The organism is Microbacterium halophytorum (genome assembly GCF_002970975.1).
GTDB lineage: Bacteria > Actinomycetota > Actinomycetes > Actinomycetales > Microbacteriaceae > Microbacterium > Microbacterium halophytorum.
Genome location: NZ_PNFA01000016.1, coordinates 1 through 55,759, shown reverse-complemented (window position 1 = coordinate 55,759; position 55,759 = coordinate 1). Strand labels below are relative to the sequence as shown.

The 55,759-nt window shown below is 71.7% G+C and carries 55 protein-coding genes (1 of these 55 cut by a window edge); 34 read left to right on the top strand and 21 right to left on the bottom strand.

Features of this window, described 5'->3' with window-relative positions:
• On the bottom strand, window positions 1-644 hold the start of the coding sequence (locus C0010_RS13895) for an ABC transporter substrate-binding protein (protein ID WP_105567694.1). Its footprint begins 979 nt before the window's first position; only the first 644 of its 1,623 coding nucleotides appear in the window; it begins with the start codon at window positions 642-644; the stop codon falls past the left edge of the window.
• A 205-nt stretch (window positions 645-849) separates the two neighbouring features.
• Here C0010_RS13895 and C0010_RS13890 point away from each other — a divergent pair, with 205 nt between their 5' ends.
• The 6 genes from C0010_RS13890 to rbfA all read left to right on the top strand — a co-directional run bounded on the left by C0010_RS13890 (window position 850) and on the right by rbfA (window position 10,503).
• Window positions 850-2,613, top strand: coding sequence for a proline--tRNA ligase (locus C0010_RS13890; protein ID WP_105567693.1), 1,764 nt, complete (start codon window positions 850-852; stop codon window positions 2,611-2,613).
• A 202-nt stretch (window positions 2,614-2,815) separates the two neighbouring features.
• A complete protein-coding gene (locus C0010_RS13885; RefSeq protein ID WP_105567692.1) occupies window positions 2,816-5,605 on the top strand; it encodes an ExeM/NucH family extracellular endonuclease in 2,790 nt (929 codons plus the stop codon).
• 198 nt (window positions 5,606-5,803) lie between these two features.
• On the top strand, window positions 5,804-6,796 hold the full coding sequence (gene nusA, locus C0010_RS13880) for a transcription termination factor NusA (protein ID WP_105567691.1): 993 nt from the start codon (window positions 5,804-5,806) through the stop codon (window positions 6,794-6,796).
• A gap of 80 nt (window positions 6,797-6,876) precedes the next feature.
• A complete protein-coding gene (locus C0010_RS13875; protein WP_105567690.1) occupies window positions 6,877-7,149 on the top strand; it encodes a YlxR family protein in 273 nt (90 codons plus the stop codon).
• 59 nt (window positions 7,150-7,208) lie between these two features.
• Window positions 7,209-10,010, top strand: coding sequence for a translation initiation factor IF-2 (gene infB / locus C0010_RS13870; protein WP_105567689.1), 2,802 nt, complete (start codon window positions 7,209-7,211; stop codon window positions 10,008-10,010).
• A gap of 73 nt (window positions 10,011-10,083) precedes the next feature.
• On the top strand, window positions 10,084-10,503 hold the full coding sequence (rbfA, locus tag C0010_RS13865) for a 30S ribosome-binding factor RbfA (RefSeq protein ID WP_105567688.1): 420 nt from the start codon (window positions 10,084-10,086) through the stop codon (window positions 10,501-10,503).
• Window positions 10,504-10,581: 78 nt separating this feature from the next.
• On the opposite strand, the gene C0010_RS13860 is transcribed toward rbfA, so the two are convergent.
• Genes C0010_RS13860 through C0010_RS13850 form a run of 3 tightly spaced genes read right to left on the bottom strand, consistent with a single transcriptional unit; the run spans window position 10,582 to window position 13,828 of the window.
• Window positions 10,582-12,243 carry an ABC transporter permease gene (locus C0010_RS13860; RefSeq protein WP_174150353.1) on the bottom strand — a complete coding sequence of 554 codons (1,662 nt, stop codon included), beginning with the start codon at window positions 12,241-12,243 and terminating at the stop codon, window positions 10,582-10,584.
• Entirely contained in the window at window positions 12,240-13,181 is a 942-nt protein-coding gene (locus C0010_RS13855; RefSeq protein ID WP_105567687.1) for an ABC transporter ATP-binding protein, read from the bottom strand. The genes C0010_RS13860 and C0010_RS13855 overlap by 4 nt, the downstream gene beginning before the upstream one ends.
• On the bottom strand, window positions 13,178-13,828 hold the full coding sequence (locus tag C0010_RS13850) for a TetR family transcriptional regulator (protein WP_232531966.1): 651 nt from the start codon (window positions 13,826-13,828) through the stop codon (window positions 13,178-13,180). The genes C0010_RS13855 and C0010_RS13850 overlap by 4 nt, the downstream gene beginning before the upstream one ends.
• A 116-nt stretch (window positions 13,829-13,944) precedes the next feature.
• Here C0010_RS13850 and C0010_RS13845 point away from each other — a divergent pair, with 116 nt between their 5' ends.
• Window positions 13,945-14,667 carry a DsbA family protein gene (locus tag C0010_RS13845; protein ID WP_158685523.1) on the top strand — a complete coding sequence of 241 codons (723 nt, stop codon included), beginning with the start codon at window positions 13,945-13,947 and terminating at the stop codon, window positions 14,665-14,667.
• 24 nt (window positions 14,668-14,691) lie between these two features.
• Here the strand turns inward: C0010_RS13845 and C0010_RS13840 are convergent, their stop codons facing one another.
• Window positions 14,692-15,555 (bottom strand): HhH-GPD family protein, encoded by an 864-nt coding sequence (locus tag C0010_RS13840; RefSeq protein WP_105567684.1) that lies wholly within the window; start codon window positions 15,553-15,555, stop codon window positions 14,692-14,694.
• A 169-nt stretch (window positions 15,556-15,724) separates the two neighbouring features.
• On the opposite strand from C0010_RS13840, the gene C0010_RS13835 reads away from it, so the two are divergent.
• Entirely contained in the window at window positions 15,725-16,348 is a 624-nt protein-coding gene (locus C0010_RS13835; RefSeq protein ID WP_158685522.1) for a hypothetical protein, read from the top strand.
• Window positions 16,349-16,391: 43 nt separating this feature from the next.
• On the opposite strand, the gene C0010_RS13830 is transcribed toward C0010_RS13835, so the two are convergent.
• Window positions 16,392-16,946, bottom strand: a complete 555-nt coding sequence (locus C0010_RS13830) for a helix-turn-helix domain-containing protein (protein ID WP_105567682.1) — start codon at window positions 16,944-16,946, stop codon at window positions 16,392-16,394.
• Between the two features lie 68 nt (window positions 16,947-17,014).
• Between C0010_RS13830 and C0010_RS13825 the strand changes: the two genes are divergently transcribed.
• The 5 genes from C0010_RS13825 to C0010_RS13805 all read left to right on the top strand — a co-directional run bounded on the left by C0010_RS13825 (window position 17,015) and on the right by C0010_RS13805 (window position 21,387).
• Window positions 17,015-18,562, top strand: coding sequence for an SAM-dependent methyltransferase (locus tag C0010_RS13825; protein ID WP_105567681.1), 1,548 nt, complete (start codon window positions 17,015-17,017; stop codon window positions 18,560-18,562).
• A 55-nt stretch (window positions 18,563-18,617) separates the two neighbouring features.
• A complete protein-coding gene (gene truB / locus C0010_RS13820) occupies window positions 18,618-19,505 on the top strand; it encodes a tRNA pseudouridine(55) synthase TruB (RefSeq protein ID WP_105567680.1) in 888 nt (295 codons plus the stop codon).
• Entirely contained in the window at window positions 19,502-19,864 is a 363-nt protein-coding gene (locus C0010_RS13815) for a hypothetical protein (RefSeq protein ID WP_105567679.1), read from the top strand. Before truB ends, C0010_RS13815 begins: the two co-directional genes overlap by 4 nt.
• Before the next feature lie 87 nt (window positions 19,865-19,951).
• Entirely contained in the window at window positions 19,952-20,386 is a 435-nt protein-coding gene (locus C0010_RS13810) for a hypothetical protein (protein ID WP_105567678.1), read from the top strand.
• The gene (locus C0010_RS13805; protein WP_105567735.1) at window positions 20,383-21,387 is read left to right on the top strand and encodes a bifunctional riboflavin kinase/FAD synthetase; all 1,005 of its coding nucleotides are present in this window, start codon (window positions 20,383-20,385) and stop codon (window positions 21,385-21,387) included. Before C0010_RS13810 ends, C0010_RS13805 begins: the two co-directional genes overlap by 4 nt.
• Window positions 21,388-21,408: 21 nt before the next feature.
• Here the strand turns inward: C0010_RS13805 and deoC are convergent, their stop codons facing one another.
• Window positions 21,409-22,131 (bottom strand): deoxyribose-phosphate aldolase, encoded by a 723-nt coding sequence (gene deoC / locus C0010_RS13800; protein WP_105567677.1) that lies wholly within the window; start codon window positions 22,129-22,131, stop codon window positions 21,409-21,411.
• 288 nt (window positions 22,132-22,419) lie between these two features.
• On the opposite strand from deoC, the gene C0010_RS13795 reads away from it, so the two are divergent.
• Window positions 22,420-24,570: a DEAD/DEAH box helicase gene (locus C0010_RS13795; protein ID WP_105567676.1), complete on the top strand. Its 2,151-nt coding sequence runs from the start codon at window positions 22,420-22,422 to the stop codon at window positions 24,568-24,570.
• Between the two features lie 123 nt (window positions 24,571-24,693).
• The gene (locus tag C0010_RS13790) at window positions 24,694-25,722 is read left to right on the top strand and encodes a 6-phosphofructokinase (protein WP_105567675.1); all 1,029 of its coding nucleotides are present in this window, start codon (window positions 24,694-24,696) and stop codon (window positions 25,720-25,722) included.
• Window positions 25,723-25,776: 54 nt separating this feature from the next.
• On the opposite strand, the gene C0010_RS13785 is transcribed toward C0010_RS13790, so the two are convergent.
• Window positions 25,777-26,208, bottom strand: a complete 432-nt coding sequence (locus tag C0010_RS13785; protein WP_105567674.1) for an Rv3235 family protein — start codon at window positions 26,206-26,208, stop codon at window positions 25,777-25,779.
• A 183-nt stretch (window positions 26,209-26,391) separates the two neighbouring features.
• On the opposite strand from C0010_RS13785, the gene C0010_RS13780 reads away from it, so the two are divergent.
• Window positions 26,392-26,988 carry a hypothetical protein gene (locus tag C0010_RS13780; RefSeq protein WP_105567673.1) on the top strand — a complete coding sequence of 199 codons (597 nt, stop codon included), beginning with the start codon at window positions 26,392-26,394 and terminating at the stop codon, window positions 26,986-26,988.
• 10 nt (window positions 26,989-26,998) lie between these two features.
• On the opposite strand, the gene C0010_RS13775 is transcribed toward C0010_RS13780, so the two are convergent.
• Window positions 26,999-27,256, bottom strand: a complete 258-nt coding sequence (locus tag C0010_RS13775) for a helix-turn-helix domain-containing protein (RefSeq protein ID WP_105567672.1) — start codon at window positions 27,254-27,256, stop codon at window positions 26,999-27,001.
• A gap of 99 nt (window positions 27,257-27,355) precedes the next feature.
• Here C0010_RS13775 and C0010_RS13770 point away from each other — a divergent pair, with 99 nt between their 5' ends.
• The 3 genes from C0010_RS13770 (at window position 27,356) to C0010_RS13760 (ending at window position 30,758) form a co-directional block, all read left to right on the top strand.
• The gene (locus C0010_RS13770; protein ID WP_105567671.1) at window positions 27,356-27,952 is read left to right on the top strand and encodes an SAF domain-containing protein; all 597 of its coding nucleotides are present in this window, start codon (window positions 27,356-27,358) and stop codon (window positions 27,950-27,952) included.
• Complete coding sequence (locus tag C0010_RS13765; RefSeq protein ID WP_105567670.1) at window positions 27,949-29,202, top strand: AAA family ATPase; 1,254 nt, start codon at window positions 27,949-27,951, stop codon at window positions 29,200-29,202. Before C0010_RS13770 ends, C0010_RS13765 begins: the two co-directional genes overlap by 4 nt.
• Before the next feature lie 83 nt (window positions 29,203-29,285).
• Window positions 29,286-30,758, top strand: a complete 1,473-nt coding sequence (locus C0010_RS13760; RefSeq protein ID WP_105567669.1) for a sensor histidine kinase — start codon at window positions 29,286-29,288, stop codon at window positions 30,756-30,758.
• 104 nt (window positions 30,759-30,862) lie between these two features.
• Here C0010_RS13760 and C0010_RS13755 read toward each other — a convergent pair whose 3' ends face one another.
• Window positions 30,863-31,111 carry a WhiB family transcriptional regulator gene (locus C0010_RS13755; protein WP_105567668.1) on the bottom strand — a complete coding sequence of 83 codons (249 nt, stop codon included), beginning with the start codon at window positions 31,109-31,111 and terminating at the stop codon, window positions 30,863-30,865.
• A gap of 190 nt (window positions 31,112-31,301) precedes the next feature.
• Between C0010_RS13755 and C0010_RS13750 the strand changes: the two genes are divergently transcribed.
• Window positions 31,302-31,700, top strand: coding sequence for a histidine kinase (locus C0010_RS13750; RefSeq protein WP_105567667.1), 399 nt, complete (start codon window positions 31,302-31,304; stop codon window positions 31,698-31,700).
• A gap of 64 nt (window positions 31,701-31,764) precedes the next feature.
• A complete protein-coding gene (locus C0010_RS13745) occupies window positions 31,765-32,886 on the top strand; it encodes a 5-(carboxyamino)imidazole ribonucleotide synthase (protein ID WP_105567666.1) in 1,122 nt (373 codons plus the stop codon).
• A gap of 21 nt (window positions 32,887-32,907) precedes the next feature.
• Here C0010_RS13745 and C0010_RS13740 read toward each other — a convergent pair whose 3' ends face one another.
• A complete protein-coding gene (locus C0010_RS13740) occupies window positions 32,908-33,585 on the bottom strand; it encodes a response regulator (protein WP_105567665.1) in 678 nt (225 codons plus the stop codon).
• On the bottom strand, window positions 33,582-34,760 hold the full coding sequence (locus C0010_RS13735) for a sensor histidine kinase (protein WP_158685521.1): 1,179 nt from the start codon (window positions 34,758-34,760) through the stop codon (window positions 33,582-33,584). The genes C0010_RS13740 and C0010_RS13735 overlap by 4 nt, the downstream gene beginning before the upstream one ends.
• 153 nt (window positions 34,761-34,913) lie before the next feature.
• On the opposite strand from C0010_RS13735, the gene C0010_RS13730 reads away from it, so the two are divergent.
• The 3 genes from C0010_RS13730 (at window position 34,914) to C0010_RS13720 (ending at window position 36,848) form a co-directional block, all read left to right on the top strand.
• Complete coding sequence (locus C0010_RS13730; RefSeq protein ID WP_105567663.1) at window positions 34,914-35,399, top strand: hypothetical protein; 486 nt, start codon at window positions 34,914-34,916, stop codon at window positions 35,397-35,399.
• A gap of 8 nt (window positions 35,400-35,407) precedes the next feature.
• A complete protein-coding gene (locus C0010_RS13725; RefSeq protein WP_105567662.1) occupies window positions 35,408-35,701 on the top strand; it encodes a hypothetical protein in 294 nt (97 codons plus the stop codon).
• A 253-nt stretch (window positions 35,702-35,954) separates the two neighbouring features.
• On the top strand, window positions 35,955-36,848 hold the full coding sequence (locus C0010_RS13720; protein WP_105567661.1) for an aminodeoxychorismate lyase: 894 nt from the start codon (window positions 35,955-35,957) through the stop codon (window positions 36,846-36,848).
• Window positions 36,849-36,960: 112 nt separating this feature from the next.
• Here C0010_RS13720 and pstB read toward each other — a convergent pair whose 3' ends face one another.
• The 7 genes from pstB to C0010_RS13685 form a co-directional block, all read right to left on the bottom strand.
• The gene (gene pstB, locus C0010_RS13715; RefSeq protein ID WP_105567660.1) at window positions 36,961-37,740 is read right to left on the bottom strand and encodes a phosphate ABC transporter ATP-binding protein PstB; all 780 of its coding nucleotides are present in this window, start codon (window positions 37,738-37,740) and stop codon (window positions 36,961-36,963) included.
• A gap of 12 nt (window positions 37,741-37,752) precedes the next feature.
• Window positions 37,753-38,841 carry a phosphate ABC transporter permease PstA gene (gene pstA / locus C0010_RS13710; RefSeq protein WP_105567659.1) on the bottom strand — a complete coding sequence of 363 codons (1,089 nt, stop codon included), beginning with the start codon at window positions 38,839-38,841 and terminating at the stop codon, window positions 37,753-37,755.
• A gap of 1 nt (window position 38,842) precedes the next feature.
• Window positions 38,843-39,838 (bottom strand): phosphate ABC transporter permease subunit PstC, encoded by a 996-nt coding sequence (gene pstC / locus C0010_RS13705; protein WP_105567658.1) that lies wholly within the window; start codon window positions 39,836-39,838, stop codon window positions 38,843-38,845.
• 119 nt (window positions 39,839-39,957) lie between these two features.
• The gene (locus C0010_RS13700; protein ID WP_105567657.1) at window positions 39,958-41,067 is read right to left on the bottom strand and encodes a phosphate ABC transporter substrate-binding protein PstS; all 1,110 of its coding nucleotides are present in this window, start codon (window positions 41,065-41,067) and stop codon (window positions 39,958-39,960) included.
• 165 nt (window positions 41,068-41,232) lie between these two features.
• Window positions 41,233-42,171 (bottom strand): NUDIX hydrolase, encoded by a 939-nt coding sequence (locus C0010_RS13695; protein ID WP_105567656.1) that lies wholly within the window; start codon window positions 42,169-42,171, stop codon window positions 41,233-41,235.
• A gap of 11 nt (window positions 42,172-42,182) precedes the next feature.
• A complete protein-coding gene (locus tag C0010_RS13690) occupies window positions 42,183-44,360 on the bottom strand; it encodes an RNA degradosome polyphosphate kinase (protein WP_105567655.1) in 2,178 nt (725 codons plus the stop codon).
• Between the two features lie 128 nt (window positions 44,361-44,488).
• On the bottom strand, window positions 44,489-45,163 hold the full coding sequence (locus C0010_RS13685) for a winged helix-turn-helix transcriptional regulator (RefSeq protein ID WP_105567654.1): 675 nt from the start codon (window positions 45,161-45,163) through the stop codon (window positions 44,489-44,491).
• Window positions 45,164-45,275: 112 nt separating this feature from the next.
• Between C0010_RS13685 and C0010_RS13680 the strand changes: the two genes are divergently transcribed.
• The 4 genes from C0010_RS13680 (at window position 45,276) to C0010_RS13665 (ending at window position 48,352) form a co-directional block, all read left to right on the top strand.
• Window positions 45,276-45,572, top strand: coding sequence for a hypothetical protein (locus C0010_RS13680; RefSeq protein ID WP_105567653.1), 297 nt, complete (start codon window positions 45,276-45,278; stop codon window positions 45,570-45,572).
• Window positions 45,573-45,823: 251 nt separating this feature from the next.
• The gene (locus C0010_RS13675) at window positions 45,824-46,429 is read left to right on the top strand and encodes a nitrobindin family protein (RefSeq protein ID WP_105567652.1); all 606 of its coding nucleotides are present in this window, start codon (window positions 45,824-45,826) and stop codon (window positions 46,427-46,429) included.
• Complete coding sequence (gene ygfZ, locus C0010_RS13670) at window positions 46,429-47,544, top strand: CAF17-like 4Fe-4S cluster assembly/insertion protein YgfZ (protein ID WP_105567651.1); 1,116 nt, start codon at window positions 46,429-46,431, stop codon at window positions 47,542-47,544. Before C0010_RS13675 ends, ygfZ begins: the two co-directional genes overlap by 1 nt.
• Window positions 47,545-47,611: 67 nt before the next feature.
• Window positions 47,612-48,352, top strand: a complete 741-nt coding sequence (locus tag C0010_RS13665; RefSeq protein ID WP_105567650.1) for a phosphoglyceromutase — start codon at window positions 47,612-47,614, stop codon at window positions 48,350-48,352.
• Window positions 48,353-48,489: 137 nt separating this feature from the next.
• Here the strand turns inward: C0010_RS13665 and phoU are convergent, their stop codons facing one another.
• Window positions 48,490-49,152 (bottom strand): phosphate signaling complex protein PhoU, encoded by a 663-nt coding sequence (phoU, locus tag C0010_RS13660; protein WP_105567649.1) that lies wholly within the window; start codon window positions 49,150-49,152, stop codon window positions 48,490-48,492.
• A 200-nt stretch (window positions 49,153-49,352) separates the two neighbouring features.
• Here phoU and C0010_RS13655 point away from each other — a divergent pair, with 200 nt between their 5' ends.
• The 4 genes from C0010_RS13655 (at window position 49,353) to C0010_RS13640 (ending at window position 52,823) form a co-directional block, all read left to right on the top strand.
• Window positions 49,353-50,543: a sensor histidine kinase gene (locus C0010_RS13655; protein ID WP_105567648.1), complete on the top strand. Its 1,191-nt coding sequence runs from the start codon at window positions 49,353-49,355 to the stop codon at window positions 50,541-50,543.
• Entirely contained in the window at window positions 50,540-51,226 is a 687-nt protein-coding gene (locus C0010_RS13650) for a response regulator transcription factor (RefSeq protein ID WP_105567647.1), read from the top strand. Before C0010_RS13655 ends, C0010_RS13650 begins: the two co-directional genes overlap by 4 nt.
• Window positions 51,227-51,327: 101 nt before the next feature.
• Window positions 51,328-51,825, top strand: coding sequence for a hypothetical protein (locus tag C0010_RS13645; RefSeq protein ID WP_105567646.1), 498 nt, complete (start codon window positions 51,328-51,330; stop codon window positions 51,823-51,825).
• Window positions 51,822-52,823 carry a hypothetical protein gene (locus tag C0010_RS13640; protein WP_232531965.1) on the top strand — a complete coding sequence of 334 codons (1,002 nt, stop codon included), beginning with the start codon at window positions 51,822-51,824 and terminating at the stop codon, window positions 52,821-52,823. Before C0010_RS13645 ends, C0010_RS13640 begins: the two co-directional genes overlap by 4 nt.
• A 96-nt stretch (window positions 52,824-52,919) precedes the next feature.
• On the opposite strand, the gene C0010_RS13635 is transcribed toward C0010_RS13640, so the two are convergent.
• Window positions 52,920-53,402: a DNA modification methylase gene (locus C0010_RS13635; RefSeq protein WP_105567645.1), complete on the bottom strand. Its 483-nt coding sequence runs from the start codon at window positions 53,400-53,402 to the stop codon at window positions 52,920-52,922.
• 193 nt (window positions 53,403-53,595) lie between these two features.
• On the opposite strand from C0010_RS13635, the gene C0010_RS13630 reads away from it, so the two are divergent.
• The gene (locus C0010_RS13630) at window positions 53,596-54,081 is read left to right on the top strand and encodes a CarD family transcriptional regulator (protein ID WP_105567644.1); all 486 of its coding nucleotides are present in this window, start codon (window positions 53,596-53,598) and stop codon (window positions 54,079-54,081) included.
• Window positions 54,082-54,210: 129 nt separating this feature from the next.
• A complete protein-coding gene (gene ispD / locus C0010_RS13625; protein ID WP_105567643.1) occupies window positions 54,211-55,569 on the top strand; it encodes a 2-C-methyl-D-erythritol 4-phosphate cytidylyltransferase in 1,359 nt (452 codons plus the stop codon).
• The last annotated feature ends 190 nt before the right edge of the window (window positions 55,570-55,759 follow it).

Genomic DNA, 55,759 nt, shown 5'->3' with positions numbered 1-55,759 from the left:
AGCTCGTTGAACGTGTAGCTCTCGATCGCGTACGGGCCGCCGAAGGCGTCGGCGTCGACGATGTCCGCGTCGGGCGTGACGCTGTCGGCCGAGAACGACTCCTCGTCGACGATCGCGCCGGGGAAGCTCGTCAGCACGTAGGGGAACGTCTGATCGTTCTCGCTCTTCAGATTGAACACGACGGTCTGCTCGTCGGGGGTCTCGACCGAATCGAGGTTGAACAGCAGCGACGACGGGCCGTTCGGGTCGGCGATCGCCAGCTGGCGGTCGAACGTGAACTTCACGTCGGAGGAGGTGAGGTCGTTGCCGTTCGCCCACGTCAGGCCCTCGGGGAGCGTCACGGTGTATTCGTTCGGGCTCGTGAACTCGGCGGATTCGGCGAGGTCGGGCACGACCTCGTTGCTGCCTGGCGCCGTGTTGACGAGGTAGGGGAAGACCTGCGTGTGCAGTGTCAGCGACCCGTTGTCGTACGAGCCGGCGGGGTCGAGGTGCGTGACCGCGTCGGTCGTCCCGACGATGATCTGGCCGCCCGCGGCCTCGTCGCCGCCGTCGACTTCGGGAGTCGCACATCCGGCCAGCGCGAGCGCGAGCGCGGACGGGGCCGCGACGATGAGCGCGGCCCTGCGTGCACGGGAGAATGTCATGTGTATCTCTTCTCTGGGAAGGTGCATTTGCGTCGCCGCGGCACTGCGGCGACTTCGGATTCATTGTCACACAGCGCGTTCTCAGCTTGTTTTCCCGCAGATCTCCGGCATGTAACGCGCCCGCCGGCCGCGGCGGTCCCGGCCGGGCGTCTGCGCCGCGTTCGTCGGGGAGCTGCGGTGCGGCCGGGCGGATAGACTCGGGCGCGTGGTGACTCGTCTTTCCCAGCTCTTCGTCCGCACGCTCCGCGAGGACCCCGCCGATGCCGAGGTCCGCTCGCACAAGCTCCTCGTCAGGGCCGGGTACATCCGGCGCCAGGCCCCGGGCATCTTCGCGTGGCTGCCGCTCGGCCTGCGCGTGAAGACGAGGCTCGAGCAGATCGTGCGCGAGGAGATGGCCGCCGCTGGTGCGCAGGAGGTGCACTTCCCGGCCATGATGCCGCGCGAGCCCTACGAGGCGACGGGTCGCTGGGACGAGTACGGCGAGGCGCTGCTGCGGCTGAAGGACCGCCACGGCGCCGACTATCTGCTCGCGCCGACGCACGAGGAGGCCTTCACGCTGCTGGTGAAGGACCTGTTCTCGTCGTACAAGGACCTGCCGCTGTCGATCTACCAGATCCAGGACAAGTACCGCGACGAGGCGCGGCCGCGCGCGGGCCTGCTGCGCGGCCGCGAGTTCACGATGAAGGACGCGTACTCGTTCGACGTCGACGACGCGGGGCTCGACGCGAGCTACGAGGCACAGCGCGCCGCCTATGAGCGCATCTTCACGCGGCTCGGCATCGAGTACGTGATCGTCAAGGCCGACGCCGGTGCCATGGGCGGCTCGCGCAGCGAGGAGTTCCTCCACCCGACAGAGGTCGGCGAAGACACCTTCGTCCGCAGCGACGGCGGCTACGCCGCGAACGTCGAGGCGTTCACGACCGTCGCGCCCGAGCCGACCCCGTTCGAGGGGAAGCCCGCGCCCGTCGTCTTCGACTCGCCCGGCACCACGACGATCGCGACCCTCGTCGCGCACGCCAATGAGGCCGTCCCCGCGCCCGCCGGCGGGTGGACCGCCGCCGACACGCTCAAGAACGTCGTGCTCGCGCTGACGCACCCCGACCACACCCGCGAGATCGTCGTGGTGGGGGTCCCCGGCGACCGCGACGTCGACGCCAAGCGCGTCGAGGCGGCGTTCTCCCCGGCCGAGGTCGAGCCGGCGACGCCCGAGGACCTCGCGAAGCACCCCGGCCTCGTCCGCGGCTTCATCGGTCCGTGGTCGGGATCGGGCCCCGTGCTCGGCGAGGAGTCCGCCACCGGCATTCGGTACTTCCTGGACCCACGCGTGGCCGAGGGCACGACGTGGATCACGGGCGCGAACGAGGCCGACAAGCACGTCTCGGGCCTGATCGCCGGCCGCGACTTCACAGCCGACGGCACCGTCGAGGCGGCGACGGTCGTCGAGGGCGACCCGGCTCCCGACGGCTCGGGGCCCGTGCGGCTCGCACGCGGCATGGAGATCGGCCACATCTTCCAGCTCGGTCGCAAGTATGCGGAGGCGCTCGACCTGAAGGTGCTCGACCAGAACGGCAAGCTCGTCACGGTGACGATGGGATCGTACGGCATCGGCGTGACCCGGGTGCTCGCGCTGATCGCCGAGCTGTTCAGCGACGACAAGGGCCTGATCTGGCCGGAGGCGATCGCCCCGTACGATGTGCACGTCGTCGCGACGGGCAAGGGCACCGACGCGCTCGATCTGGGGGAGGAGCTCTCCGCCCAGCTCGAGGCCGCGGGTCGCGAGGTGCTGTTCGACGACCGACCCAAGGTGTCTCCGGGTGTGAAGTTCGGCGACGCCGAGCTGCTGGGCGTTCCCCAGCTGCTCGTGGTGGGCCGCGGGGCGGCGGAGGGGAACGTCGAGCTCTGGGACCGCCGCACGGGTGAGCGCGAGGTCGTCCCGGCCGCGGAAGCGGTCGCCCGCCTCACCCGCTGACCGCGCCAGGGCGCGGATCTCCGCCCGCCGAGGTTTCCGGCGGCGCCGCGCACTCGCGAGCCCCTGCGCATCGTCCGCGGCGGGGCCGGGTCCGCCCGGGCGCGGCGCGCGGCGGTTCTCTCGGCGGACACCTTCGGGCCACTCGGGCGACACCCAGGGGTGTCACGGTGGGGCGAACCTGCCGAAATACCGAGGGATTCCCATGCATTCAACCCACAAGGCCCGCCGCGTCGTCGCGGCGGGAGCCGGTGCCGCGCTCGCGGCGTCGGCCCTCGTCCTCGTCCCGGCGGCCGCCCAGGCCGCGCCGGGCGGTGACGCGCTCGTCATCAGCGAGGCCTACGGCGGCGGGGGCAACTCCGGCGCCCCCGTGACGCACGACTTCGTCGAGCTCTACAACCCGACGGACGCCGACGTCGACCTGGCCGGCCTCCTGCTCGAGTACCGCTCGGCTTCCGGCGGTTCGGGCGGCGTCGTCGACCTCGAGGGCACGGTGGGCGCCGGCGAGCACTTCCTCGTGCAGCTCGGCGCCGGCGCGAACGCCGACGCCGAGGCTCTGCCGACTCCCGACCAGGAGCAGGCCATCGCGATGTCCGCGTCGAGCGGCCGCGTATTCCTGTACGAGGAGGGCTTCGACAGCGCGGCCGAGGGCGACCTCGCGGGCGCGGAGGGCCTCGTCGACATGATCGGCTACGGCGGCGCCGCCAGCTTCGAGACGGCGCCGGCGCCCGGTCTCGGCAACGCGGTGAGCGCGAGCCGCTCGGCCGACGGCACCGACAGCGACGACAACTCCGCGGACTTCGCGGCGACCGCCCCGACGCCGACCAACTCGGCCGGGGAGACGGCGGCGGATGAGCCGACGGACCCGGATGAGCCCACCGAGCCGGTCGAGCCGGGCGAGCCGGTGCCGATCGCGGAGGCGAACGGCTCCGCCGGCGCAACCGTGACCACGCGCGGCGTCGTCACCGCCGACTACCGCGAGGGCGGCTTCAACGGGTTCACGATCCAGGACCCGGCCGGCGACCCCGATGACGGCACGAGCGACGCGATCTTCGTGTGGGGCGACCGCGCTCGGGCCGAGATCGGCCAGAGCGTCAGCGTCACGGGCGAGGTCAGCGTGTACAACGGGCTCACCGAGATCACGGTCGACGGGCTCGAGGTGCTCGACGAAGACCTGGGCGAGATCGAGCCGATCACCGACTGGAACGCGATCGCGACCCCCGAGGGGCGCCAGGCGCACCTCAGCGAGCTGGTCCAGATCGACGGCTTCACGGTCAGCGACAACTACGACGCGAACCGCTACGGCTCGTTCGGCCTGGCGTACGGCGACGAAGCGCTCCGCCAGCCGACCGACGTCATCGACCCGCACGACGGCGAGGCGATCGCCGCGGCCGAGGCCGACATCGATGCGCGGTCGATCACGCTCGACGACGGTCGCAGCACGAACTTCGGCAATCAGCAGGACGCCCCGCTGTCGTACCTGACACCCGAGACCCCGGTCCGCGTCGGGAGCGCCGTCAGCTTCTCCGAGCCGTTCGTGCTCGACTACCGCTACGACGCGTGGAACCTGCAGCCGACGACCCCGGTCGACGGCTCGGCCAGCGACATCGTGGAGTTCAGCGACGAGCGCGCCGAGAACGCGTCGCCGCAGGAGGTCGGCGGCGACGTGTCGCTCGCGACCTTCAACGTGCTGAACTACTTCCCGACGACGGGCGAGGAGTTCGAGGCCGCCGGTCTCGGCGACTGCACCTTCTACACCGACCGCGCCGGCGCACCGACGACGAACAACCGCTGCGAGCCGAACGGGCCCCGCGGCGCGGCCGACGCCGAGAACCTCGAGCGCCAGCAGACCAAGATCGTCAGCGCGATCAGCGAGCTCGACGCCTCGATCGTCTCGCTCGAGGAGATCGAGAACTCAGCTCACTTCGGCAAGGACCGCGACTTCGCCGTCGCCTCCCTCGTCGATGCGCTCAACGAGAAGGACGGCGAGGGCACCTGGTCGTACGCGGCGAGCCCGGACGAGCTGCCCGCCGACGAGGACGTCATCCGGAACGCCTTCATCTTCCGCGACGCCGAGGTCGACCTCGTGGGCGAGTCGCACATCCTGACGGATTCCGACGCGTTCGGGAACGCGCGCGAGCCGCTGTTCCAGGCGTTCACGGCCGAGGGCGCGCCCGAGGACGAGGCCTTCCTGGTGTCGACGAACCACTTCAAGTCGAAGGGCTCCGGCACGGACGACGGCACGGGTCAGGGCAACGCGAACCCGGATCGCATCGCGCAGGCCGAGGCCCTCGCGGCCTACGCCGCGGAGCTCCAGGGGTCGACGGGCATCGAGCCGGTCTTCCTCGCCGGCGACTTCAACTCGTACGCGTCGGAGGACCCGGTGCGCGAGATCGAGGCGGCCGGTTACACCAACCTCAACTACGCGCTCAACGGCGGCGAGGCGACGTACAACTACGACGGCCTCGACGGATCGCTCGACCACGTGTTCGCGAACGAGGCGGCGCTCGAGCTCGTCACGGGCGTCGACGTGTGGCAGATCAACGCGCAGGAGCAGATCGGCTTCGAGTACAGCCGCTACAACGGCAACGCGACGCTGCTGTACGACGAGAGCGTCTTCCGCGCCAGCGACCACAACCCGATCCTCGTCGGCATCGCGGCGGACGCCGACGAGCCGACCGAGCCCGTCGCGGACGAGTGGCGCAAGGGCGAGGTCTACACCTCCGGCGACGTCGTGACGCACAAGGGCGCCGAGTACGTCGCGCAGTGGTGGACGACCGAGAAGCCCGGCACGACGCCGTGGGGCTCGTGGATGGAGCAGGGCGAGCCCGTGGCGTGCGAGGCCGGCGAGGTCGATTCCTGGACGAAGTCGCAGGTCTACACGGGCGGTGAGCGGGTCGCGCACCACGGCGAGGTCTTCGAGGCCCAGTGGTGGACGCGCAACCAGAACCCGGTCGCCGCGAACAACGCGTGGGAGGCCGTCGGCAGCTGCTGACGCACCGCGCGCGAACGGCAGATGACGCGCCGAGATCTCGATCTCGGCGCGTCATCTGCCGTTCGGCGGCCGGATGGACCAGGCAGGCCGCCGCTGCCGCGCGGCGGACGGGCGCGGGGTGACGCGCTCAGGAGACGTCGGGTAACGTGGGACGACCGGCGGGCGTGGTGCCGCGAAGAACTGAAGAGGGAGAACGCAGTGGACATCGATCTTGGACTGCTCCGCAACATCGAGCGCGAGAAGGAGATTCCGCTCGACGAACTCGTGCGGATCATCGAGCAGGCCGTGCTCACCGCCTACGGCAAGCACGTGTCGCAGAACGGCGAGGTGCCGGCGGGTGCCCGGGCCGAGCTCGACCGCGACTCCGGCCACGTGGGCGTCTTCGTCCCGGTGACCGACGATGACGGCGCCGTCATCGGTGAGGAGGAGTCGACCCCCGAGGACTTCGGCCGCATCGCCGCCTACGCCGCGAAGCAGGTCATCTGGCAGCGCCTGCGCGACATCGCGGACGACGCCGTGCTCGGCGAGTTCGCCGGCAAGGAGGGCGACATCGTCGCCGGCATCGTGCAGCAGGGGACGAACCCGAAGATGGTCCACGTCGACCTCGGCACGGTCGAGGCGATCCTGCCCCCCGAGGAACAGGTGCCCGGTGAGGACTACGCCCACGGCACCCGCATCCGCGTCTTCGTGACGAGCGTGGCGAAGGGGATGAAGGGGCCGCAGATCACGGTCTCGCGCACGCACCCCGGCCTCGTCCGGAAGCTGTTCGCGATGGAGGTCCCCGAGATCGCGAACGGCCTCGTGGAGATCCTGTCCCTCGCGCGCGAGGCCGGGCACCGCACCAAGATCGCGGTGCACGCGACCGACCCCTCGATCAACGCGAAGGGCGCCTGCATCGGGGAGATGGGCCGCCGCGTCAGGGCCGTCACGGAGGAGCTCTCGGGCGAGAAGATCGACATCGTCGACTACGACCGCGACCTCGCGAAGTTCGTCGCGGCCGCGCTGTCGCCGGCGAAGGTGACGAGCTCGTTCGTCCTCGACGAGGGCACCAAGGCCGTTCGCGCGCTCGTGCCCGACTACCAGCTCTCGCTCGCCATCGGCAAGGAGGGGCAGAACGCGCGCCTCGCGGCCAAGCTCACGGGCGCGAAGATCGACATCCAGCCCGATTCCGTCATGGAGCAGAACGGCTGACCGGCCGCCCTCCGGGCCGTGCGGCGCCTCGCGCGCCGTGCGGGACACACCCGGAGGGCTCGCCCGGTGCGAGGTGTAGTATGGATGCCGTACGAACGTGCGTCGGCTGTCGCGCGCGTGCTCCCCGGGACTCCCTCATCAGAGTGGTGGCCGTCGGTGCGGATCTCGTCTTCGACGAAGCCGCTTCGATGCCCGGACGGGGCGCGTGGGTGCACCCGGCGCAGAAGTGTGTGAGGAACGCGCTTCAGCGACGTGCGTTCGCACGAGCATTGCGTGTGCCGGCACAGGTCGGCACGCAGACCATCGAGGAATGGCTGACTAGCTATGGAAACCAAGTGAACGGCTCGAAATGAGACCCGTCCGCCGTTAATGGTCTGCCCCTGTCTGGGCAGACCACCCAGACAGGAGAATTGTGGCAAAACCACGCGTACATGAGATCGCAGCCGAGTTCGGCATCGACAGCAAGTCGGCCCTCGCGAAGCTGAAGGATCTCGGCGAGTTCGTCAAGAGCCCGTCATCCACGATCGAACCGCCGGTCGCGCGCAAGCTGCGCGCTGCGCTCGAGGCCGATGGGGCGAAGCCCGTCGGCGCCGACGACGCCAAGAAGCCGGCGGCCAAGCCCGCCGCGAAGGCGCCGGCGAAGCCCGGCCCGAAGCCGGGGCCCGCGAAGGCCGCGGAGGAGGAGCCCGCTGCCCCCGCGCAGTCGGCCCCGCCGTCGCCGGGTGCGGCGAAGCCCGCCTCGTCGGCACCGCAGCCCGGTTCTTCGGCACCGAAGCCCGGCTCGTCGGCGCCCAAGCCCGGTTCCTCGGCCCCGAAGCCGGGGTCGTCGGCACCGAAGCCCGGTTCGTCGGCGCCCAAGCCCGGCGGCTCGGCCCCGAAGCCCGGCGGCCCGCGCCCCGGGAACAACCCATTCGGTTCGTCGCAGGGCATGGGCCAGGCCCCGAAGCCCGGCGCACCGCGCCCCGGGAACAACCCGTTCGCTTCGTCGCAGGGCATGGGCCAGCGGCCGACGCCGGGCAACATTCCCAAGCCGCAGCCTGGCCGCGGCCTGCAGCGCCCCGGCCAGGGCCGCGGAGCCGCCGGCGGTGCCGGCCGCGGTCGCCCCGGTCAGGGCGGCCCGCGCGGCAACGCGCCCTTCCAGCAGCGTCCGGGCGGTCCCGGTCGCCCGGGTGCCGGCGGCGCCGGTGCGGGCGGCGGTTTCGCCGGTCGTCCGGGCGGCGGCGGCTTCGCCGGTCGTCCGGGCCCAGGCGGTCGTCGCGGCGGCACCGCCGGCGCGTTCGGCAAGGGCGGCGGCAAGTCGAAGCAGCGCAAGTCGCGTCGGGCGAAGCGCCAGGAATTCGAGATGCGGCAGGCGCCGATCGTCGGCGGGGTCAAGGTCCCGCGCGGCGACGGCGACACCGTCATCCGGATGCGGCGCGGCGCCTCGATCGCCGACTTCGCCGAGAAGATCGAGACGATGTACGGCATGTCGGTTCCCCCGGGGAACCTGGTCACGGTGCTGTTCCACCTCGGTGAGATGGCGACCGCGACGGAGTCGCTCGACGAGGCGACCTTCGAGGTGCTGGGCGCCGAGCTCGGCTACAAGATCCAGATGGTCTCGCCCGAGGACGAGGACAAGGAGCTCCTCGAGGGCTTCGGCGTCAACCTCGAGCAGGAGCAGCTCGACGAGGACGACGAGGATCTCGAGATCCGTCCGCCCGTCGTGACCGTCATGGGTCACGTCGACCACGGTAAGACGCGAGTCCTCGACTCCATCCGGAAGTCGAACGTCATCGAGGGCGAGGCCGGCGGCATCACCCAGCACATCGGTGCGTACCAGATCTGGACCGAGCACGAGGGCCACGACCGGGCCATCACGTTCATCGACACCCCGGGTCACGAGGCCTTCACGGCCATGCGCGCCCGCGGTGCGAACGCGACCGACATCGCGATCCTCGTGGTCGCGGCCGACGACGGCATCATGCCGCAGACGGTCGAGGCCCTGAACCACGCCCAGGCGGCCGACGTGCCGATCGTGGTCGCGGTGAACAAGATCGACAAGGAGGGGGCCAACCCCGCCAAGGTGCGCCAGCAGCTCACCGAGTACGGCCTGGTCGCGGAGGAGTACGGCGGCGACGTCATGTTCGTCGACGTGTCGGCGCTCAAGGGCCAGGGCATCCAGGAGCTCCTGGAGGCCGTGCTGCTCACGGCCGACGCCGGTCTCGACCTGCGCGCGAACCCGAACAAGGACGCGCGCGGTCTCGCGATCGAGGCGAAGCTCGACAAGGGCCGCGGCTCGGTGGCCACGGTGCTGATCCAGTCGGGAACGCTCCGCGTCGGCGACGCGATCGTCGCGGGTACGGCCTACGGCCGCGTCCGCGCGATGATCGACGAGAACGGCGACACGGTCGACGAGGCCCCGCCGTCGCGCCCCGTGCAGGTGCAGGGTCTGAACTCGGTCCCGCGCGCCGGCGACCAGTTCATCGTCACCGACGAGGACCGCACGGCCCGCCAGATCGCCGAGAAGCGCGAGGCGGCCGAGCGCAACGCCCAGCTGGCGAAGGCGCGCAAGCGCCTGTCGCTCGAGGACTTCACGAAGGCGCTCGACGAGGGCAAGGTCGAGTCGCTCAACCTCATCATCAAGGGCGACGTCTCGGGTGCTGTTGAGGCGCTCGAGGAGTCGCTGATGAAGATCGAGGTCGACGACTCGGTCCAGCTGCGCATCATCCACCGCGGTGTCGGTGCCGTCACGGAGAGCGACATCAACCTCGCCACGATCGACAACGCGATCGTGATCGGCTTCAACGTCCGTCCGGACGCGAAGGCCCGCGAGGCGGCGAACCGCGAGGGCGTCGACGTGCGGTTCTACAACGTCATCTACAGCGCGATCGATGACGTCGAGAACTCGCTCAAGGGCATGCTGAAGCCGGAGTACGAGGAGGTCCAGTCGGGCCTGGCCGAGATCCGCGAGGTGTTCCGCTCCTCGAAGTTCGGCAACATCGCCGGTGTCATCGTGCGCAGCGGTACGATCACCCGCAACGCCAAGGCGCGGATCATCCGCGACGGCGTCGTGCTCGCGGACGGCCTGGCGATCGAGTCGCTGCGCCGATTCAAGGACGACGTCACCGAGGTCAAGACCGACTACGAGGCCGGTATCGGCCTCGGCAAGCACAACGACATCCAGGTCGGTGACGAGATCGAGACCATCGAGATGGTCGAGAAGCCTCGCAGCTGACGTTGTGATGTGATGGGTTCTGCCGGGCGGTGTCGCACCGCCCGGCAGAACCGTTCTCTGGAAGGGATTTCTCATGGCCGGTGAGCGCCAGGCCCGTGTGGCCGATCGCATCCGCGTGATTCTGTCGGAGCGCCTGCAGAAGGGGCTGCGCGACCCGCGCCTCGGTTTCGTCACGATCACCGAGGTGCGCGTGACGGGAGACCTGCAGAACGCGTCGGTGTTCTACACCGTGTACGGAACCGATGAGGAGCGCGCAGGCACCGCCGCCGCGCTGGCGTCGGCGACGGGCATGCTGCGCAGCGAGGTGGGGCGACAGCTCAACACGCGCCTGACCCCGACGCTCGAGTTCATCCCGGATGCGCTGCCGGAGGAGGCGACGCACCTCACGGCGCTGCTCGCCGAGGCGCACGAGCGCGACGAGCAGGTGCGCGGCCTCGCGGAAGGCGCGCGCTACGCCGGCGACGAGGACCCGTACAAGCACGACGAGGAGTGAGCTCCTGACCGCGCATCGCGCGGACGAGACGGACGCGGGGGCCGGATGCACGCGCATCCGGCCCCTGCGTCCGTCTCGTCACGTCGTGGTCAGGTCGCGGCGGCGGAACGCGACGGCGCCGATCACCGCGAGCAGCACCGCGATGCCCGCCATCACGCCGATCGCGGCCCACTCGAGCTCCTCGGCCGGGTACTGGCCCGCGTGGTCGAAGGGGGAGGCGCCGAGGGCGGCCTCCGGCAGGTCGAGCATCTCGCCGAAGAGCGTCAGCAGCGCGCCCCCGACGAGGAGGACCCACACCAGGCCGGTCAGGCGCGGGGAGAGGCCGTACAGCGCGACGGCGAGCCCCAGCACGACCCAGACGCCGGCCGTCTGCGCGACGTGGCCGAGCACGACCGGCCAGAACAGCGACCAGTCGGACACCCCCGCGGCCGCGCCGAGCGCCTCGCCGACGCCCGCGACGAGCATCAGCCACGCGGCGCCGATCGCCGCGATCGCGGTCCAGGACAGCAGCCAGCCCGACCGCCCGACGGAGGCGGCGAGCACGGCCTCCGCGCGCGTGACCTGCTCCTCGCCGCGCAGCGACTGCGCGGACAGCACGACGAAGACGGACGCCATCATCGCGAAGTACACGGCCATGAAGCCGAGGTAGCCCTCCACGATCCCGTCGTCGCCGCCCATCAGCTGGAGGATCTGATCCGGCATGCCGGTTGCGCCCTCGGCCATCGGGGCGACGAACGCGCCGAAGGTCACGCCGGCCGCGAGCATCGCGAGCGTCCACCCGATCAGGCTCGCCCGCTGCAGGCGGTACGCGAGCGCGAAGCCGCTCCTCAGCCATCCGACGGCCTCGGCGCGTCCCAGGCGATCGGGGAGCATCCCGGCGGCGAGGTCGCGCCGCGATTGCAGCGCGAACCCGAGCAGCGCGAGGGCGACCGCGGCCGCGAGGCTGATGACGAGCGGCCACCATCGGTCCTCCGTGAACGGTGCCGTCTGCAGGGACCAGCCCAGGGGCGACAGCCACGACAGCCAGGCCAGGTCGCCGTCCTGCGCAGCCGACATGTCTCCGAGGCCCCGCACGACGAAGGCCGCGCCCAGGACGACGCCCGCGATGCCGGATGCGGCGCGTGAGAAGGCCGACAGCTGGGCGGTCACGGCGGCGACGCCGGCGAACACCAGCGCGACCGCGCCGACGCTCAGGCCGAACAGCACGGACCCGGCCGGTTCGGCATCGATCGGCGCCGAGAGCATGGCGAGCCCCATCAGCAGGCCCGTCGTGATGCTCATGATCGCGGCGAGGATCAGCGAGGAGGCGAGCGCGGCGTGGCGGCCGACCGGATTCGCCCGGATGAGCTCCGCGCGCCCCGTCTGCTCCTCGACGCGCGTGTGGCGCGAGACCGTCGTGATGCCCATGATGGCGGCGCCGATCATGAGGCTCGTGCCGTACATGCCCACGATGAACCGGGGGACTGTGATGTCGTCGAACCCGTACCCCGGCCCGCCGATCAGGGCCATGATCGGGTTCGACGCGAAGACCGCGAACGTCGCGAGGCCCTCCTCGTCCATGATCAGCCCGATGGCGTTGCAGAAGTACGCCGTCAGCGCGGCGATCGAGAGCACCCAGACGGGCATCCGGATGCGGTCGCGGCGCAGCGCGAGCCGGAGCATCGCGCCCGTGCCCGTCAGTGCCCCTTGCGACGTGCGGGTCGCTGCCGTGCGGACGGGGGCGATCGCGTTGGCGCTCACGAGTCCGCCCCGTCCCCGTAGTGCCGCAGGAGCAGTTGTTCGAGGGTCGGCGGCGTCGCCGTGATCGTCCGGACGCCGCGGGCCGAGAGCTCGCGCATGATCGACGGGAGGTGATCGGCGTCGGCGTCGAACCGCACCTGATGCCCGTCGTCGGCGAAGCCGTGCACGCCGGGCAGGCCCGCCAGCGACGCGAGCGGCTCGTCGGCGGCCGCGGTGACGGACGTGCGCGACAGGTGGCGCATTTCGGCCAGCGTGCCGGTCTCGACGACCCTGCCGCGCCGCACGATGGAGATCCGGTCGGCCAGGACCTCGACCTGCGCGAGGATGTGGCTCGACAGGAGGACGGTGCGGCCAGCGGCCTTGGCCTCGCGGATGCACTCCTGGAACATGGCCTCCATGAGCGGGTCGAGCCCCGCCGTCGGCTCGTCGAGCAGCAGGAGCTCCGCGTCGGACGCGAGCGCCGCGATGAGCGCGACCTTCTGCCGGTTGCCCTTCGAGTAGGTGCGCCCCTTCTTGCGCGGGTCGAGGTCGAACTGTTCGACGAGCTCGTCGCGCCTGGCGCGATCGGCGCCGCCGCGCAGGCGGGCGAACAGGTCGATCGCCTCGCCTCCTGTGAGGTTCGGCCAGAGCTCGACGTCGCCCGGCACATATGCGATGCGGCGATGCAGCCGGACGGCATCGGAGAACGGGTCGCCCCCGAGCAGCCGCACGCGGCCCGAGTCTCGGCGGAGGATGCCGAGCAGGATGCGCATGGTCGTCGATTTGCCCGCGCCGTTCGGGCCGAGCAGGCCGTGCACCTCGCCGGGCGCGACTGTGAGGTCGAAGCCGTCGAGCGCGGTGACTCGGCCGTAGCTCTTCTTCAGGCCCGCGATGTCGACCGCGGCTTCTGGGTCGTGCGGCGCCGGGGCGACGGCGGCAGCGGCATTGGTGCTGGTCATGACGTGCTCCGTTCTGTGGGGTCGGTGTCCTGTGGGAGATCCGGATCGGGCTGGTCATCGGGGGAATCGGCGATCACGCCGTGCTTGTAGAGATCGAGCATCTGCGGCATCAGGCGGGCCAGCGTCTCGGGGGTGCCCGCCGTGCCGAGCGAGTGCTGCACGCGGTGCTGCAGCATCACGGGGGTCAGGCCGAGGATCGCGACCGCCGCCGCCTGCGCCCTGGCATCCTCGGACCGGCGGAACGTATAGCCGGCGAAGCCGTCGCGGAGGAGGCCCTCGACCAAGTCGACGTAACTGTCGAAGTAGCGCTGCCCGTGCTCCGACGGGTCGAGCAGCGACGCCAGCATGTAGTCCACGACGGCGCGCATCCGCTCGTCGCCCGTGATCGCGGAGACGACGGCCGCCGGCCCGCCGCCGATCGCCGCGCTGCGCTTGCTGTCGAGCAGCTCGGCGAACACGTAGTCGTCGCACGCGGAGCGCAGCTCGGCCTTCGAACCGAAATGGTGCATGACGAGCGCCGGCGAGACGCCGGCATCGCCGGCGATGCGCCGGATCGTCGTGCGGGCGAACCCGGATGACGCGAACGCCGCGACGGCGGCATCCCGGATGCGTGCCCTCGTCGTCAGGTCGTCCCGCGCTGAACTCATGTTCAGTAGACTAAACACTTGTTCAGTTCGGGTCAACAGGCGGCGTGCGGTCCCGCGGGGTCCCATCCGCCCCGAAGCTGAGCCCGCGTCGATCTCGGATGGGGGAGGATGAAGCCATGCAGCGATTCCGACGCACCGCAGCGGGTGCCCTCGCCCTCCTGACAGCCCTCGCGTTCGCCGGGTGCGCCTTCCTTCCCGGATCGCAGGAAGAGGCAGACGTCCCCGAGATCGCGGAGACGCCGTTCACGCCCCCGCCCGCGGAGGAGTCGGGCGCCGTGCAGTTCGACGACCACGCGATCGTCGTCGGCGACGGGCCGATCGACGTGCAGGCGTGGATCGACCCGATGTGCCCGATCTGCGGGCAGTTCGAGGAGGCGGCGGGCGCCGAGCTGGCCTCGCTCGTCGACGAGGGCGAGATCACGTACTCGATCCACCCCATGAACTTCCTCGACCGCGCGTCGCAGGGCACGGCGTACTCCACCCGGGCAGGGTCGGCGCTCACCTGCGTCGCGGTCGAGCGCCCCGAAGGCGTGCTCGACGCCGTGGCGGCGCTCTTCGACGAGCAGCCGGACGAGGGCTCGGAAGGCCTCAGCGACGAGCAGCTCGTGGAGCTGCTGCGGCCGTTCGGCGGCGAAGGGCTCGAGGAGTGCATCGGCGAGAGCCGGTACGCCGCGTGGATCCAGGAGTCGAACGACACCGCGCTCGCCGGGATCGAGGGTGCGGACATCGAGGCGGTCACCGGCACGCCGACGCTGATCGTCGATGGGACGAGCTACAAGGGCGACGTGACCGACACCGACGCCATCACGGCATTCGTCACGAGCGGCGGCCAGGGCTGAGCCCGAGCCGCGCCCGCGCCGTGCTCAGGCCGGCAGGTGCAGCGCGCCGTCGGTTGCATCGATGAGGCCGTCGTCCAACAGCGTCAGGATGGCGCGGTCGCGCTGGGCCGGGTCGTGCCAGTCCGCCAGCACCCGTGGCTGAGGCACCGGCGCGTCCGCGCCGCGCAGTTCGCGCAGCACGGCGCCGCGCGCCTGGCGGTCGCTGCCCTCGTAGCGGGCCTGCTTCCGCCGCGTGTCCGGCGTCTCGGGCCGCCCGGCCGCCCACCAGGCGCATTCATTCCGGATGGGGCATGCGTCGCATTCGGGGGAGCGCGCCGTGCAGATCACCTGTCCGAGCTCCATGACGGCGGCGTTCATCACCGCCGCCTCGGCGCGCGACGGCGGCAGGAGCGCGGCCATCGCCTCGAGGTCCGCGGGCTTCGGGGCATCCGGATGCGCCCGGCCGCCGATGGCGCGCGCCAGGACCCGGCGCGTGTTCGTGTCGACGACGGGGTGTCGATCGCCGTATGCGAAGGCGGCGACGGCCCGCGCCGTGTAGTCGCCGATGCCCGTGAGCGCGAGGAGGTCATCGACGTCGCGCGGCACGGCGCCGGCGTGGCGATCGCGGATCTGCACGGCCGCGCGGTGCAGCCAGATGGCGCGGCGCGGGTAGCCGAGGTTCGCCCATGCCCTCACGGCCTCGGCCGGGGAGTCGTCCGCCAGCGCCGTCGGCGTCGGCCAGCGGGCCAGCCAGGCGTCGAGCAGCGGGATCACGCGCGCGACGGGGGTCTGCTGCAGCATGAACTCCGACACGAGCACGCCCCACGCGCCGAAGCCCTCCGCCCGCCAGGGCAGTTCGCGTGCGTTCCGGCGGTACCACGGCACGAGGGTGTCGGCGAGGGCGGGCATCTCTCCAGCGTATGCCGGAGATCCGCGGCGGGCGCCCGGCGGCGGCGCGGGTCTCCGGCCGCCATAGCACGCGTCGCCGTCGCTTCCTGAACGTCGGTTCGGGCGATCGCGACAGAACCGTGATCGGCGCGCGGCCGTCCTGTGACCTGGCGTTCGTAGCGTGGACGCCGTGCCCCCGCTCCGGACTTCCGCGCGCCTGCGCGCCGCCGCCGTGATCGCCGCGACCACGGTGCTCGTCGGCGCGCTCGCCGCATGCGGCGACGCCTCCGGCGGCGCGCAGGGCGCGTCGGACCGGCCCGGCACCCTGTCGGCCGTGGCCGAACCCCCTGTCGCCGGCATCGATCACGATCCGGACGACCCGGCGACCTGGGTCGTGTCCGGCGAGGGCGTCGGCGACATCCGCGTCGGTGCGCGTTTCGACGAGACGCTCGGCGCCCTTCCCGGCCAGTGGCGGCGCATCGCGGATTGCGGTGCGGAGTGGACGGGCGATGGCGGGGTCACGGTGACGTTCGTCAGCGACGGCTCCGAGATCGCCGCCGTCGAGGTGGCGGGGAGCATCGGCGCCCCCTCGGAGGCTCCGCGCACGCGCGAGGGCCTCGGCATCGGCTCGATGCGCGACGAGGTCACGGCTGTCTATCCCGCGTTCTCGGAGCGTTCGTCCGGAGACGTCGAGGTCGTGCATCCGGAGGCCGACCCCGGCGTCGCGTTCGAGCTGGGCGCCGGCGACCGCGTCGTCGGAATGCTGGTGGCGCCGGAAGCCGCCCCCGCCTGCGAGGAGACCGCCGAGGAGTAGGCGCGTCTCGTGATTCCGCGCCGCCGCGCTGGTCGATGTGCGCCTATCCGTCCGTCCGGGTGTGCATCCTGGCGCCCGTTTCGTTGAAGATGCTGATGACCTGGGCGCCGCGGCCGCCGACGGCCGACATCGCGTGCGGTGTGCGGGTGTCGAACTCGGCCGCCTCGCCGCGCGTCAGCGTGAGGTCCTGCTCGCCGAGCCGCAGGCGCAGTCGGCCGCTCAGCACGTACAGCCATTCGTAGCCGTCGTGCGTGACGAGCGCCGGCAGCGGCAGGTTCGGCGCGTAGGTGATCTTGTACGTCTTCACGTTCGAGTGCTCCGGCGCGAGAGGAACGATCTCGAGGCCGTCCCTCCGCACGGCCGGCCGCCGCACGCGCGGATCCTCCTGCTCCGGCGGCAGCAGGTCGTCCACTCGAATGCCCAGGCGGCGCGTGAGGGGGAGCAGCAGCTCCAGGTTCGCCTGGCGCTTGCCCGACTCGAGCCTGGACAGCGTGCTCGCCGACATCCCCGCCCCTTCCGCGAGCTGCTCGAGAGTGAGTCCCTGAGCCTGGCGCGCGGCCCTGAGCCGCGGGCCGATCTGTGCGAGCTCCTGGCGCATCCGGATCCTCCTTGCCGAAACTGCAAAACTGTTTGCGAATCGTTCTCAGTATCGCAGATCCTGTGTGCATGGAGAACTCATGGGATGTCATCGTCGCCGGCGGCGGGCCCGCCGGCCTCTCGGCCGCGCTCATGCTCGGCAGGGCGCGCAGGCGCGTGCTCGTCGTCGACGCGGGCCGGGGTCGGAACCGCTTCGCCGAGCACATGCACGGAGTGCTCGGCGCCGAGGGGATGCCGCCCGCCGAGTTCCGCGAGCGGGGTCGCGCAGAGGCGGCGGCGTACGGAGTCGAGTTCGCCGACGCCGAGATCGCGTCGGTCGATCGGACGGACGGCGGGCTGCGCGCCGAGCTGTCGAGCGGTGAGCTGCTCTCCGCTCGCGCGCTGATCGTCGCGACGGGGCTGACCGACCGCCTCCCCGAGATCCCCGGCCTCGCCGAGCGCTGGGGGCGGACGGTGCTGCACTGCCCCTACTGCCACGGCTGGGAGGTCCGCGGCGAGCGCCTCGCGGTGCTCGCGACCTCGCCGCTCAGCATGCACCAGGCGGAGATGATCCGGCAATGGAGCGACCGGCTGACGGTGTTCACGGAGGGGCTCGGCGACCTGTCCGACGAGACGAAGGCGCGGCTGCGCTCGCGGGGCCTGCGGCTGGAGGACTCGGCCGTCGTCGAGGTGCGAGGCGACGGCGATGCCATCTCGTCCGTCGCGCTGGCGGACGGGCAGGAGGTCGCGGTCGACGCGATCTTCACGTTCGCCGACGCCCTGCCGCACGACGGCTTCCTGGCACCGCTCGGGCTGGAGCGTCGCGACACCCCGCTCGGCTCGTTCCTCGCCGTCGACGAGATGGGCCGCACGAGCGATGAGCGCGTGTGGGCCGCCGGGAACGTCGTGAACCCCGGCGCGAACGTGCCGAAGTCGATGGGCGACGGCTCGTTCGCCGGCGCGGCCGTGAACGGCGCGCTCGTCGGGTGGGAGTTCGACGAGGCGGCGGGAGGCACGTGGCCGCAGGTCGCCTCCGCCGAGCTGTGGGAGGAGCGCTACGCGGAGGCGGACAGGGTGTGGTCGCACTCCGCGAACGCCGTGCTCGCCGATGTCGCCGCGGGCCTCGAACCAGGCACGGCGCTGGACCTCGGCAGCGGCGAGGGCGCCGACGTCATCTGGCTCGCGCAGCACGGCTGGCACGCGACCGGCGTCGACATCTCCCCGACGGCGGCCGGACGCGCCGCGGAGGCCGCGGAGGCCGCGGGCGTCGCGGCCGGTGCGGTGTTCGTCGCGGGCGACGTGCGGGACCAACCGGACGGGGCGTTCGACCTCGTCACATCGAGCTTCCTGCACTCGCCGGCCGAGATCCCGCGCGAGGACCTGCTGCGCGAGGCGGCGAACAAGGTGGCGCCCGGTGGGCACCTGCTGATCACGTCGCACGCCGGCGCGCCGACCTGGGCGCCTGCGCACGCCGGCCACCACACCTTCCTGCCGCCGGCGGAGGAGCACGCCCGCCTCGGCCTCGACGCGGCCGAATGGGAGCTCGTGCTCTGCGAGACCCGCGAGCGCGAGCTCACGTCGCCCGCCGGCGAGGCGGGCACGGTCGACGACGGCGTTCTGCTCATCCGGCGCCGCTGAGGCGCGGGCGCGGCGTCGTGGGGGAGGCCCAGGCTCGCCCGCATAGGCTGGGGGCATGACTTCTGGCGTGCTCCTCGTCGACAAGCCGCAGGGCGTGACCAGTCACGACGTCGTCGCCCGCACGCGGCGCGCGTTCGGCACCCGCAAGGTCGGGCACGCCGGCACGCTCGACCCGATGGCGACGGGGCTGCTGCTCATCGGCATCGACGGGGCGACCCGCCTGCTGACGTACCTGGTCGGGCTCGGCAAGACCTACGAGGCGACCATTCGGCTGGGGGAGTCGACCGACTCCGACGACGCCGACGGCGAGATCACCGGCAGGGCCGCCCCGGATGCCGTGGCGGCCCTGGGCGACGACGCGATCGACGCGGGCATCGCGCAGCTGACGGGCGACATCGAGCAGGTGCCGAGCGCCGTGTCGGCGATCAAGGTCGACGGGCGCAGGGCCTATGACCGCGTGCGCGCGGGGGAGCAGGTCGAGCTGAAGGCCAGGTCGGTCACGGTCTCGCGGTTCGAGCGGCTCGCGACCCGACGCCTCGACGGGGCCGTCGAGCTCGACGTCGCCGTCGACTGCTCGTCCGGCACTTACATCCGGGCCCTCGCGCGCGACCTCGGCGCAGGCCTCGGCGTCGGCGGGCACCTCACCCGGCTGCGCCGCACGCGGGTCGGCGAGTTCGACGTCGCCGACGCCGTGTCGGCCGACGGGCTCGACGGGGCGGAGCCGATGGCGCCCGCCGACGTCGCCGCGCGCGCCGTCGGGAGCATCGAGGTCACGGCAGAGCAGGCGCGCGACCTGCGCCACGGCAAGCGTCTCGAGGGCCTCGCACACCTCGTGCCAGAGACGAACGCGGCCGCGGTCGACCCGTCCGGCGCTCTCGTCGGAATCGTCGAGAAGCGCGGCTCCGCGCTGAAGTCGGCCATGAACATGCCGGAGAACGCATGATCACCTGGTACACGATCGCCGTCATCGCGCTCGCCTGCGTCGTCGGCGTGCTCTGCCTCGCGCTCGGCTTCGCCGGCCGCCGCCCGAGCGACCTCTCCGTCGGCTCGATGGCGCTGCTCGGGCTCGCCCTGATCGCGCAGGTCGTGATCGCGATCATCGCGCCGTTCGCGGGCAACCCTCCCGCCGGCGACCTCCTCGAGTTCTGGATGTACCTGATCTCGGCGGTGCTTCTGCCGATCGCCGCGATCGTCTGGGTCTTCGCCGACCGCACCAGGTGGAGCGTCGTCGCGATGGGAGTCGTGGCTCTCGCGCTGGCGGTCATGGTGTGGCGCATGAGCGTGATCTGGACGGTCGGCTGACGGCGTCGTCACCGCCTTCGCCCGCGCCGCCGTCACGCCCCGGAGCTCGGGCGGGCCCTCAGCCAGCGCTCGTAGACTGGGTCCGCTATGACCGAATCAGCTCCCCGCCGCCGTATCGGCGGTCTCGGCACCGTCCTCGTCTGGGTGTACGGCATCCTCGCCCTCGCGGCGACGGGGCGTTCCGCCTCGCAGATCATCACGCGCTTCTCCGAGGCGCCGCTGCCGTACCTGCTCTCGGCGCTCGCCGCCGTCGTCTACATCCTCGCGACGATCGCGCTCATCGCCTCGTCGAGCGCAGCGTGGTACCGCATCGCCTGGATCGCGGTCTCGTTCGAGCTGGTCGGCGTGCTCGTCGTCGGCACTCTGAGCTTCCTCCCGGCCGCCGCCGGCCTGTTCCATGCGGAGGACACCGTGTGGACGCACTACGGCTCCGGCTACTTCTGGATCCCGCTCGTGCTGCCGTTCCTCGGCATGTGGTGGCTCGCGAAGCACCGCCCGGCGCTCGTGGCGGCCGCGGCATGAACCTGTTCCGCAGCGTCGAGGACGTCCCGGACGACTTCGGCGAGTCGATCGTCGCGATCGGCAAGTTCGACGGCGTGCACCAGGGGCACAGGGCGATCATCGACAGGATGATGGTGGCTTCCGCCGCAGGCGACCGCCGCACGGTCGCCGTGACCTTCGACCGCAACCCGCTCGCGGTCCTCGCCCCGGAGAAGTGCCCCCGCCCGCTGGTCGGCAATCGCCAGAAGGCCGCGCTGCTCGCCGCCACCGGCATCGACGCGACGCTGATGCTCACGTTCGACAGGGCGCTCGCCGGCGAGGACGCGGAGCACTTCGCGGTCAGGGTGCTCGTCGACGCGCTGCGCGCGCGGCGCGTGCTCGTCGGCCGCGACTTCCGCTTCGGGGCGCGCGGCGCCGGCGACGTCGCGCTGCTCGAGCGGCTCGGCGCCGAGCACGGCTTCGTGGTCGACGTGATCGACGACATCGCCAGCTCCGAGGACGGCCGCCGCGTGTCGTCGACCTGGGTCCGCGAGCTGCTGACATCCGGCGACGTCGCCAGAGCGGCGAAGCTGCTCGGCCGCGCGCCGTCCGTCTCGGGCGAGGTCGTGCACGGCCACAAGCGGGGGCGCGAGCTCGGCTTCCCGACCGCGAACCTCTCGGGCGAGACGGAGGGGTTCGTCCCCGCCGACGGCGTCTACGCCGGCTGGCTCGTCGCGCGGCGCCCCGACGGCGCCGCGGAATCGGAAGCCGCGGGGGTCAGGGGCGCGAGCCGCGCGCTGGGGGCGGTGCGCTACCCCGCGGCGATCTCGGTCGGAGCGAACCCGACGTTCGACGACGTCGAGCAGTCGCTCGTCGAGGCGTATGTGCTGGACGAGACCGATCTCGACCTGTACGGCATGCGCGTCGACGTCGAGTTCGCCGATCGGCTCCGCGGCATGGTCGCCTTCGAGGGCATCGACGCGCTCGTCGAGACGATGCACCAGGACGTCGCGCGCACCCGCGAGCTGCTCGGTCGCGCCTGAGCCCGCGCCAGGGCGCGCGGCTCAGTACGAGCCGGCGTCCTCCGCGGCCGATGCCGCGGCGCCCGCCGCCCGCGCGTCGGCCTCCGCGAGGATCGTCGCCGCCGCAGACGTGCCGAGCCGGCTCGCGCCCGCGTCGAGCATCGCGATCGCGGCGTCGAGGCCGCGCACACCGCCCGAGGCCTTGACCTGCACAGCCTCGGAGACGGTCGCGCGCATGAGCTCGATGTGCTCGACCGTCGCACCGCCGCCGGCGAAGCCCGTCGACGTCTTCACGAAGGTCGCGCCCGCCTCCTCCGCGAGGCGGCAGCCCCTCGCGATCTGCTCGTCGTCGAGGAGGCTCGTCTCGAGGATGACCTTCGTGACGGCGCCGCCCGCCGCGTGCACGACGGCCGCGATGTCCTCGCGGACGGCGTCGTCGAGCGTGCCGGAGCGGAGCTGGCCGATGTTGACGACCATGTCGAACTCGCTCGCGCCGTCCTCGGCGGCGCGGCGCACCTCCGCGACCTTCGCCGCGGTGGAGGTCGTGCCGTGCGGGAAGCCGATCACGGTGCCGACTCGCACGCGCGAGGCCTCGAGCCGCTCGCACGCGTACGCGACGTCGCTGGGCCGGACGCAGACGCTCCACACGTTCCACTCGGCGGCCACGGCGAGCTCGCGATCGACGTCCTCGCGGGTGAACTCGGGCTTGAGGATGGCGTGGTCGATCGTCGCGGCGATCTCCGCCTCGGAATAGGTGCGCGTCATGCTCCCAATCCTACGGCGGGAGCCCGCCCGCCGGCGGGCCCGGTCGGCGCCCGCCGGCGGGCCGCATCGGGCAGGAGACTCACATCATGTCTGCGGGGCGGAAGCAGGCGGGGTGGGGTAGAGTTGACGCGCAGCCCGCGCGTGTCCGTTCGTGCGATCCGCGGGCCGCATCGACGCCCAGGCGGCGACGAGCCCGGATCCATCCGGGCTGAACCGCCGCGCAGCCGGGCTCGGACAATCGGTCATCCAGGGGCGGCATCGCCGCTGGAATCGACGCTCAGGAGGAGCATGCCGACTACGGCACCAGCGCGGAAGCGCAAGAAGTCCTCGTCCGCACGCCGCGATGACGAGGCCCCGATCATCCCGATCCTGGCGCGAAAGGTGCGCGAGGTCGAGGCGAAGGCCCAGAAGAACCGGCTCGGCCCGACGAACCGCACCAAGTTCCAGGTGATCGCCTTCTTGGTGCGCGAGGAGCGCGCGAGGGTGAAGGAGTCGCCCGAGTTCACCGATTCGGCGCGCGCCGAGCTGCTGAAGCGCCTCGACGGCGTCGCGACCATCCTCGCCAAGACGGCCGCGCGCGACACGTCGCTGATCCAGCTGCTCGAAGCGGACCAGGCCGCGAGCCCGGTCGCGCAGCGGCTGCGGCGGGACTGGCTGCTCGAATCGGGTGCGGAGCTCGCGCCCGAGGAGCTGATCATCGCCGATGCGAAGCCGGCCGTCGCGGAGCCCGTCGTTCCGAGGGCGGCCGCCGAGCGCGCCGTCGTGCCCGAGCAGATCGAGTCGCGTCGCGAGTCGAACCCGTTCCTCGAGCCCGATCTGACGCCGCGGGCCGAGGCGCCGCACCGCAGTCGGCTCGACGACTGGGAGCTGATGGGGCCGCTCTACAAGGCGTTCGAGCTCGGCGCGGGCGGCGGTTCCGCCGTCATGCCGCTGCCGCCGGTGCCGGAGTTCGACAGGGTCTCGCCCCGCGGCCTCGACGTCATGGTGCACCAGTCCCGCTTCCTCGAGTCCGTGCGCGGCGGTCACCGCACGTTCCTGCTCGCCGACGAGCCCGGCCTCGGCAAGACGGCGCAGTCGCTCCTCGCGGCATCGGTCGCCGATGCCTACCCGCTCGTCGTCGTCGTGCCCAACGTCGTCAAGATGAACTGGGCGCGCGAGGCCGAGCGGTGGACGCCGCAGCGGCGTGCGACGGTCATCTCCGGCGATGGCAAAGACGTCGACGCGTTCGCCGACGTCTTCATCGTCAACTACGAGATCCTCGATCGGCACCTCGGCTGGCTCGCGACGATCGGGCTGCGCGGCATGGTCGTCGATGAGGCGCACTTCATCAAGAACCTCTCGTCGCAGCGCTCGCAGAACGTGCTCGCGCTCGCCGACCGCGTGCGCGAGACGACCCCGGGCGGAGACCCGCTGCTGATGGCGCTCACGGGTACGCCCCTGATCAACGACGTCGAGGACTTCGACGCGATCTGGCGGTTCCTGGGCTGGGCGAACGGCGTGAAGCCGGGCCCCGAGCTGATGGCGCGCCTCGACGAGACGGGCCTGACGCCCGCCGACAAGGGCTTCTACCCAGAAGCGCGCAGCGCCGTGATCGACATGGGCATCGTCCGCCGCCGCAAGAAGGACGTCGCGAAGGACCTGCCGGACAAGCTCATCGCCGACATGCCCGTGCAGCTCGACGACGAGTTCGGCCGCGGCATCCGCGACGCGGAGCGCAAGCTCGCCGGGCGCCTGGCGGAGCGCTACGGCCGCATCATCGAGGCACGCGGCGAACGGGGCCTGAAGCCAGGCGAGATCGATGAGGACATCGTGCGCCTCGTCGCGCAGGGCGAGCTCGAAGAGGCGAGGGCCGCCGGCACCGACGGGGACAACGTCTTCTCGATGGTCCGCCGCATCGGTCAGGCCAAGGCGGGCCTCGCCGCCGACTACGCCGCCCAGCTGCAGCGCTCGGTCGGCAAGGTCGTCTACTTCGCGAAGCACATCGACGTCATGGACCAGGCGGAGGCGCATTTCCGCGCCAACGAGATCCGGGCCGTGTCGATCAGGGGCGATCAGACGACGGCGGCCCGTCAGTCGGCCATCGACGCGTTCACGAACGACCCCGACGTCGGCATCATCGTGTGCTCGCTCACGGCCGCCGGCGTCGGCGTCAACCTGCAGGCCGCCTCGAACGTCGTGCTGGCGGAGCTCAGCTGGACGGCCGCCGAGCAGACGCAGGCGATCGACCGCGTGCACCGCATCGGCCAGGACGAGCCGGTCACGGCGTGGCGCATCATCGCGGCGCACACCCTCGACACGAAGATCGCCGAGCTGATCGACCAGAAGGAGGGGCTCGCGGCGCGCGCCCTCGACGGCGCGCAGACCGATGAGCAGGCCGTCGAGTCGGTTCAGCTCGCGGCCCTCATGCACGTGCTCCGTGAGGAGCTGCGCGGCGCCTGACGGGCCGGAGCCGGCGCGCCGCCCGCGCGGTCGACGCGCGGCGGCGCGCGGCCCGTCGGAGTCGCGCGCCCGCCGGCGCGGCATCGACCACGGGGGCACAGCGCTGGGCGCTAGCCTGGACGCATGAAGATCGGAATCCTCACATCCGGCGGCGACTGCCCCGGTCTCAACGCCGTCATCCGCGGCGCCGTGCTCAAGGGCATGGACCACCACGACATCGAGTTCATCGGCATTCGCGACGGCTGGCGCGGCCTCGTCGACGGAGACTTCTTCCCCCTGACGAGGGGCGAGGTCAAGGGCCTGTCGAAGGTCGGCGGCACGATCCTCGGCACGAGCCGCACCAACCCGTACGAGGGTGAGCGGGGCGGCCCCGAGAACATTGCGAAGACGATGTACGGCCACCATCTCGACGGCATCATCGCGATCGGAGGCGAGGGAACGCTGGCGGCGGCCCAGCGGCTCTCGAACGACGGCATCAACGTGCTGGGCGTGCCGAAGACGATCGACAACGACCTGCGTGCGACGGACTACTCCTTCGGCTTCGACACGGCCGTGAACATCGCGACCGAGGCGATGGATCGCCTGCGCACGACGGGCGACTCGCACAAGCGCTGCATGGTCGCCGAGGTCATGGGGCGCCACGTCGGCTGGATCGCCCTGCACTCCGGTATGGCGGCCGGCGCTCACATCATCTGCATCCCCGAGGTGCCGCTGTCGATCGAGGAGATCTGCGCCAAGGTCGAGTCGGCCGCCGAGCGCGGCCGGGCCCCGCTGGTCGTCGTCGCCGAGGGCTTCAAGCTCAAGGGTCAGGACGAGGCGTACAGCGACAAGGGCCTCGACGCGTTCAACCGCCCGCGCCTCGGCGGCATCGGCGAGATCCTCGCCCCCGAGATCGAGCGCATCACCGGGATCGAGACGCGCTCGACCGTTCTCGGCCACATCCAGCGCGGCGGTGCGCCCAGCGGTTTCGACAGGGTGCTCGCGACGCGCCTCGGTCTGCACGCCGTCGACGCCATCGTCGAGGGCGCCTGGGGTCAGATGGTCGCCATGCAGGGAACGGAGATCGTGCGGGTCCCGTTCTCGGAGGCGCTCGGCGAGCTCAACACGGTGCCGCTCGAGCGGTACGAGGGCGCCGCGGCGCTGTTCGGCTGACGCACGTCACGAGAGGCGGCGCGCCCCGTGCGGGGGCGCGCCGCTTCTGCGTCGTCAGAGCACGGCGAGGGTCGTCGCGCGCCAGCGCCGGTCGATTCCCTCGAGCCGGATGGCAACGGCGCGCGAGCGCACAGGCATGTCGATCACGACGACGGCCTCGGCGACGCCGTCGCCGGGGGAAGCGATGCGCACCGACTTCACGGCGTAGCTCGGGTGCTTCGCCGGCTGTCCGCGGGCGCTGCGGGCGCGGTGCGCGAGCCGCGCCCTGGCGACGAGGGCGAGGTAGGGCTTCTCCGTGAGCCACCTCGCCAGCTGCTCGGGTTCGCGGACGCCCGCGATGACCTCGACGGCGCCGCGCGCCAGGCTGTTCGCCAGCGGGGCGGGGTCGGGGAGCGCGCTGGTGGATGTGCGCTGCTCATCGAAGAACTCATGGATCTCGCGTGCGCGACGCACTCGGGGGCGCGCGGCGGGTACGGGGAGGGACATCGCTGGAACAGCCTCCTTGCTGTCACGCGGTTCCGAGAATCGTGGTCCTGGAACCTTGCCTGCGAAAAGCCCAGCACGGGCGCACATCGAGCGCACCAGGCAAATATGCCTGTGAGAATGCTGAGAGCGGCCGGCTGTGGACAGCCCCGGCGGCGATGCGGTCGATCCGATAGCCTCGGCCGCGTGCACTGGGAAAGCTTCTTCCAGGACCTCGAGGACCAGCTGGCCGCCGAGTGGGAGGCGGAGCGCGCCGCCCTCGATTCGGAGGCCGAGCGGCTGCGGGTGTCGCGGCTGACGCTGCGCGAGAGGCTCTCCGGCCTCGGCGCGCTCGCCGAGGACGTCCGGCTCGAGCTGTCCGACGGTTCCGCTCACGATGCGCGGATCGATTCGGTCGGTGCCGATTGGGTCGGCGCGCGCACCGCAGACGGCTCGCTCCTCATCGTCCGCGCCGATCGGATCTCCGCGATCGGCCTGCAGGGGCGGGCCGTCGTCGAGAGCGCCCGCGCGGGGGCGGCGCCCGCCGACCGCTTGGGCGAGCGCATCACCTTCGGCTTCGCCCTCCGCGACCTCGCCCGGCGGCGCGTACCCGTGATGGTCGGCACCGCATCGGGGCGGCTGGTCACGGGCACCTTCGACAGGGTCGCGTCGGACCATGCCGACCTCGCTGTGCACGACGGCGACGCGCCCCGACGCGCAGGGGAGGTGCGGGCCTTCCGGATCGTGCCGCTCACCGAACTCGTCTGGGTGCGGCCGGGCGCGGACTCCGATCGGGTCGGGTGACGGCCGGGCGCTACAGGGGAGAGGGGCCGCCCCACACCTCGGGGATGCTCGCGTTCTGCGACTCGCGCCACAGCGCTCGGCGGCGCGCATCCTCGGCGCGGTCGGCGAGGTACGCATCGACGCTCTCGGCGTCGATGCGCCACACGGCGGGGGAGCCGACGCGCACGGCGCTGATCCGGCCCTCGCGGCCGAGCTCCAGCACGGACTCGACCTCGAGCCCGAGCAGCTCCGCGACCTGGGAGGGCGTGAGGAAGCGCGCACGGGTCATGCCCCCCATTATCGAGCACCGTCCTCATCCGCGGGCACGGCACACGTGCCTGTGGACAGTTTCCGACGCCGCTCCGCGCGTTCTGGCACGCTGGCGGCCATGACGAAGCGAAGGGCCTTCTGGGCCGATGCGCGGTTCTCCATCGGCATCGGCATGATCATCGTGTCGGTCGTCGGAGTCTGGGCCGTCGTGACGGGAGCCAGGCAGACGTCTCCGGTCTTCGTCGCGCAGGGCACGATCGTCGCGGGCGAGGAGATCGCGCCGGGAGACGTCGCGGTCGTCGAGGCCCAGCTCGGTTCGGCCGCGGAGCGCTACCTCGGCGCCGCCGAACCGCTCGACGGGCTCGTCGCCCAGCGCACGATCGCGTCCGGTGAGCTGGTGCCGGCGTCGGCGCTCGGCGAAGCGACGGACACGACGACAGTGGTCGTCGACAGTGCGGCGGAGGTGCCGGCGTCGGTGACGACGGGGACGCCCGTCGAGCTCTGGTCGGCGCCGGCGACCGAGGACGGCTTCGATGCGCCGCGCATCCTGGTGCCCGACGCCGTGGTGGGCGCCGTGACGCGCGACGAATCGGTCATGGCGGCGAGGGGCGCGAGCATCGAGCTGGTCGTCGGCCGCGCCGACGTCGCGGACGTCCTCGGCGCGATCTCGTCGGGTGCCGCCCTGTCCGTCGTCCCGTCCGGCGGCGCCCGATGACCGCCGGACTCGCCCTGATCGTCGCCGTTCCGGAGCCGCACGGCGAACGGCTCACCCGCGAGCTCGAGGACGACGGCGCCGAGATCGTCGCCGTCCTCGCGCCCCCGGCGCTCGCCGCGGGCCTGCGCGGGGCAGCTTCGCGGCTGCGCGAGGCGCTCGCCGAGGCCGACGCGATCGTCGTCGCGGCCTCCCGCGACGCCCTCACGGCCGAGCTCGTCTCGGCGTGCGACCGGCACGGCGTGCGGATCGTGCCGCTGGCCTCGCGCGGCGGCGAACGGCGCTGGGCGTCGTCGTTCGGCCTGCGGGATGCGCTGGAACTCGACGTCGAGGGCTGGCGGGTCGCGGATGCCGCGAGGGAAGCGTTCGCCTCTCGGACCGGGCGGGACGACGGCCGCGTGATCACGGTGTGGGGAACCCACGGCGCGCCGGGTCGGTCGATGATCGCGGCGGAACTGGCCGTCGAGCTCGCGCGCGACTCGGGCAGGGCCGCGCTCGTCGACGCCGACACGCACGCGCCGTCCCTGGCGGCGGCGCTCGGCCTCCCCGAGGACAGCCCCGGCATCGCCGCAGCGGCGCGCAGGGCGGGGTCGGGCGCGCTCGACGCCGCGGAGCTGACCCGGATCAGCGCGCCGCTCGAATCGAGCGCCGTCGACGTGCTGACGGGCCTGAACCGGCCGTCGCGGTGGCCGGAGCTGACGGGGGAGCGCGTGCACGGCGTGCTCGCCGCCTGCCGAGGCTGGGCGGATCACGTCGTCGTCGACACGGCGGCCTCGATCGAGCGCGACGAGGAGATCGTGAGCGACCTCGACGGCCCTCGCCGCAACGCGGCGGCTCTCGCGGCGCTGGCCGAGGGCGACGCCGTCGTCGCCGTCACGAGCGCCGACCCCGTCAGCATCGCGCGGTTCCTGCGCGCCCACGCCGAGCTGCGCGCCCACGTCGGCGCCGTCCCCGTGCACGTCGTCGCGAACCGGGTCAGGGGCGGAGCCCTGGGGATCGATGCGCGCGGTCAGGTGCGCCGCACCCTGTCGCGGTACGCGGGGATCGATGACGTCTCGTTCGTCCCCTACGACATCCGGGCGGCCGACGCGGCTCTCCTCGCGGCGCGGCCCGTGGGCGAGGCCGCACCGCGCTCGCAGCTCTCACAGGCGGTCCGCCGCCTCGCGAAGCGGGTCAGCGGGGGAGTGCGGCCCGCGGAGCGCGACGCCGATGCGCCGGCGCTGTCCCGCCGCGAGGCGCGCCGCGCCGCGTAGCGCCCGGGCCGTGCGGAGCCGCGATGCGACGCGCTGCGGCGACGCGGTCGGTCGGGCGCTCAGCACCTGCATAGACTGTGGAAATGTCGACTCTCAGCGACCTCGTCTCGGCACAGGGCATCCAGAACGAATCCGATATCGCGTGGCTGCACCGCGTCGCGGGCGACGGACAGCTGTTCGCCGACCTCGCGTCGGCCGACGTCGTGCTCTGGGCGCCGACCGCCGACTCGTACATCGCGGTCGCGCACGCGCGGCCGAGCGGTGCCGCGACGCTGTTCTACCGCGACATCGTCGGTGAGAAGGTCCGCCCCCAGTGGCAGAAGCAGGTGCGCGATGCCGCCACGCGGCGCGAGATCGTCGACACCTCTTCGCCCGAGTGGTTCGAGGAGACTCCGACCAGGGTGCGGGCCGTGCCGGTCGTCCGCGCAGACGAGGACGAGCCCCATGTCGTCGGCGTGCTGACGCGCCACACGAACCTCGGCGAGGTGCGTCAGCCCTCGCGCCAGCAGATCACGTTCAACGACTGCGCCGACGCGATCTTCCGGATGATCGCCGAGGGCGCCTTCCCCGACCCGGATGCCCCGACGGGCGCCCGCCGCGGCGCGCCCCGCGCATCGGACGGGCTCGTGCGCCTCGAGGTCGACGGCACCATCTCGTTCGCGAGCCCCAACGCGCTCTCCGCGTTCAACAGACTCGGGTTCGCCGACGAGCTCGAGGGCGAGTCCCTCCCGGAGGTCACGGCGTCGCTCGTCGAGGCGTCCGCTGAGGTCGACGAGTCGCTCCCCGTCGTCGCGTCCGGTCGCGCGCCCTGGCGCACCGACGTGAGCGCGCGGGGCGTCACCGTCGCGCTGCGAACGATCCCGCTCACCGATCACGGCGAGCGCAGCGGCGCCATCGTCCTCTGCCGCGATGTCACGGAGCTGCGCAGCCAGGAGCAGGAGATCCTGACGAAGGACGCGACGATCCGCGAGATCCACCACCGCGTCAAGAACAACCTGCAGACCGTCGCATCGCTGCTGCGCATCCAGGCCAGGCGCACGCCGAGCGAAGAGGCGGCGGAGGCGCTCGGCCAGGCCATGCGCCGCGTCGCGTCGATCGCCGTCGTGCACGACACGCTCTCGGAGGGGCTCACACAGAACGTCGACTTCGACGTCGTGTTCGAACGCGTGCTCCGCCTCGTCGCGGAGGTCGCCGCATCGCCCAACACCCTGGCCAGGACGCACCTCACGGGCAGGTTCGGCGTGCTGCCGAGCAAGTACGCGACGCCCCTCGCGCTCGCGCTCACGGAGGTCGTCACGAACGCCGTCGAGCACGGGCTCAAGGACGCCGACGGCGAGGTCTCGATCACGACGGAGCGCAGCGACGAGCGGCTGTCCGTGCGCATCAAGGACAACGGTGTGGGGCTCGAGGGCGGCACCGTCGGCCGCGGCCTCGGCACGCAGATCGTCCGCACGCTCATCCAGGGCGAGCTCGGCGGCACGATCGAGTGGACCTCTCCGGACGAGGGCGGGACCGAGGTCATCGTCGAGATCCCGCTGCGCTGGATCGCCAAGTAGCGCGCCGCGAGCGTTCGCCTGCGCGAACCCGTTGGGCGCCGCAGAGCACACCGGAAGGCCCGCTCCCTCGAGAGCGGGCCTTCCGGTGTGCTTGTGGGCCGGTGTCAGCCGGCGCGGCGGGCGCGAGCGGCGCGGCGCTTCAGCGCGCGGCGCTCGTCCTCGCTGAGGCCGCCCCACACGCCCGAGTCCTGTCCGGTCTCGAGGGCGTACTGCAGGCAGACCTCGGTGACGGTGCAGCGGGCGCACACCGACTTGGCCTTGGCGATCTGGTCGACGGCCGGTCCGGTGTTCCCGACGGGGAAGAACAGTTCGGGGTCGACGGTGAGGCAGGCAGCCTTGTCGCGCCAGTCCATGGTGATGCTCCTTGGGGGGTGGTGGGATCGATCGGGTTCAGCGGGGACCAATTCGCCCGGTCTACGCTGGGAGATGTCGCGGGCGACGCCCGCTCCCACCACACTGTGGGGAAACATTCCGTTAACAAGTGTCATACAGCGTGACGGAATCGTCAATGGTTTTTTCTACCGGTCAGGAAACTCTTCGCCGATGAGCGCACCCGCACCCGCCCCGATCGTCCGGACCGCCGCCGCGCTGCTCGGCCTCGAGGCGCTCGCCCTCGCGGCGGTCGCGGTGTGGGAGCTCGCGGCCCTGTTCTCCGCCGGCGCCGGCTACCTCCCGACGGCGCTCGCGCTCATCGTGATGACGCTGATCGGGGTCGCCGGCCTCGCCGCTTTCTCGTGGGCGGTGCACACCGGGCGCTCGTGGGGCCGTTCGGGCGGCGTCGTCGCGCAGCTGCTCGTCATCGCCGTCGCGATCGGCACCGCGACGGGGGAGTTCGCCCATCCGCTGATCGCCGTCGCGATGGGGGTGCCGGCGGCGGCGACGCTCGTCGTGCTGTTCCTGGCCTCGCGCGCCGCGTCCGGCGACGCGTCGCCGCGCCGCTGATCGCCGGGCCGAGCGCGCGCACGTCTGTCCGCCGCGGGCGCCGCCGGGTGGCAGGATAGAGGTCATGTCCTTGCGCGTCGGAGTAGTCGGTGGCGGCCAGCTGGCCCGGATGATGATCGCACCCGCCGTGGAGCTCGGGATCGAGCTGCGCGTGCTGGCCGAGGCGGAGGGGATGTCGGCGGCGCTGGCGGCCACCGCCGTCGGCGACTACCGCGACCCGGACGCCGTGCTCGCGTTCGCGGAGGACGTCGACGTCATCACGTTCGACCACGAGCACGTGCCGCAGCCGGTCCTGCGGGCCATGGTCGACGCGGGCGTCGCCGTGCATCCCGGCCCCGATGCGCTTCAGTACGCCCAGGACAAGATCGTGATGCGCACGCGGCTCGCCGAGCTCGGCGTCCCACAGCCCGACTGGGCCGCGGTGCGCGATGCCGCCGAGCTGCAGGCGTTCCTCGATGACCACGGCGGCCGCGCGGTCGTGAAGACGCCGCGCGGCGGCTACGACGGCAAGGGCGTGCGCGTGGTGTCGGCGGCGAGCGAGGCCGACGACTGGTTCGCCGAGTTCTCCGGTGAACCGCTCCTGGTCGAGGAGCTCGTCGCCTTCCGCCGGGAGCTCGCGCAGCAGATCGCCCGGCGCCCGTCCGGCGGCATGGGCACGTACCCCGTCGTCGAGACGGTGCAGCGCGACGGCGTGTGCGCCGAGGTGTTCGCACCTGCGCCCGGGGCCTCCGCACGCACAGTCGAGCTGTCCGCGCGGATCGCGGCCGACATCGCCGCCGGCATCGGTGTGACGGGGATGCTCGCCGTCGAGCTCTTCGAGACCGTCGACGAGCGACTCCTCGTCAACGAGCTCGCGATGCGCCCGCACAACAGCGGCCACTGGACGCAGGACGGCGCCGTGACCAGCCAGTTCGAGCAGCATCTGCGGGCCGTGCTCGACCTTCCGCTCGGCGCGACCGAGACGGTCGACGCCGCGGCCGTGATGATCAACATCCTCGGTGGGCCGCAGGGTGAGGAGATCACCGACCGCATCGCGGCGGCCGCGGCGGAGCACCCGACCGCCAAGATCCACACCTACGGGAAGTCGCCGCGCCCCGGCCGCAAGGTGGGCCACATCAACGCGGTCTCCGACGAGCTCGACGACGCGGCGTACACGGCGCGGGCCGCCGCCGCGCTCTTCGACTGACGCGGCGGCACCGGGCGGGTCCTACTGCGCATCCGGCTCGGAGGAGCCGGGCCGGATGAGGCCCGATTCGTAGCACAGGATGACCAGCTGCGAGCGGTCTCGCGCGGGGAGCTTGGTCAGCAGCCGGCTCACGTAGGTGCGCGCCGTTGCGGGGCTGATGTGCAGGCTCGCGCCGATCGCATCGTTCGACTCGCCCAACCCGATCCGGAACAGCACCTCGCGCTCCCGATCGGTGAGGCCCGAGAGCAGTTCCGGCCGCGTCTCGGCAGGGGAATCGGCGGCGACGGCGCCCATCACGGTGCGGGTGATGGACGGAGACAGGAGCGCGTCTCCGTCGGCGACCGATCTGATGGCGCGGCGCAGGTCGTCCGGCGCGATGTCCTTGAGCAGGTATCCGGCCGCGCCGGCACGGATCGCCGAGAAGACGTCGTCCTCGTCGTCGAACGTCGTCAGCACGAGGACGCTGATCCCGTCGAGCTCGGGGTCGGCGAGGATGGCCCTGGTCGCCGCGATCCCGTCCTGCTGGGGCATGCGGATGTCCATGAGGACGACGTCGGGCCGGTGCCGCCGGACCGCACGGACACCGGAGGACCCGTTGTCGGCCTCTCCGACGACGCGGATGTCGCCGTCGTGCTCGGCCAGCATGCGCAGCCCGGTGCGGACGAGCTCCTGGTCGTCGACCAGGACCACGCGGATCACGTCAGCCTCGTCGGTATCTCGGCGTCGACGCGGAATCCCGCACCGTCCGGTGCCCCGGCCGTCAGCGTTCCGCCGAGCAGGCGGACCCGTTCCTCCATGCCCGCCAGGCCGGATCCGCCGCCGTCGGCGCCCGCCGGGCCGCGGCCATCGTCGGACACGCTGACGCGGAGGCGATCGCCCTCGACCCAGACGCGCACGCGCGCGCGTGCGGCCCCCGCGTGCCGGATCACGTTCGTCATCGATTCCTGGATCACCCGGTACGCCGCCGTGTCGACCGGCGCCGCGAGGTCGGACGGGACGACGCTGATCTCGGCCGCGACGTCGAGGCCGCTCGCCCTCGCGGCCTCCAGCAGCTCGGGCACGGCCGCCAGGGACGCGATCGCGGTGCGCTCCCCGTCGTCGCCGGATGCGGAGCGCAGGATGCGCACCATCGCCCTCAGCTCGCGAAGCGACCCCGTGCTCGCATCGCGGATGCGCGCGAAGGCGTCCCCGGCGGCACGATCGTCGGCGCCGACCGCTTCCGCGCCGACGCCGGCGTGCAGTGAGATGACCGACAGCGTGTGCCCGACGGTGTCATGCAGCTCGCGCGAGATGCGCTCGCGCTCCGCCTGCATCCTGGACTCCGCCTCGCGCTCGATGCGCTTGCCGTTGAGCCTGGCGATCTCGGCCTGCTGCTCCGAACGGATCCGGCGCGCACGGACGCCGTAGCCGAGAGCGATCCCCGCGGCGATGAGCGCGAGGTCCGACACCGCGTCGTAGACGACGAAACCGCTGAGCGGTGGTGCGGCGTCGCGCAGGCGGAAGTACAGCGACACGGCGAACACGACGGCGCCCGCCCCGACGGCCCAGCGGGTCACACCGACCTCGGCCGCGGAGAACAGCGCCGCGACGACCGGAAGAGCGACGCCGATCGGCGGAAGATCCAGGACGTAGTACCCGAAGGTGCCGAGGGCACTCACGATCAGGACGAGGACGGGAGCGCTCCGGCGCAGGAGGAGCACGGCGCCGAAACCGCACGCGAAGAGATATGCCAGAGGGGCGGGCTGCGCGGTCGCCGCTGCCTGCGACAGCGCGATGACGGCGGACAGCACGACGGCTGTGCCGGCGGCGAGCAGGCCGTCGACGACCGGTGACGCCGCGCGATCCGGCACCTCGGGCTCATCCGCTGCGGCCATGCCCTCAGCGTACGAGGAACCGGCGCCGCATCCCACCCGGCGCCGGCGACTCATGATGTCGATCGGCGACGTACGGCGACGACGTCGGAAGGCGACCCGGATCGAGACCGGGGTCCGATGACGCGGGGCGCGCCCGTTCGTAGCGTGGGAGGCATGACAGAGCACCACCATCACCCGAACGTTCCCCCGACCCGGCGCCGACTGCTCGGCCTGCCGCTCGCGGCCGTCTTCGCCCTCGCGCTGCTGGCCGTCCCCCGCGTCGTCCTCCACGACCTCGACATCCTCCACGAGGGCACGCCGGTCAACGCCGTCTTCGTGTTCGCGCCGCCGATCGTCTGGATCGTCGCGGTCCTCGTCGCGGGCGGGCGCCGCGCGTTCGCGACCGTGTTCGCGATCGGCCTGACCTCGGGCGTCCTCCTCGCGGTCGTGCACCAGCTGCTCTGGAGCACGGCGTTCGCGGGGAACCCTCCGCGCCTCGGCGGGAACCTCGCCGGCCTGGACCCAGCGGTGCAGGACATCGTCATCCGGCTGTTCTCCATCCCGTCCAGCCTCGTCACGGGCGCGCTCATCGGCGCGATCGCCGGCCTCATCGCCTGGGGTCTCAGCGCGATCGTCGGCCGCGCCCGCCGCGCGCGGTGAGGCCCGCCATGGGCCGTGCACCGGGGGCGCGGGCGCTGGCGCTCGCGCGCGCTGCGGGCGTCGGCCTGGCCGGCCTCGCAGGAGGCGCGCTGCTGGCGCTGTTCGTCCAGGACCTCCTGGCGGTCGCGCTCGTGCGAGCCGGGGCGAGCCCCGGCGGGGTCTCGGCGGTCTTCGCTCTCCTGATGCCGGTCGTCGCCGTGGCCTTCGCGGTCGCGGCGGTCGTCATCGACGCGCGGAGCGGTGCTGGCCGCGGGGGAGGACGGCGCGGGGCGAACCGGTCCGGCGACACGCGTCGGGAATAGCACGCGGCCGCTGACGTTAGACTCCTATGGCCGGGCCGCAGCAAACCCCGGGCTCCAACTTTTGCCGCTTCGAGCGGACCACGCGCCGAGAGGCGTTTTCTGCGGCCCGGTCTCCCGCGCCCTCACCGCCGCCCATGCGACGAGCGGCCGCGACCCTCCCGCCGCGGCACCCGCGCTCCTGACGCGACCTGCGGCGGCAGGACCGTCGTGCGCGTCAGATGAAGCGGCAGGGGCGTCCTTGTAGGGTCGGAGCATGACGCGCTTCGCCTTCCTGATCGACCCCGCGCCCGCCGACGCTGGGGCCGTCGACCTCGACGCCACGATCGCCCGGATCGATCCGGATCAGCCGGCGCTGAGCGTCGGCGACATGAGCGCGAACCGCGGCGACGGCGTCTTCGAATCCATCGGCGTCTTCGACGGCCGGGCGAAGCAGGTCGGCCCGCACCTCGACCGGCTCGCGAACTCGGCGCGCCTGCTCGACATGCCCGAGCCGAACCGCGCGCAGTGGCGCCGCGCCGTGGAGACGGCCGTCGCCGCCGTGCCGGACGAGGGCGAGTGGACGATCAAGCTGCTGATCAGTCGGGGAGTGCAGATCGGCGCCGTCGGCGCGCCGTCGAGCGGGCCGACGGCCTGGGTCACGGCCTCCCGCTCGGCCGACTACACGGCGCAGCGCACGGACGGCATCCGGGTCGTGTCGCTCGACAGGGGCTACGACTCGAACGCGGCCCAGCGCTCGCCCTGGCTGCTGCTGGGGGCGAAGACGCTGTCGTACGCCGTGAACATGGCAGCGGCGAGGGAGGCGCGCCGCCGGGGCGCGGACGAGGCGGTGTTCACCACGACGGACGGCTACCTCCTGGAGGCGCCGACGGCAAACCTCATCCTGCGCAGGGGCGACCAGTTCGTCACACCGGAGCCGACGGCGGGGCTGCTGCACGGGACGACGCAGCTCGAGGCGTTCGACTGGCTCGAGGACAGCGGATACCCGACGGGGTACGAGCACCTCCCGGCGGCGGCGCTCGCCGACGCCGACGCGGCCTGGTTCGTTTCATCCATCCGCCTCGCGGCCCCGATCTCGTCGATCGACGGGCGCGCGCTCCCCGTCGACCACGCGCTCACGGCGGCGCTGAACGACTACCTGCGCTCCTGACGGCCGGCCCGGCGCGCGTACGCAGAAGCCCCGTGCGCCGGAGCGCACGGGGCGGGGGAGGAACCGGCGGGCCCTGGTCCCCCCGAACACGGGGCCCGCCGGAGTCATAGGATCAGCCGAAGCGGCCCGAGACGTAGTCCTCGGTGGCCTGGACGCTGGGGCTGGTGAAGATCTTCGTGGTGTCGTCGAACTCGATCAGCTTGCCGGGCTTGCCGGTGCCGGCGATGTTGAAGAACGCCGTCTTGTCGCTGACGCGGCTCGCCTGCTGCATGTTGTGCGTGACGATGACCACGGTGTACTCGTTCTTGATCTCCTCGATCAGCTCCTCGATCGCGAAGGTCGAGATCGGGTCGAGGGCGCTGCACGGCTCGTCCATCAGGATGACCTCGGGCGAGACCGCGATCGCGCGCGCGATGCAGAGGCGCTGCTGCTGGCCGCCGGACAGGCCCGAGCCCGGCTTGTCCAGGCGGTCCTTGACCTCGTTCCAGAGGTTCGCGCCGCGCAGGGACTTCTCGACCAGGGCCTCCTGGTCGCTCTTGGCCATCCGGGAGTTGTTCAGCTTCACCCCGGCGAGCACGTTGTCGCGGATCGACATCGTGGGGAACGGGTTCGGGCGCTGGAACACCATGCCGACCTGGCGGCGCACGAGGACGGGGTCGACGCCGGGTCCGTAGAGGTCCTTGCCGTCGAGCAGGACCTTGCCCTCGACCCGGGCGCCGGGGATGACCTCGTGCATGCGGTTGAGCGTGCGCAGGAACGTCGACTTGCCGCAGCCGGACGGGCCGATGAAGGCCGTGACGCTGCGCGGCTGGATGTCGATCGAGACGCCCTCGACGGCTCGGAAGTCGCCGTAGTAGACGTTCAGATCGTTGACTTCGATGCTCTTGGACAACGTTTTTCCTTCTTATCGGGACTTCGGCGCGAAGAACTTCGCGATCAGGCGGGCGACGAGGTTGAGGACCATCACGATCAGGATGAGCGCGAGCGCGGCGCCCCAGGCGTTCGACACCGAGGCCTCAGGGGTCGTGCCCTGGTTCATGTACTCGTTGTACGCGAACACGGGCAGGGTCATCATCTGTCCGTCGAACAGGTTCAGGTTGAGCCCCATCGTCATACCGGCGGTGAGCAGGAGGGGAGCGGTCTCGCCGATCACGCGGGCGATCGCGAGCATGACGCTCGTGACGATTCCTGCGATCGACGTCGGCAGGACGACCTTGAGGATCGTCAGCCACTTCGGCACGCCGAGCGCGTACGAGGCCTCGCGCAGTTCGTTCGGAACGATGCGCAGGAGCTCCTCGCTGCCGCGCACGACGACGGGGATCATGAGCACGCTGAGCGCGAGCGAGCCCATGAAGCCCATCGAGATGCCCGGCCCGATCAGCAGCGCGAACACCGAGTAGATGAACAGACCGGCGACGATCGAGGGGATGCCCGTCATGACGTCGACGAAGAACGTGATCGCCTTGGCCGTCTTGCCGCCGTTGCCGTACTCGACGAGGTAGATCGAGGTCATCAGGCCGATCGGCACCGAGATGACGGTCGCCATCAGGGTGATCAGCAGCGTGCCCCACATGGCGTGGACGATGCCGCCGCCCTCGCCGACGACGTTGCGCATCGAGTAGGTGAAGAACTCGGCGTCGAACCGGACGATGCCGTCGGAGACGACCGTCCACAGCAGCGACACGAGGGGGAGGACGGCGAGCACGAAGGCGGTGCACACGAGACCCGTCATGAGGCGGTCCATCGCGTGCCTGCGGCTCTCGGCGACGAGCGAGAGCACGACGACGAAGGCGATGTAGAGCAGCATGCCGACGATGACGGCGCCGGCGAAGTTGAACGAGCCGAGGCCGTCGTTGCCGAGGGCGACGATCGCGAAGACGGCGAACGAGATGGCGAACGCGACGCCGACGACGGCCCAGATGGACCAGCCGGGGAGGCGGTTGGCCGTCAGGGAGACGGGTGCGCCCGAGGGCGCTGCGGTTGCGGTGGTCATGTCAGTTCGCTCCCGAGAACTCGGCGCGGCGGTTGACGATCCAGCGGGCCAGCGCGTTGACGGCGAAGGTCACGACGAACAGCACGAGGCCGGTCGCGATCAGGGCGTTGACGCCTTCGCCGTGGGCCTCGGGGAAGGCCAGCGCGATGTTGGCGGGGATCGGCGTCGGGTTGACGGAGGTGAGCAGTTCGAAGGTGACGACGCCGCTGACCGAGAGCACCATCGTCACGGCCATCGTCTCGCCGAGCGCGCGGCCGAGGCCGAGCATCGCGCCCGACACCATGCCGCCTCGGGCGAACGGCAGGACGGCCATCCGGATCATCTCCCAGCGGGTCGCGCCGAGCGCGAGCGCCGCTTCCTCGTGCAGGCGCGGCGCCTGCAGGAAGACCTCGCGGCAGATCGCGGTCATGACCGGCAGGATCATGACGGCGAGCACGAGCGCCGCCGTGAGGATGGTGCGACCGGTGGGGGAGACGACGCCGCCGAACAACGGGATCCAGCCGAGGTTGTCGTTCAGCCACACGAAGCCGGGCTGCAGCATAGGGGCGAACACGAGGCCGCCCCAGAGGCCGAAGACCACGGAGGGCACGGCGGCCAGGAGATCGATGACGTAGCCGAGAACGGCGGCGAGCCCGCGCGGCGCGTAGTGCGAGATGAACAGCGCGATGCCGATCGCGATGGGCGTCGCGACGATCAGGGCGAGGAACGACGACCACACGGTGCCGAAGATCAGCGGGCCGACGTACGACCAGAACGACTGCCCGTTCAGAATGTGGTTGCCGCTCGTGTCCGGCTTGAACGCCGGGATCGACTGCACGATCAGGAAGACGGCGACGGCCGCCAGCACGACCAGGATGATCCAGCCGGCGCCCAGGGCGGTGCCGGAGAACATCCGGTCGCCGAGGCGCTTCTTCGCCTTGATGGCGCCCTGCCTGTCGGGGGGTGTGGACGCGGGCGGCGCGGGGTCAGCCACGGGCGTCTGCTCGGACGTGGTCATGGGCTCCTGGTCCTGGTCGGTTGCTCTGTCGGGTGCGGTGATCGCGGCGGTGCCCCCGCGGCTCCGTGCGCCTCTCGGTCGCGCGGAGTTCGCGGGGGCACCGGTGGGTGATCAGGTGATCAGCCAGCCTGGATCGTGTCGATCGCGCCGAGCACCTGCTCGCGCAGCGAGTCGGAGATCGGGGCGTTGCCGGCGTTCTCGGCCGCGGCATCCTGGCCCTCGGCGCTCGCCATGTACTCGAAGTACGCCTTCACCAGCGCGCCGACGTTCTCGTCCTCGTACTCCTCGCATGCGATCGCGTAGCTGACGAGGGCGATCGGGTAGGCGCCGCCGGTGGCAGCGGCCGGGTCGACGTCGAACACGAGGTCGCCCTCGCCGCGGCCCTCGACCAGCGCCGAGTTCTCGACGAGCGCGGCTGCCGCGTCCGAGGAGTACTCGACGTACTCGCCGTCGACGCCCACGTGCACCTGGCCGGTGCCCTCGGGAATCTGCGACGCGTCGAGGTAGCCGATCGTGCCGACGCCGCCGGAGAGCGCCTGGGCGACGCCCGAGGTCTGCTGGGCGGCCTCACCGCTGTCGAGGGGCCACTCGCCCGAGATCTCGAAGTCCCAGATGTCGGGGGCGGTCGCCTGCAGGTAGGTGACGAAGGTCTCGGTGGTGCCCGAGTCGTCGGCGCGGTGGACCGGCGTGATGGCCTGGTCGGGGAGCTCGGCGTCGGGGTTGGCCGACGCGATGGCCTCGTCGTTCCAGTTGGTGATCTCACCGGCGAAGATGCCGGCGATCGTCTCGGGGTCGAGGTTCAGCGTGTCGACGCCCTCGAGGTTGAACGCGACGGCGACGGGCGAGATGTACATCGGCACCTCGACGATCGCGTCGCTCGCGCACGCGCCGAAGCCGCCGGCGGCGACCTCTTCGTCGTTGAACGCGCGGTCAGAGCCGATGAAGTTGCTGGCGCCCGCGATGAAGTTCTCGCGGCCCGTGCCCGAACCGGTCGACTCGTAGTTGACGGTCACGCCCTCGTTCGCGGTCTGGAAACCGGCGACCCAGGCCTCCTGCGCGGCGACCTGCGACGAGGCGCCGCTGGCGTTCAGCGTGCCCTCGAGCGTCGAGCCGCTCTCGGTGCCTTCCGCCGACGAGGAGCTGCCGCCCTCGTTCGCAGCGCAGCCGGCGAGGGCGATTGCCGCAGCGGCGCCCAGGGCTGCGACGCTCGTGAAACGGGTGATCTTCACTGTGTGTCCGTTCAGTCATGTGGTCAGGAACGACCCTGGTTCTCACCGGGTCCGCCCCGACGCTAAGCGCGGGTGTTAACGAGAGTGCGCTGGCAGGGTGAACGGAAGGTGAACGGGGGTGGAATCGCGCGCAGACAGCACCTCGGAGGCCGCTGTGCGGCGGGCTCAGACGAGCGGGGCGTGGGATTCGACCGCGACGAGCCGCCGTTCAGGCTCATGCTTCGACACATGCGCGACGACGAACGCCCCCGTGCGCAATCCGGCGTGCTCCGTGAAGCGGGCGGCGCTGGATTCGCGGGTCGCGAGTGCGATGCGCTCGAGGATCCCAGGCAGGACGGGGCCGTGGCTGCAGATCACGGCGCCCTTGCCGGCGTCGACCCGCTTGTCGACGATCCGCGCGATGTCGTCGAGGCCGTCCTCCCAGGCATCCTGGCTGATGTCGTCGGTCGCGGCGATCGGCCGCTTCAGTGCCGCGGACAGCGGCGCGACGGTCTCGACGCATCGGGTGGCTGTGCTCGAGACGATCTTGCGCACGCCGAACGCGCGCAGCTCGCCGGCGAGCGCCCGCGCCTGGGCGGCGCCCCGGTCCGTGAGGGGGCGCAGCCGGTCGGCACGGCCCCACTCGCTGCGCGACATCGCGGCGCCGTGGCGCTGCGCGACGATCGGGAAGGTCGCGCGCGCACCGTCCTCGAACTGTCCGAGGAAGGCCTCGAGGATCTCGATGTCGAACGCATAGCTCAGGCGCTTCAGCGCCGCCTCGGCGGACAGCCATTCGACGGCGTCGATCTCGCGGTTCGGGGCGAACGTGCTCTCCCGCACGGCGCGTTCCTTGGCGCGCATGGCCCAGTAGTGCACGACCTTCTTGCGGCCGCCGGGGAGGCGGTAGCGGCAGATGCCGACGGGAGGACCGACCGCCGCCCGGACGCCCGATTCCTCCCACACCTCCCGCGCGGCGGTCTCGGCCAGGATCTCACCCGGTTTGACCTTGCCCTTGGGGAAGCTGATGTCGTTGTGCGTCTTCCTGTGCACGACGAGCACCCGCAACCGCCCGCCGCTGAGGCGCCAGAGGATGCCGCCCGCGGCGTAGACCGTGCCGTTGCTCACCGTGCCATTATTCATCTCGGCGTGCGAGAGCGGCGACGACTCGCGACGCGCGTCATCGTGACGTCCTGCGTGTCGGGCAGCGGCTGGCCGTCGTCGTCGCGGTGGCGCCGCGTCCAGGTGCCGCCCTCGCCCAGGTGCCATGTCGAGGAGCCGTCGTCCATCGCGAGGTCGAACAGCGCGAGCAGCTCCTGCACGTGCCGCTCCTCCTTGACGCTCACGAGTGCCTCGATGCGGCGGTCGAGGTTGCGGTGCATCATGTCGGCGCTGCCGATGTACACCTCGGGCGAGCCGTCGTTGTGGAAGGCGAAGACGCGGGAGTGCTCGAGGTACCGCCCGAGCACGCTGCGCACCCGGATGTTCTCGCTCACGCCGGGCAGGTCGACCCGGAGGCTGCAGATGCCCCGCACCCACACGTCGACCTGCACGCCCGCCTGGCTGGCGCGGTACAGGGCGTCGATGACCTGCTCGTCGACGAGGGAGTTGACCTTGATCTGCACGCGCGCGTGCTTGCCCGCCCGCGCGTGCTTCACCTCGCGGTCGATGAGCTTCACGAGGCCCTTGCGCAGGTGCAGCGGCGCCACGAGGAGCCGCTTGAACTTCTTCTCGATCGCGTATCCGCTGAGCTCGTTGAACAGGCGCGTGAGGTCGAGGCCGACGGCGGGGTCGGCGGTGAACAGGCCGAAGTCCTCGTAGATGCGGCTCGTCTTCGGGTTGTAGTTGCCGGTGCCGACGTGGCTGTAGTGACGCAGCTCGCCCCGCTCCTCGCGGATCACGAGGGCGAGCTTGCAGTGCGTCTTCAGGCCGACGAGGCCGTACACGACGTGCACGCCGGCCTTCTCGAGCTGGCGCGCCCACTCGATGTTGTTGGCCTCGTCGAAGCGCGCCTTCACCTCGACGAGGGCGAGGACCTGCTTCCCGTTCTGCGCGGCCTCGATCAGAGCCTTCACGATCGGGCTGTCGCCGCTCGTGCGGTAGAGCGTCTGCTTGATCGCGAGCACCTGCGGGTCACGGGCGGCCTGCTCGAGGAACGCTTGGACGCTCGTCGCGAACGACTCGTACGGGTGGTGCACCAGGACGTCGCCGGAGCGGATCGCGGCGAACACGTCGGCCTTGGCGTGCTTCGAGTCGACGTCCTTGGGGCGCAGCTCGAGCGCCGTCACCGGCACGTGCTTGACGAACTTCAGGTCGGGGCGATCGATCGAACCGAGGCCGAACAGCGCCCGGAGATCGAGCGGGCCGCGGAGCCGGTAGACCTCCTGCTCCGAGATGTCGAGCTCGTCGAGGAGCAGGTCGAGCGTGACGTCGTCCATGTCCTCGGCGATCTCGAGCCGGATCGGCGGGCCGAAGCGGCGGCGCCGCAGCTCCTGCTCGAGCGCCTGGATGAGGTTCTCGGTCTCGTCCTCCTCCACGACCATGTCTTCGTTGCGCGTGAGGCGGAACGCGTGGTGCTGCAGCACGTCCATCCCCGGGAACAGGTCGGTGAGGTTCTCCGCGATCAGGTCCTCGAGCGGCAGCAGCCGGGTCGGTCCGTCCTCGGGGCCGGGCACGGGCACGACGCGCGGCAGCATGGCGGGGACCTTCACACGCGCGAACTCCTGTCGGCCCGTGCGAGCGTTGCGGATGCGCACGGCCAGGTTGAGCGAGAGGCCGGAGATGTACGGGAACGGGTGGGCGGGGTCGACCGCGAGCGGCATCAGCACGGGGAAGACGCGCACCTGGAAGTATTCGTACAGCTCGGCCTGCTCTTCGCCCGACAGGTCGTGCCACGAGACCATCTCGATGCCCTCGGCGGCGAGAGCCGGTCGCAGGTCGTCGTGCCACACCGCGGCGTGGCGCTCCTGGAGCGCGTGCGCTTCGGCGCTGATCGACTCGAGCACCTTCGCGGGCGGCGTGCCGATATTCGTCGGCACCGCGAGCCCCGTCATGATGCGGCGCTTCAGCCCTGCGACCCTGACCATGAAGAATTCGTCCAGGTTGCTCGCGAAGATGCCCATGAAGTTCGTGCGCTCCAGCAGCGGAACGTTCGGGTCCTCTGCCAGCTCGAGCACGCGCTGGTTGAAGGCGAGCCAGCTCAGCTCGCGATCGATGTATCGGTCAGCGGGGAGGTCGACGACGTCGGGGACGATCTCGTCGAAGTCGTCGTCATCGGCGTCGCCGAGTCCGGTGTCGACCATGGTTGCGTCGGTCATGCGCGCTCCTGCCGATAGGTGTGGCCAGGGTCCCATCCTGACACCGCCGGGTGACGCGCGGGTGAACTGCCCGCGTGCGCGTCGCTATCCGGGAGTGTCGCGCCGGTGGCGCCCGTGGGGGCGCGGGGTCAGCTGTCCGAGGCGTCCTCGACGACGAAGCGGTAGCCGACGTTCCGCACGGTGCCGATGAGCTGCTCGAGGTCGCCGAGCTTGGCGCGCAGGCGGCGCACGTGGACGTCGACGGTGCGGGTGCCGCCGAAGTAGTCGTAGCCCCACACCTCGCTGAGCAGCTGCTCGCGCGTGAACACCCGTGACGGGTGGGACGCGAAGAAGTGCAGCAGCTGGAACTCCTTGAACGTGAGGTCGAGCGGCTTGCCGTGCGCCTTCGCCGAATACGAGGACTCGTCGATCGTCAGGCCCGAGGTCTGCACGCGGCCCGCGTGCTCGTCCTCGTTCGGGGCGCCCCGGCCCAGCACGAGCCGGATCCGGGCATCGACCTCGGCGGGCCCTGCCGCGTCGAGGACGACGTCTGCGATGCCCCACTCGGGTCCGACGGCGGCGAGCCCGCCCTCCGTCGCGACGAGCAGGATGGGCGACTCGATGCCCGCCGTGCCGAGGAGCCCGCAGAGCGCCTTGGCCCCCGCGAGATCCGCGCGGGCATCGACGACGATCACATCGGCGTCGGGGGCGTTCGCAAGGCTCGCCGTCGAGGCGGGGAGCCGCCTCGACTCGTGGGGGAGCAGGTCGAGTGCGGGGAGCGCGCCGCCATCGGAGGCGGAGCTCAGAATCAGTATCCGAGTCACGGGTCTCCTTCCGGGCGCTTGCTGTCATCTTAGGGACGCGCATGTTTCGGGAATGTGTCGCGTGCGCGCCTCGGTCGGGAGGGCTCCGGCGGCGATGGGGCAGAATGGGCGCATGTCGTCGCACGAGCTCGCCCCGCGCTCCGCCCTGCCGACGCTGATCGCGGTCTGGGCGTTCGGCGCTGTCGCCGCGCTCGCCGTCGGCCTCTTCGCCCCGCTCGAGCAGCGCTTCGAGTGGTTCGCGGTCGCCGCGGGCGCCTGCGTGTTCGCGGCGTTCGTCGCGAACCTCCGTCTCGGGCGAGCCGACGGCTTCATCGTGCGCACGGCGGGCGCCGCGCTCGGTGCGCTCGCCGTCGTGGGCGTGATCGCGTTCGCGTTCTTCCTCGGCGAGCTCAGCGCGCTCGTCTCCTAGAAGCAGGCAGGCACGGCCCGTCGCGCGGAGCAGGGGAGTGCTCGGTGTAAGCTAGCGGCATGGATCTTTTCGCGCTCGAGATGTTCTTCATCGGCCTGCTGGGGCTCGCGAGCCTGGCGATCGCCTTCGTTTCCGGCGCCGTCATCGTGAACCTCTTCCGCGGCCAGAAGTAACCGCGACCGTCTTCCGCGCCGGATGCCCTTCGGGCATCCGGCGCTTCTGCGTCCCGCCGCGGATACCCTGGAAGCATCATGATTGAGATCCCCACCGACCTGCCCGCCGAGATCGTGCCCCTGTCCTGGCTCCTCGGAGTCTGGGAGGGCACAGGCATGCTCGACTACACGACGGGCGACAGCGTGCACTTCGAGGGCGAGTTCGAGCAGCAGGTGAGCTTCACCCACACGGGCGGCCCCTTCGTGCTCTATTCGGCGACGGCCACGTACGAGACGCCGCTCGGCACCCGCGCCCAGCTCGCGGCGGAGACCGGGTTCTGGCGCCTCGCGCTGCCGTCCTCGGCCGCCGAGGTCGGGCCGGGTCTGCTGCCGCCGACGGAGTCCCGCGCGCCTCGGAACGCCGAGGACATCGAGAAGCTGCGCAATGCCCGCGACGGCTTCGACATCGAGGCGTCGATCGTGCGCTCCGACGGCGTCAGCGAACTCTACGTGGGCCAGGTGAAGGGGCCGCGCATCGACCTCGCGACCGATGCGGTCGTGCGCTCCGCCGGCGCCAAGGACTACTCGGCGGCGACCCGGATGTACGGGCTCGTCGAGGAGAAGCTGCTCTGGGCCTGGGACATCGCCGCGATGGGGCGCTCCCTGTCGTCGCACGCATCGGCGCAGCTGAAGAAGGTGCAGTGATGGGCACCGAGCCGGGCATCGCCCCGCCGTACGGCGCCGGGCTCGCCGGAGCCGTCGTCGACGGCCGCGTCGTCGCACACTTCGGCGACCCCGTGCGCGAGCAGCGCGCGCTCGCCGCCGGCAGCGCCGCGGCCGTGCTCGGCGATCGGGCCGTGATCGCGGTACGAGGAGAGGACCGCCTGAGCTGGCTCGACTCGATCACGTCGCAGAGCGTCTCCGCGCTCGGGCCCGGGGAGAGCACGGAGCTCCTCGTGCTCTCGCCCCAGGGCCACGTCGAGCATGCCGCGGCCGTGTACGAAGACGGCGAGACGGTGTGGCTCATCGCCGACGCGGGCGACGTCACCGCGCTCGCGAAGTGGCTGACCATGATGCGCTTCCGCTCGCGCGTCGAGGTGTCGGAGCGCGGCGACCTCGCGGTCGTCGGCTTCGCCCCTGGGGGAGCCGCGGCCGAGGCCGTCGTCCCCCTCGCCGGCGGTCGCGTCTGGCGGGATCCGTGGTCGAGCGTCTCCGCGGGCGGCTGGCAGTACGCGCAGACGCAGGAGCACCCCGGCGCGGAGCGCGCGTGGTGCGAGGCCGTCGTCGACCCCGGCGAGGTCCCCGCGAGCGACCTGTTCGCCGCTCTCGAACCGGCGGGCGCTGCTGCGGCCGAGGCCCTGCGCATCGCCGCATGGCGGCCGCGCTGGTCCGGCGAGGTCGACGAGAAGGCGATCCCGCACGAGAGCGACTGGCTGCGCAGCGCGGTGCACTTGAACAAGGGCTGCTACCGCGGGCAGGAGACGGTCGCCAAGGTGCACAACCTCGGACACCCGCCGCGCCGCCTCGTCATGCTCCACCTCGACGGCTCCGAGAGCGTGCTGCCGGCGCGCGGCGATGCGGTGTCGGATGGCGAGAGGGAAGCGGGGCGCATCACCTCGGCGGCGCGCCACCACGAGCTCGGCCCGATCGCGCTCGCGGTCGTCTCCCGACGGACGCCGGCCGAGGCGGCACTGACGGTCGCGACGCAGGACGGCACGACGGTCGCCGCGTCTCAGGAGGTCATCGTGCCGGCGGATGCCGGCGCGACGGCGGAGATCCCGCGCCTGACGCGCCTGTCGCGCCGCCCGCTCGCCCAGTGACCGCGGGCGCTGCCTGCGGAGCCTCCGGCGCGGAGGGCGGCGCCTGCGCCACCGGTAAGCTGGCAGCATGACGCACACCCTGATCCTGCTCCGCCACGGGCAGAGCGACTGGAACGAGAAGAACCTGTTCACCGGCTGGGTGGACGTCCGCCTGACCGAGAAGGGGCAGGCCGAGGCCCGCCGCGGCGGCGAGCTGCTGCGCGAACAGGGCGTGCTGCCGGACGTGCTGCACACCTCCGTGCTCTCGCGCGCGATCCAGACGGCGAACCTCGCGCTCGATGCGGCCGACCGCCTCTGGATCCCGGTCAAGCGCTCCTGGCGCCTGAACGAGCGCCACTACGGCGCCCTGCAGGGCAAGGACAAGGCGCAGACCCTCGCGGAGTTCGGCGAGGAGCAGTTCATGACCTGGCGCCGGTCGTTCGACGTGCCGCCGCCCGAGATCGCCGCCGACGACGAGTTCGCGCAGACCGACGACCCCCGCTACCGCGGCATCGACGGCGAGCTGCCGGCGACCGAGTCGCTCAAGCTCGTGATCGACCGGATGCTGCCGTACTGGGAGAACGAGATCATCCCGGATCTGCGTGAGAACAGGACCGTCCTCGTCACGGCCCACGGCAACTCGCTGCGCGCCCTGGTCAAGCACCTCGACGGCATCAGCGACGACGACATCGCGAGCCTGAACATCCCGACCGGCATCCCGCTGAAGTACGAGCTCGGTGACGACTTCATGCCCGTCGCCCCCGGCGAGTACCTCGACCCCGAGGCGGCGGCGGCAGGCGCCGCGGCCGTCGCGGCCCAGGGCAAGTAGGCCGCCGCAGACGCCTCCGCGCTCCTCGTGGGCCGGGCCGCCGCCCGGGGCGGCCCACGAGGGACGGGGCGGTGCAGAGCGCGAGGAGGCCGCCCGCTCCGGATGGAGCGGACGGCCTCCTCGCGTGGCAGGCTAGGTCAGCCCTCCGGGTCGTCGTCGACGGTCCAGTCGCCCGTGGCGAGGTAGATCATCTTCTTCGCGACGCCGACGGCGTGGTCGGCGAAGCGCTCGTGGTAGCGGCTCGCGAGCGTCGCGTCGACGACCGCGGCGACGTCCTCGGCCGTGTGCGCGCCGAGGACCTTGTCGAAGACGCTGGCGTGCAGCTCGTCGACCTCGTCGTCCGCGTTGCGGATCTGCTCGGCGATCGCGAGGTCCTCCGTGCGCAGCAGTTCCGTGAGCTGGCGGGCGATCTCGACGTCGTGCTTGCCCATCTTCGTGAAGGTCTTGCGCAGGCCCTGGGGGATCGCGCGCTCCGGGTAGCGCAGGCGCGTGAGCTGGGCGATGTGCTCGGCGAGGTCGCCCATGCGCTCGATCGACGCGCTCGCGCGCAGCGCCGTCACGACGATGCGCAGGTCGCGGGCGACGGGCTGCTGCATCGCGAGGATCTCGATCGCGAGCTCGTCGAGCGAGACCGCGCGCTCGTCGATGTGCGCGTCGCCGGCGATGACCTCTTCTGCGAGCGACACGTCGCCGTTCTCGAAGGCCTTCGTCGCCTTCTCGATCGCGACCGTGACCAGTTCGGAGATCTCGACCAGCCGCTCCTGCACTTCTTCGAGGGACTGGTGGAAGACTTCGCGCATCGTGTGGGCCCTTTCATCGGCGGTCTGTGCACGTCGTGCGGCGCGGTCGGGCACGCCAGAGCGCGCCGCAGCCGGCCTGCGGCAAGTCTGTCCACCGAAGGTTAACGGATGGTGACTCAGGCGGGAACTCTCGTGCGCGGCGCGCCCGGCAGTTGCACATCCGGTGAATCGCAGGCCGCCGGAGCAAATACTCTGGTGGCATGTCCCCAACGCAGCTCGTGCTGCTCGCACTCTTCGTCGGCGCCCTGATCGGCGCCGGCCTGTGTGCGATCCTCTTCATCGCACAACGCGCCAGGGAACGCGCAGAGCAGGAGAACAGCACGGTGCTCCCGGACGGAATCACGGCGGTGCTCTCGTCGATGGACGACGCCGCCGCCGCGATCGATGCGTCGGGCCTGGTCGTCGCGACCTCCCAGACGGCGCCGGCACTCGGGGTCGAGGAGCAGGCGACGCTCACCGACGGTGGGCTCCGCGACCTGCTCAAGCTCGCGCGCACGGCGGGCGCGGCCACCGAGACCATCCGCATCCGGCTCGGCCCGCTGCAGGGCCAGCAGCGCCTCGTCGCGGCGCGCATGACGCGGCTCACGGAGCGCTACTTCCTGCTGATCCTGCGCGACGTCTCCGAGCAGGAGCGCCTCGAGGCGATGCGTCAGGACTTCATCGCGAACACGAGCCACGAGCTGAAGACCCCCGTCGGCGCGATCACCCTGCTGAGCGAGGCGATCGAGTTCGCGGCGGACGACCCGGATGAAGTCCGCCGGTTCGCGTCGCGCCTGTCGGCGGAAGCGGAGCGACTCGGCCAGCTCACGGGGCGCATCATGCACCTCTCGCGCCTGCAGGCCGCGGACCAGGCGTCGGACATGAGCGATGTCGCGATCGACGAGGTCGTCACGGCCGCCCTCGAGGCGAACTCGGTCGCCGCCGCAGGCGCAGGGGTCGGGTTGGTCCGCGGCGGCGACCGCGGCCTGTGGGTGCACGGCGATGTGCACGTCTTGATCGAGGCCGTGAGCAATCTGATCTCGAACGCCGTCTCGTACTCTCCCAAGGGGTCTCACGTCGGCATCGGCGTGAAGAACGACGGCGTCAGCGTCGACATCGCCGTGAGCGACCAGGGCATCGGCATCGCCGAATCCGACCAGGAGCGCGTGTTCGAGCGCTTCTACCGCGCCGACCAGGCGCGCTCACGCCGCACCGGCGGAACGGGGCTCGGCCTGTCGATCGTCAAGCACGCCGTGTACCGCCACGGCGGCGAGGTCAAGCTCTGGTCCCAGCCCAAGAAGGGCTCGACGTTCACGATCCGCCTCCCGCTCGTCGGTCATCCGGAGCCGGAGCCCGAAGGCGGTACGACGAAGCAGAAGAAGGCCGCGCGCCGGAAGAAGGAGAACGCATGACAACTCGAGTGCTCCTCGTCGAGGACGAACCCGACCTCGCCGACCCGCTGGCGTACCTCCTGCGCCGCGAAGGATTCGAGGTCGAGATCGCCGACGACGGCGAGGTCGCGCTCGATGCGTTCCGCGCGCGCGGCGCCGACGTGATCCTGCTCGACCTGATGCTGCCTGGTATCCCCGGCACGGAGGTGTGCCGCCAGGTCCGGATGAGCTCGAGTGTTCCGATCATCATGCTGACGGCGAAGGACAGCGAGATCGACATCGTCGTAGGACTCGAGCTCGGCGCCGACGACTACGTGACGAAGCCCTACTCCGCACGCGAGCTGCTCGCGCGCATGCGGGCCGTGCTGAGGCGTTCGCAGCAGGAGGAGGAGGCCCTCGACGAGCGCATTCTCAAGGGGGGCCGCGTGACGCTCGACGTCGACCGCCACACGGTGCAGGTGGATGGCGAGATGATCAACATGCCTCTGAAGGAGTTCGAGCTGCTCGAGCTGCTCATGCGCAACGCCGGCCGCGTGCTCACGCGGGGGCAGCTCATCGACCGCGTGTGGGGGAGCGACTACTTCGGAGACACCAAGACTCTCGACGTGCACATCAAGCGCATCCGCTCGCGCATCGAGCAGACCCCCGGTTCCCCGGAGATGCTCGTGACGGTGCGCGGCCTCGGCTACCGCTTCGAGGCATAGGGCGAACCGGCTCGGCGCCGTTCCTGTGACCGGGAGGGCGCGGCGCGCGCTCTAGTGTCGGAGCGTCGGAAAGGGCACGGCCCTCAGCGTGAAGGAGCACCATGACGAGTCGGACTGAGATCGCGACGAAACTCGATGGCTTCGCCTACCAGAAGGCGAACTTCGGCGGCTTCCTGATGAACAAGCGCGCGAAGAACTCGCACGCGCTGTGGACGGGGAACACAGAGAAGGGCGTCACCGAGCTGACGATCCTCACGACCCGCGACTACGGCGACGACAACATCTACGATGTCGCGGCGTTCACCCTGCACGGGGACGTCCCGGAGGACGCCGTCGCCTCGCTGCGCCCGCGGGCCGAACAGCTCGCGGACGCCGCGAACCTGCGCGAGCACGGGTACACCTACAGCGACTTCGAGCCGTGGGACGGCGGCGGCCGCACCTGGATCTCGAAGAAGCCGCAGTTCCGCGAGCTGAGCATCGCCGAGCGGGGCGTCTACGTCGTCCCCATCCAGCGCATCGCCGGAGAGGACGCGCCGCACTGGCTCGGCTGGATCAACGCGGGCGGCAGCCTGCACATCGCGATCATCTACAAGCCGTGACGGCGCTCGCGGACCGCGAGCGGGCCGAAGGGGTTCCGCTGCGGCGGCGCAGCGGCGTGCTCGTGGCGACGGCCGCGGCGAGTTACCTCGCGATCGCGGCCGTCGTCGCGTTCTACCTGCTCCCCGTGGGTTTCGGGCTCACCTCGACGGCCCTCCTGCTCGGCCAGGTCGCGGTGATCCTCGTCGGCGCCGCGCTGGTCGCCTTCGCGGCCGCCGCGATCCGGCGCCACGCCGTCAGGCAGGCTGCGCTGTACGACCTGGTCGAGCGCGCGGGGTGGCGCTACACGCCCGATGTGAGCGCGCGGCTCTGGGGCGGATCGATCGACGAGCAGATCGACCGCCGTGCGCGGGCATCGCGCGATCACATCGACGCGATGGAATCGGACCCGCCGTTCGACGCCGCGCTGCGGACGTTCTCGGTCGGCGAAGGCGAGGGGGCGAGGCTCGTCTCGACACTCGCGCTGCGCATTCCCCTGCCGGCGGAGGCCCCGCGCATCACACTGCGCTCCCGCAGCGGGCGCGGTGCGCTCAGCTCGCTGCCGTCGCGACCGGCTCGCGGCGCCGAACTGCGGCTCGAGGGCGACTTCAGCGACGTGTTCGAAGTCTCGGTGCCAGCCGGCTATGAGACCGCCGCCCTCTACGTCCTCACCCCCGACCTGATGGTCGCGCTGCTCGACAATGCGGATGACGTCGACATGGAGGTCGTCGGCGGCGTGCTGCACGTCTACCTCGCACCGCTCGACCTCACGGACCCCGGCGACCTGGCGCGGCTCCTCAACGTCGCGGCCGTGCTGCACGACGGCTTCTTCCGGCGCACCAGGCGGTACCGGGATGAGAACGCGCCGGCACCGACCGGCCGGCGAACGGCGGGGGACACGCTCGCGTCGGCGGCGCGCACCCTGGAGACCCGCGTGCGCATGGGGCCGGTGGTCCTCGCCGTGCTGGCGCCGTTCGTGCCGCTCGCGGTCGGCCTGGTCTGGATGCAGATCACCGGCTGAGGCGCGCCGCGCGGGTGCCTGCGCGCTCGAGCGCGCGACCCGGGCAGCACAAGACGACGCCCTCGCCATCGGCGGGGGCGTCGTCTTGTGCCGCGGTCAGTCCGCGGGAGCCTCGGGGGCGAGCGTCGACATGTACTCGAGCTCGGTGTCGAACACCTGCACGCCCTGCTCGACCGACTCGGAGCCGCCCGACTGGAACACGATGCGCTCCTCCGCGCCGGGAATGGCAGAGACGTTCGTCAGCAGGAGCGGCTCCTCGCCGGCGCCGAAGCTCTGGCGGGTGTCGGCGGGGACCTCGACCGCGGCCGAGCCGCCGTCCCAGCTCAGCGACACGGTCGCGTCCTCGTCGCTCGAGTTGACGAGCGTCGCGATGAGGTTCGCGTCCGGGGCCTCGACGTCTGCCTTGACGAGGAACGCGTTCAGGATCTCGACGGGTGCGTCGTCGGGGACCGCCACGTTCACGCCGTCGCTGGGCGAGAAGTCGATGGTGGTCGCCTGCGGGGTGATGGCGCCGCATCCGGCGGTGCCGAGAACGACGGCTGCGCCGAGTGCGATGGACGCGAGAGAGCGCGTTTTCACGAATCCTCCAGGAGCTGCGGGTCGGCCGCCGGCCGGCGGGCCCTCCGATCAGTCTAGACGCTCGGCACGGGCGCGCCGGACAGCGCGTCAGGGGCGTTCCGCGCCGCGATCTGCGTGCGCGTGAATAGAAGCGGAGAAGAGTAGTACAAGTCGGGCTGTGATAACATGGAGAACGCCGAAAGGACGTTTTTCTATGCTTTTTGAGGTTGGCGAGACCGTTGTCTACCCGCACCATGGTGCGGCAACCATCACCGAGGTGAAGACCCGCAAGATCAAGGGTGAGGAGAAGACCTACCTCAAGTTGAACGTGACGCAGGGCGACCTGGTCATCGAGGTTCCGGCCGATAACGTCGACCTGGTCGGCGTGCGCGATGTGATCGGTCAGGACGGCCTCGACAAGGTGTTCGACGTGCTGCGCGCGCCGTTCACCGAGGAGCCGACCAACTGGTCGCGCCGATACAAGGCGAACCTCGAGAAGCTCGCCTCCGGCGACGTGATCAAGGTCAGCGAGGTCGTGCGCGACCTGTGGCGCCGCGACCAGGACCGCGGCCTGTCCGCCGGCGAGAAGCGCATGCTCGCCAAGGCGCGCCAGATCCTCACGAGCGAGCTCGCGCTCGCCGAGAAGGTCGACGAGGAGAAGGCCGGGGAGATCCTCGACCAGGTGCTCGCCTCGGAGTGACCCGCAGCACCGAGACCGCCGGCCCCGATCAGGGGCCGGCGGTCTCGCCGTTTCCCGGCGCCCGCCGCTCCCCATGGGCGTCGCCGCTCGCCGCCCATGGGGCGGCACCCGGCGCGATAGGTTGATGGCGTGACTGAGCTGCTCTCGCCCCGTGTCTCCGTCGTCGTCGTCGCAGCAGGGTCAGGCACCCGCCTCGGCGGCGACCGGCCCAAGGCGTTCATCGGCCTCGACGAGCGCACGATCCTGAGGCACGCCCTGGAACGGGTGTTCGCGGTACCGGAGCCGATGCAGGTGATCGTCGTCGCACCCGAAGCGCTCGTCGGGGAGGCAATGGCCGACGCCGCGGCCGCGGCACGCGACGCGGGCCTCCCGGCGCACGATGCGCAGGAGCTCGCCGTCGTCGTTCCGGGAGGCACCACGCGCCAGCGCTCCGTCGCGGCGGGCCTGGCGCGAGTCCTCCCGCAGGTCGGGATCGTGCTCGTCCACGACGCGGCCCGCGCGCTCACGCCGCCCGACGTGTTCGTGCGCGTGATCGAGAGGATCCGCGCCACAGGATGGGGGGCCATGCCGATGCTCCCCGTCATCGACACGATCAAGCGCGTCGACGGCGACCGGGTCTCGGCCGCCGTCGAGCGGGCGGAGCTGCGCGCGGCCCAGACGCCGCAGGGCTTCCGCCGCGACATCCTCGACGCGGCGTACGCGATCGTTTCGCGCGAGCACACCGACGATGTCGCCGTCGTGATGGAGGCCGGTCACCCTGTCGCGGCCGTCGAGGGTGACGCGCTGGCGTTCAAGATCACGACACCCGCCGACCTCGACCACGCGCGCCGCCTCGTCGCGGACGGGACGGCGGCGACCGGTCGTCGGCCGATCCCCGTGGCGGGAGCGTCGACCGCATCCGTCGGCGGCGCGGAGGGGGCGGCGCGCGCGGGCCGGCCGGCCGAGGAGGGCGGGCGCCCGGTCGCGGGGGCGTCGCCCGATGCCCGCGCGGCGGGCGGGAGCGCCGCCGGTGCCGCCTCGGTGCCGCGCGTGGGCGTCGGCACCGACGTGCACGCGTACGGCGGCGACGGGAACCTGTGGCTGGCGGGGCTGGAATGGCCGGGGGAGAGGGCGCTGTCCGGTCACTCCGACGGCGACGCCGTCGCGCACGCCGTCGTCGATGCGCTGCTCTCGGCCGCGGGACTGGGCGACATCGGCGCGCACTTCGGCGTCGACCGCCCCGAGTTCGCCGGGGCTCACGGCGCGGCCTTCCTCGCGGAGACGCTCCGGATCATCCGGGAGCACGGCTTCGAGGTCGGCAACGTCGCGGTGCAGTTCCAGGCGGCGAGGCCGAAGTTCGCGCCCCGGCGCGCAGAGGCGGAGGCCGCGCTATCGGCGGCGCTCGGCGGCGCCCCCGTGAGCGTGAGCGCGACGACGACCGATGGGCTGGGCTTCACGGCGGCCGACGGCGTGCAGGCCTTCGCGACGGCACTCCTCATCCGGATCTGACACCCCTCATCCGGAGCGGGCACCCCGCCGCGGTGTCAGATGACGCGCTCCGGGGGCCGAATGCCCTCTTTGCCAGGCTGTGTGTGAGTCGTTCGGCTCGGGGAACGGAGTCGTGAGATGACATTGAGTCCAGGGTTCACGAGCTCGCAGATTCGCGGGTTCGTGCATGAGTATCAGCGGCAGCGGTATG

Coding starts and splice junctions, on each gene's coding strand:
- C0010_RS13750 (WP_105567667.1), top strand. CDS start 31,302: ATGAGCGCACCCGCACCCGCCCCGATCGTCCGGACCGCCGCCGCGCTG.
- C0010_RS13730 (WP_105567663.1), top strand. CDS start 34,914: ATGACAGAGCACCACCATCACCCGAACGTTCCCCCGACCCGGCGCCGA.
- truB (WP_105567680.1), top strand. CDS start 18,618: ATGACTTCTGGCGTGCTCCTCGTCGACAAGCCGCAGGGCGTGACCAGT.
- C0010_RS13720 (WP_105567661.1), top strand. CDS start 35,955: ATGACGCGCTTCGCCTTCCTGATCGACCCCGCGCCCGCCGACGCTGGG.
- C0010_RS13690 (WP_105567655.1), bottom strand. CDS start 44,360: ATGACCGACGCAACCATGGTCGACACCGGACTCGGCGACGCCGATGAC.
- C0010_RS13810 (WP_105567678.1), top strand. CDS start 19,952: ATGACCGAATCAGCTCCCCGCCGCCGTATCGGCGGTCTCGGCACCGTC.
- C0010_RS13765 (WP_105567670.1), top strand. CDS start 27,949: ATGACCGCCGGACTCGCCCTGATCGTCGCCGTTCCGGAGCCGCACGGC.
- C0010_RS13760 (WP_105567669.1), top strand. CDS start 29,286: ATGTCGACTCTCAGCGACCTCGTCTCGGCACAGGGCATCCAGAACGAA.
- C0010_RS13680 (WP_105567653.1), top strand. CDS start 45,276: ATGTCGTCGCACGAGCTCGCCCCGCGCTCCGCCCTGCCGACGCTGATC.
- C0010_RS13665 (WP_105567650.1), top strand. CDS start 47,612: ATGACGCACACCCTGATCCTGCTCCGCCACGGGCAGAGCGACTGGAAC.
- deoC (WP_105567677.1), bottom strand. CDS start 22,131: ATGACGCGCACCTATTCCGAGGCGGAGATCGCCGCGACGATCGACCAC.
- C0010_RS13850 (WP_232531966.1), bottom strand. CDS start 13,828: ATGAGTTCAGCGCGGGACGACCTGACGACGAGGGCACGCATCCGGGAT.
- C0010_RS13645 (WP_105567646.1), top strand. CDS start 51,328: ATGACGAGTCGGACTGAGATCGCGACGAAACTCGATGGCTTCGCCTAC.
- C0010_RS13815 (WP_105567679.1), top strand. CDS start 19,502: ATGATCACCTGGTACACGATCGCCGTCATCGCGCTCGCCTGCGTCGTC.
- pstC (WP_105567658.1), bottom strand. CDS start 39,838: ATGACCACGTCCGAGCAGACGCCCGTGGCTGACCCCGCGCCGCCCGCG.
- pstA (WP_105567659.1), bottom strand. CDS start 38,841: ATGACCACCGCAACCGCAGCGCCCTCGGGCGCACCCGTCTCCCTGACG.
- C0010_RS13795 (WP_105567676.1), top strand. CDS start 22,420: ATGCCGACTACGGCACCAGCGCGGAAGCGCAAGAAGTCCTCGTCCGCA.
- C0010_RS13675 (WP_105567652.1), top strand. CDS start 45,824: ATGATTGAGATCCCCACCGACCTGCCCGCCGAGATCGTGCCCCTGTCC.
- C0010_RS13805 (WP_105567735.1), top strand. CDS start 20,383: ATGAACCTGTTCCGCAGCGTCGAGGACGTCCCGGACGACTTCGGCGAG.
- C0010_RS13735 (WP_158685521.1), bottom strand. CDS start 34,760: ATGGCCGCAGCGGATGAGCCCGAGGTGCCGGATCGCGCGGCGTCACCG.
- C0010_RS13650 (WP_105567647.1), top strand. CDS start 50,540: ATGACAACTCGAGTGCTCCTCGTCGAGGACGAACCCGACCTCGCCGAC.
- C0010_RS13630 (WP_105567644.1), top strand. CDS start 53,596: ATGCTTTTTGAGGTTGGCGAGACCGTTGTCTACCCGCACCATGGTGCG.
- phoU (WP_105567649.1), bottom strand. CDS start 49,152: ATGCGCGAAGTCTTCCACCAGTCCCTCGAAGAAGTGCAGGAGCGGCTG.
- C0010_RS13755 (WP_105567668.1), bottom strand. CDS start 31,111: ATGGACTGGCGCGACAAGGCTGCCTGCCTCACCGTCGACCCCGAACTG.
- C0010_RS13785 (WP_105567674.1), bottom strand. CDS start 26,208: ATGTCCCTCCCCGTACCCGCCGCGCGCCCCCGAGTGCGTCGCGCACGC.
- C0010_RS13790 (WP_105567675.1), top strand. CDS start 24,694: ATGAAGATCGGAATCCTCACATCCGGCGGCGACTGCCCCGGTCTCAAC.
- C0010_RS13830 (WP_105567682.1), bottom strand. CDS start 16,946: ATGCGCCAGGAGCTCGCACAGATCGGCCCGCGGCTCAGGGCCGCGCGC.
- C0010_RS13775 (WP_105567672.1), bottom strand. CDS start 27,256: ATGACCCGTGCGCGCTTCCTCACGCCCTCCCAGGTCGCGGAGCTGCTC.
- C0010_RS13885 (WP_105567692.1), top strand. CDS start 2,816: ATGCATTCAACCCACAAGGCCCGCCGCGTCGTCGCGGCGGGAGCCGGT.
- C0010_RS13655 (WP_105567648.1), top strand. CDS start 49,353: ATGTCCCCAACGCAGCTCGTGCTGCTCGCACTCTTCGTCGGCGCCCTG.
- C0010_RS13725 (WP_105567662.1), top strand. CDS start 35,408: ATGGGCCGTGCACCGGGGGCGCGGGCGCTGGCGCTCGCGCGCGCTGCG.
- C0010_RS13745 (WP_105567666.1), top strand. CDS start 31,765: ATGTCCTTGCGCGTCGGAGTAGTCGGTGGCGGCCAGCTGGCCCGGATG.
- C0010_RS13855 (WP_105567687.1), bottom strand. CDS start 13,181: ATGACCAGCACCAATGCCGCTGCCGCCGTCGCCCCGGCGCCGCACGAC.
- C0010_RS13770 (WP_105567671.1), top strand. CDS start 27,356: ATGACGAAGCGAAGGGCCTTCTGGGCCGATGCGCGGTTCTCCATCGGC.
- ygfZ (WP_105567651.1), top strand. CDS start 46,429: ATGGGCACCGAGCCGGGCATCGCCCCGCCGTACGGCGCCGGGCTCGCC.
- rbfA (WP_105567688.1), top strand. CDS start 10,084: ATGGCCGGTGAGCGCCAGGCCCGTGTGGCCGATCGCATCCGCGTGATT.
- C0010_RS13825 (WP_105567681.1), top strand. CDS start 17,015: ATGGAGAACTCATGGGATGTCATCGTCGCCGGCGGCGGGCCCGCCGGC.
- C0010_RS13840 (WP_105567684.1), bottom strand. CDS start 15,555: ATGCCCGCCCTCGCCGACACCCTCGTGCCGTGGTACCGCCGGAACGCA.
- C0010_RS13845 (WP_158685523.1), top strand. CDS start 13,945: ATGCAGCGATTCCGACGCACCGCAGCGGGTGCCCTCGCCCTCCTGACA.
- C0010_RS13875 (WP_105567690.1), top strand. CDS start 6,877: ATGGATGCCGTACGAACGTGCGTCGGCTGTCGCGCGCGTGCTCCCCGG.